The organism is Pseudomonas rhodesiae (assembly GCF_013285305.1).
Lineage (GTDB): Bacteria > Pseudomonadota > Gammaproteobacteria > Pseudomonadales > Pseudomonadaceae > Aquipseudomonas > Aquipseudomonas rhodesiae.
The window spans coordinates 5,274,067-5,327,810 of the sequence record NZ_CP054205.1; the positions used below are offsets into that span (position 1 = coordinate 5,274,067).

Annotated in this window: 67 protein-coding genes (2 of these 67 only partly in view); 17 read left to right on the plus strand and 50 right to left on the minus strand. The window is 59.3% G+C overall.

What is annotated here, in order from left to right:
* The 7 genes from thiL to nrdR form a co-directional block, all read right to left on the minus strand.
* A protein-coding gene (gene thiL, locus HRH33_RS23855) for a thiamine-phosphate kinase (protein WP_034100963.1) crosses the window boundary here: on the minus strand, positions 1-649 show its 5' portion. It extends 317 nt beyond the left edge of the window; only the first 649 of its 966 coding nucleotides appear in the window; its start codon is at positions 647-649; the stop codon falls past the left edge of the window.
* Positions 650-667: 18 nt separating this feature from the next.
* The gene (nusB, locus tag HRH33_RS23860; protein WP_034100964.1) at positions 668-1,168 is read right to left on the minus strand and encodes a transcription antitermination factor NusB; all 501 of its coding nucleotides are present in this window, start codon (positions 1,166-1,168) and stop codon (positions 668-670) included.
* Complete coding sequence (ribH, locus tag HRH33_RS23865) at positions 1,165-1,641, minus strand: 6,7-dimethyl-8-ribityllumazine synthase (RefSeq protein WP_034100965.1); 477 nt, start codon at positions 1,639-1,641, stop codon at positions 1,165-1,167. The genes nusB and ribH overlap by 4 nt, the downstream gene beginning before the upstream one ends.
* A gap of 88 nt (positions 1,642-1,729) precedes the next feature.
* Complete coding sequence (gene ribBA / locus HRH33_RS23870; RefSeq protein ID WP_034100966.1) at positions 1,730-2,821, minus strand: bifunctional 3,4-dihydroxy-2-butanone-4-phosphate synthase/GTP cyclohydrolase II; 1,092 nt, start codon at positions 2,819-2,821, stop codon at positions 1,730-1,732.
* A gap of 15 nt (positions 2,822-2,836) precedes the next feature.
* Entirely contained in the window at positions 2,837-3,499 is a 663-nt protein-coding gene (locus HRH33_RS23875) for a riboflavin synthase (protein ID WP_167418217.1), read from the minus strand.
* A 45-nt stretch (positions 3,500-3,544) separates the two neighbouring features.
* Positions 3,545-4,681 (minus strand): bifunctional diaminohydroxyphosphoribosylaminopyrimidine deaminase/5-amino-6-(5-phosphoribosylamino)uracil reductase RibD, encoded by a 1,137-nt coding sequence (ribD, locus tag HRH33_RS23880; protein WP_167418218.1) that lies wholly within the window; start codon positions 4,679-4,681, stop codon positions 3,545-3,547.
* Positions 4,678-5,148 carry a transcriptional regulator NrdR gene (gene nrdR / locus HRH33_RS23885; RefSeq protein ID WP_034100969.1) on the minus strand — a complete coding sequence of 157 codons (471 nt, stop codon included), beginning with the start codon at positions 5,146-5,148 and terminating at the stop codon, positions 4,678-4,680. Before nrdR ends, ribD begins: the two co-directional genes overlap by 4 nt.
* A 139-nt stretch (positions 5,149-5,287) precedes the next feature.
* Between nrdR and HRH33_RS23890 the strand changes: the two genes are divergently transcribed.
* Both HRH33_RS23890 and HRH33_RS23895 read left to right on the plus strand, forming a co-directional pair.
* Positions 5,288-5,743 carry a YbaY family lipoprotein gene (locus tag HRH33_RS23890; protein ID WP_034139462.1) on the plus strand — a complete coding sequence of 152 codons (456 nt, stop codon included), beginning with the start codon at positions 5,288-5,290 and terminating at the stop codon, positions 5,741-5,743.
* Positions 5,740-6,393, plus strand: coding sequence for a class I SAM-dependent methyltransferase (locus HRH33_RS23895; RefSeq protein ID WP_167418219.1), 654 nt, complete (start codon positions 5,740-5,742; stop codon positions 6,391-6,393). Before HRH33_RS23890 ends, HRH33_RS23895 begins: the two co-directional genes overlap by 4 nt.
* Positions 6,394-6,427: 34 nt before the next feature.
* Here the strand turns inward: HRH33_RS23895 and HRH33_RS26470 are convergent, their stop codons facing one another.
* Positions 6,428-6,829: a hypothetical protein gene (locus HRH33_RS26470; protein WP_243269845.1), complete on the minus strand. Its 402-nt coding sequence runs from the start codon at positions 6,827-6,829 to the stop codon at positions 6,428-6,430.
* On the opposite strand from HRH33_RS26470, the gene HRH33_RS26475 reads away from it, so the two are divergent.
* The 3 genes from HRH33_RS26475 (at position 6,794) to trxA (ending at position 8,592) form a co-directional block, all read left to right on the plus strand.
* Positions 6,794-6,985 (plus strand): Abi family protein, encoded by a 192-nt coding sequence (locus tag HRH33_RS26475; protein WP_243269844.1) that lies wholly within the window; start codon positions 6,794-6,796, stop codon positions 6,983-6,985. The genes HRH33_RS26470 and HRH33_RS26475 overlap by 36 nt on opposite strands.
* 85 nt (positions 6,986-7,070) lie before the next feature.
* Complete coding sequence (locus HRH33_RS26480) at positions 7,071-7,646, plus strand: Abi family protein (protein ID WP_243269843.1); 576 nt, start codon at positions 7,071-7,073, stop codon at positions 7,644-7,646.
* Between the two features lie 73 nt (positions 7,647-7,719).
* Positions 7,720-8,592, plus strand: coding sequence for a thioredoxin (gene trxA / locus HRH33_RS23905; RefSeq protein ID WP_034115246.1), 873 nt, complete (start codon positions 7,720-7,722; stop codon positions 8,590-8,592).
* Here trxA and HRH33_RS23910 read toward each other — a convergent pair.
* The gene (locus HRH33_RS23910; protein ID WP_167418220.1) at positions 8,589-8,936 is read right to left on the minus strand and encodes a hypothetical protein; all 348 of its coding nucleotides are present in this window, start codon (positions 8,934-8,936) and stop codon (positions 8,589-8,591) included. The genes trxA and HRH33_RS23910 overlap by 4 nt on opposite strands.
* Before the next feature lie 132 nt (positions 8,937-9,068).
* On the opposite strand from HRH33_RS23910, the gene HRH33_RS23915 reads away from it, so the two are divergent.
* The 5 genes from HRH33_RS23915 to HRH33_RS23935 all read left to right on the plus strand — a co-directional run bounded on the left by HRH33_RS23915 (position 9,069) and on the right by HRH33_RS23935 (position 12,979).
* Positions 9,069-9,668: a DUF2796 domain-containing protein gene (locus tag HRH33_RS23915; RefSeq protein ID WP_034115247.1), complete on the plus strand. Its 600-nt coding sequence runs from the start codon at positions 9,069-9,071 to the stop codon at positions 9,666-9,668.
* Between the two features lie 6 nt (positions 9,669-9,674).
* Positions 9,675-10,385 (plus strand): ABC transporter ATP-binding protein, encoded by a 711-nt coding sequence (locus HRH33_RS23920; RefSeq protein ID WP_034100975.1) that lies wholly within the window; start codon positions 9,675-9,677, stop codon positions 10,383-10,385.
* 1 nt (position 10,386) lies between these two features.
* Positions 10,387-11,652, plus strand: a complete 1,266-nt coding sequence (locus tag HRH33_RS23925) for an ABC transporter permease (protein WP_167418221.1) — start codon at positions 10,387-10,389, stop codon at positions 11,650-11,652.
* A gap of 11 nt (positions 11,653-11,663) precedes the next feature.
* A complete protein-coding gene (locus HRH33_RS23930; protein ID WP_034139468.1) occupies positions 11,664-12,185 on the plus strand; it encodes a DUF3299 domain-containing protein in 522 nt (173 codons plus the stop codon).
* A gap of 95 nt (positions 12,186-12,280) precedes the next feature.
* Positions 12,281-12,979: an OmpW/AlkL family protein gene (locus tag HRH33_RS23935; protein WP_094066842.1), complete on the plus strand. Its 699-nt coding sequence runs from the start codon at positions 12,281-12,283 to the stop codon at positions 12,977-12,979.
* Between the two features lie 120 nt (positions 12,980-13,099).
* On the opposite strand, the gene HRH33_RS23940 is transcribed toward HRH33_RS23935, so the two are convergent.
* On the minus strand, positions 13,100-13,984 hold the full coding sequence (locus HRH33_RS23940; RefSeq protein WP_040265596.1) for a sugar nucleotide-binding protein: 885 nt from the start codon (positions 13,982-13,984) through the stop codon (positions 13,100-13,102).
* Positions 13,985-14,151: 167 nt separating this feature from the next.
* Here HRH33_RS23940 and HRH33_RS23945 point away from each other — a divergent pair, with 167 nt between their 5' ends.
* Positions 14,152-18,399 carry a DEAD/DEAH box helicase gene (locus tag HRH33_RS23945; RefSeq protein ID WP_167418222.1) on the plus strand — a complete coding sequence of 1,416 codons (4,248 nt, stop codon included), beginning with the start codon at positions 14,152-14,154 and terminating at the stop codon, positions 18,397-18,399.
* A 93-nt stretch (positions 18,400-18,492) separates the two neighbouring features.
* On the opposite strand, the gene HRH33_RS23950 is transcribed toward HRH33_RS23945, so the two are convergent.
* Positions 18,493-20,568: a mechanosensitive ion channel family protein gene (locus HRH33_RS23950; protein ID WP_167418223.1), complete on the minus strand. Its 2,076-nt coding sequence runs from the start codon at positions 20,566-20,568 to the stop codon at positions 18,493-18,495.
* A 159-nt stretch (positions 20,569-20,727) separates the two neighbouring features.
* On the opposite strand from HRH33_RS23950, the gene HRH33_RS23955 reads away from it, so the two are divergent.
* The 4 genes from HRH33_RS23955 to HRH33_RS23970 are packed head-to-tail and all read left to right on the plus strand — an operon-like array spanning position 20,728 to position 24,632.
* A complete protein-coding gene (locus tag HRH33_RS23955) occupies positions 20,728-21,654 on the plus strand; it encodes a DUF72 domain-containing protein (protein WP_167418224.1) in 927 nt (308 codons plus the stop codon).
* On the plus strand, positions 21,651-22,427 hold the full coding sequence (locus tag HRH33_RS23960) for an endonuclease/exonuclease/phosphatase family protein (protein ID WP_167418225.1): 777 nt from the start codon (positions 21,651-21,653) through the stop codon (positions 22,425-22,427). Before HRH33_RS23955 ends, HRH33_RS23960 begins: the two co-directional genes overlap by 4 nt.
* The gene (gene clsB, locus HRH33_RS23965; RefSeq protein WP_167418226.1) at positions 22,424-23,686 is read left to right on the plus strand and encodes a cardiolipin synthase ClsB; all 1,263 of its coding nucleotides are present in this window, start codon (positions 22,424-22,426) and stop codon (positions 23,684-23,686) included. Before HRH33_RS23960 ends, clsB begins: the two co-directional genes overlap by 4 nt.
* Positions 23,676-24,632 (plus strand): lysylphosphatidylglycerol synthase domain-containing protein, encoded by a 957-nt coding sequence (locus HRH33_RS23970; RefSeq protein ID WP_034100985.1) that lies wholly within the window; start codon positions 23,676-23,678, stop codon positions 24,630-24,632. Before clsB ends, HRH33_RS23970 begins: the two co-directional genes overlap by 11 nt.
* A 3-nt stretch (positions 24,633-24,635) precedes the next feature.
* On the opposite strand, the gene HRH33_RS23975 is transcribed toward HRH33_RS23970, so the two are convergent.
* The 3 genes from HRH33_RS23975 to HRH33_RS23985 form a co-directional block, all read right to left on the minus strand.
* A complete protein-coding gene (locus tag HRH33_RS23975; protein WP_034100986.1) occupies positions 24,636-25,391 on the minus strand; it encodes an alpha/beta hydrolase family protein in 756 nt (251 codons plus the stop codon).
* Positions 25,381-26,490 carry a DUF3182 family protein gene (locus HRH33_RS23980; RefSeq protein ID WP_167418227.1) on the minus strand — a complete coding sequence of 370 codons (1,110 nt, stop codon included), beginning with the start codon at positions 26,488-26,490 and terminating at the stop codon, positions 25,381-25,383. The genes HRH33_RS23975 and HRH33_RS23980 overlap by 11 nt, the downstream gene beginning before the upstream one ends.
* A gap of 171 nt (positions 26,491-26,661) precedes the next feature.
* Entirely contained in the window at positions 26,662-27,633 is a 972-nt protein-coding gene (locus tag HRH33_RS23985; protein WP_167418228.1) for a GlxA family transcriptional regulator, read from the minus strand.
* A 96-nt stretch (positions 27,634-27,729) separates the two neighbouring features.
* Between HRH33_RS23985 and HRH33_RS23990 the strand changes: the two genes are divergently transcribed.
* Entirely contained in the window at positions 27,730-28,293 is a 564-nt protein-coding gene (locus HRH33_RS23990) for a cysteine hydrolase family protein (RefSeq protein WP_167418229.1), read from the plus strand.
* A 21-nt stretch (positions 28,294-28,314) separates the two neighbouring features.
* Here the strand turns inward: HRH33_RS23990 and tam are convergent, their stop codons facing one another.
* The 3 genes from tam to HRH33_RS24005 form a co-directional block, all read right to left on the minus strand.
* The gene (tam, locus tag HRH33_RS23995) at positions 28,315-29,076 is read right to left on the minus strand and encodes a trans-aconitate 2-methyltransferase (RefSeq protein WP_167418230.1); all 762 of its coding nucleotides are present in this window, start codon (positions 29,074-29,076) and stop codon (positions 28,315-28,317) included.
* Positions 29,077-29,210: 134 nt separating this feature from the next.
* Entirely contained in the window at positions 29,211-29,726 is a 516-nt protein-coding gene (locus HRH33_RS24000) for a single-stranded DNA-binding protein (RefSeq protein ID WP_017849542.1), read from the minus strand.
* 9 nt (positions 29,727-29,735) lie between these two features.
* Positions 29,736-31,130 (minus strand): MFS transporter, encoded by a 1,395-nt coding sequence (locus tag HRH33_RS24005; protein ID WP_034100992.1) that lies wholly within the window; start codon positions 31,128-31,130, stop codon positions 29,736-29,738.
* Between the two features lie 178 nt (positions 31,131-31,308).
* Here HRH33_RS24005 and uvrA point away from each other — a divergent pair, with 178 nt between their 5' ends.
* The gene (uvrA, locus tag HRH33_RS24010) at positions 31,309-34,143 is read left to right on the plus strand and encodes an excinuclease ABC subunit UvrA (protein WP_173603565.1); all 2,835 of its coding nucleotides are present in this window, start codon (positions 31,309-31,311) and stop codon (positions 34,141-34,143) included.
* A 66-nt stretch (positions 34,144-34,209) separates the two neighbouring features.
* On the opposite strand, the gene bfr is transcribed toward uvrA, so the two are convergent.
* From bfr to rpsG, 33 genes are all read right to left on the minus strand, one after another.
* Positions 34,210-34,674 (minus strand): bacterioferritin, encoded by a 465-nt coding sequence (gene bfr / locus HRH33_RS24015; RefSeq protein WP_003176400.1) that lies wholly within the window; start codon positions 34,672-34,674, stop codon positions 34,210-34,212.
* Between the two features lie 155 nt (positions 34,675-34,829).
* A complete protein-coding gene (locus HRH33_RS24020; RefSeq protein ID WP_094066834.1) occupies positions 34,830-36,278 on the minus strand; it encodes a catalase in 1,449 nt (482 codons plus the stop codon).
* A gap of 238 nt (positions 36,279-36,516) precedes the next feature.
* A complete protein-coding gene (gene rplQ / locus HRH33_RS24025; protein WP_003176402.1) occupies positions 36,517-36,903 on the minus strand; it encodes a 50S ribosomal protein L17 in 387 nt (128 codons plus the stop codon).
* Between the two features lie 41 nt (positions 36,904-36,944).
* Entirely contained in the window at positions 36,945-37,946 is a 1,002-nt protein-coding gene (locus HRH33_RS24030) for a DNA-directed RNA polymerase subunit alpha (RefSeq protein WP_003176403.1), read from the minus strand.
* 22 nt (positions 37,947-37,968) lie between these two features.
* Positions 37,969-38,589 carry a 30S ribosomal protein S4 gene (rpsD, locus tag HRH33_RS24035; RefSeq protein WP_003176404.1) on the minus strand — a complete coding sequence of 207 codons (621 nt, stop codon included), beginning with the start codon at positions 38,587-38,589 and terminating at the stop codon, positions 37,969-37,971.
* Positions 38,590-38,607: 18 nt separating this feature from the next.
* Complete coding sequence (gene rpsK / locus HRH33_RS24040) at positions 38,608-38,997, minus strand: 30S ribosomal protein S11 (protein ID WP_002555466.1); 390 nt, start codon at positions 38,995-38,997, stop codon at positions 38,608-38,610.
* Positions 38,998-39,027: 30 nt separating this feature from the next.
* The gene (rpsM, locus tag HRH33_RS24045) at positions 39,028-39,384 is read right to left on the minus strand and encodes a 30S ribosomal protein S13 (protein WP_003194635.1); all 357 of its coding nucleotides are present in this window, start codon (positions 39,382-39,384) and stop codon (positions 39,028-39,030) included.
* A 129-nt stretch (positions 39,385-39,513) separates the two neighbouring features.
* Positions 39,514-39,630, minus strand: coding sequence for a 50S ribosomal protein L36 (gene rpmJ / locus HRH33_RS24050; RefSeq protein ID WP_002555468.1), 117 nt, complete (start codon positions 39,628-39,630; stop codon positions 39,514-39,516).
* 27 nt (positions 39,631-39,657) lie between these two features.
* Positions 39,658-40,986, minus strand: coding sequence for a preprotein translocase subunit SecY (gene secY, locus HRH33_RS24055; protein ID WP_003176406.1), 1,329 nt, complete (start codon positions 40,984-40,986; stop codon positions 39,658-39,660).
* Positions 40,987-41,424, minus strand: coding sequence for a 50S ribosomal protein L15 (gene rplO / locus HRH33_RS24060; protein WP_034139513.1), 438 nt, complete (start codon positions 41,422-41,424; stop codon positions 40,987-40,989). It lies immediately after the preceding gene.
* A gap of 3 nt (positions 41,425-41,427) precedes the next feature.
* Positions 41,428-41,604 carry a 50S ribosomal protein L30 gene (gene rpmD / locus HRH33_RS24065; RefSeq protein ID WP_003176408.1) on the minus strand — a complete coding sequence of 59 codons (177 nt, stop codon included), beginning with the start codon at positions 41,602-41,604 and terminating at the stop codon, positions 41,428-41,430.
* 2 nt (positions 41,605-41,606) lie between these two features.
* Positions 41,607-42,107 (minus strand): 30S ribosomal protein S5, encoded by a 501-nt coding sequence (rpsE, locus tag HRH33_RS24070; RefSeq protein WP_010566852.1) that lies wholly within the window; start codon positions 42,105-42,107, stop codon positions 41,607-41,609.
* 3 nt (positions 42,108-42,110) lie between these two features.
* A complete protein-coding gene (gene rplR, locus HRH33_RS24075) occupies positions 42,111-42,461 on the minus strand; it encodes a 50S ribosomal protein L18 (protein ID WP_003186037.1) in 351 nt (116 codons plus the stop codon).
* A 10-nt stretch (positions 42,462-42,471) separates the two neighbouring features.
* On the minus strand, positions 42,472-43,005 hold the full coding sequence (gene rplF / locus HRH33_RS24080) for a 50S ribosomal protein L6 (RefSeq protein WP_003176412.1): 534 nt from the start codon (positions 43,003-43,005) through the stop codon (positions 42,472-42,474).
* A gap of 12 nt (positions 43,006-43,017) precedes the next feature.
* Positions 43,018-43,410, minus strand: a complete 393-nt coding sequence (rpsH, locus tag HRH33_RS24085) for a 30S ribosomal protein S8 (RefSeq protein WP_010566853.1) — start codon at positions 43,408-43,410, stop codon at positions 43,018-43,020.
* A 208-nt stretch (positions 43,411-43,618) separates the two neighbouring features.
* A complete protein-coding gene (gene rpsN, locus HRH33_RS24090; RefSeq protein WP_003176414.1) occupies positions 43,619-43,924 on the minus strand; it encodes a 30S ribosomal protein S14 in 306 nt (101 codons plus the stop codon).
* 13 nt (positions 43,925-43,937) lie between these two features.
* A complete protein-coding gene (rplE, locus tag HRH33_RS24095) occupies positions 43,938-44,477 on the minus strand; it encodes a 50S ribosomal protein L5 (RefSeq protein ID WP_003194642.1) in 540 nt (179 codons plus the stop codon).
* A 22-nt stretch (positions 44,478-44,499) separates the two neighbouring features.
* A complete protein-coding gene (rplX, locus tag HRH33_RS24100) occupies positions 44,500-44,814 on the minus strand; it encodes a 50S ribosomal protein L24 (protein ID WP_007896770.1) in 315 nt (104 codons plus the stop codon).
* Between the two features lie 11 nt (positions 44,815-44,825).
* Entirely contained in the window at positions 44,826-45,194 is a 369-nt protein-coding gene (gene rplN / locus HRH33_RS24105) for a 50S ribosomal protein L14 (protein WP_002555479.1), read from the minus strand.
* A gap of 23 nt (positions 45,195-45,217) precedes the next feature.
* A complete protein-coding gene (gene rpsQ, locus HRH33_RS24110) occupies positions 45,218-45,484 on the minus strand; it encodes a 30S ribosomal protein S17 (protein ID WP_003176419.1) in 267 nt (88 codons plus the stop codon).
* A gap of 2 nt (positions 45,485-45,486) precedes the next feature.
* The gene (gene rpmC, locus HRH33_RS24115) at positions 45,487-45,678 is read right to left on the minus strand and encodes a 50S ribosomal protein L29 (protein WP_002555481.1); all 192 of its coding nucleotides are present in this window, start codon (positions 45,676-45,678) and stop codon (positions 45,487-45,489) included.
* Positions 45,678-46,091 carry a 50S ribosomal protein L16 gene (gene rplP, locus HRH33_RS24120; RefSeq protein ID WP_003176421.1) on the minus strand — a complete coding sequence of 138 codons (414 nt, stop codon included), beginning with the start codon at positions 46,089-46,091 and terminating at the stop codon, positions 45,678-45,680. Before rplP ends, rpmC begins: the two co-directional genes overlap by 1 nt.
* Positions 46,092-46,103: 12 nt before the next feature.
* Positions 46,104-46,790 (minus strand): 30S ribosomal protein S3, encoded by a 687-nt coding sequence (rpsC, locus tag HRH33_RS24125; protein ID WP_003176422.1) that lies wholly within the window; start codon positions 46,788-46,790, stop codon positions 46,104-46,106.
* Between the two features lie 13 nt (positions 46,791-46,803).
* A complete protein-coding gene (gene rplV, locus HRH33_RS24130; protein ID WP_003103908.1) occupies positions 46,804-47,136 on the minus strand; it encodes a 50S ribosomal protein L22 in 333 nt (110 codons plus the stop codon).
* A gap of 11 nt (positions 47,137-47,147) precedes the next feature.
* Positions 47,148-47,423: a 30S ribosomal protein S19 gene (rpsS, locus tag HRH33_RS24135; RefSeq protein WP_002555486.1), complete on the minus strand. Its 276-nt coding sequence runs from the start codon at positions 47,421-47,423 to the stop codon at positions 47,148-47,150.
* A 16-nt stretch (positions 47,424-47,439) separates the two neighbouring features.
* Entirely contained in the window at positions 47,440-48,264 is an 825-nt protein-coding gene (gene rplB, locus HRH33_RS24140; RefSeq protein WP_167418232.1) for a 50S ribosomal protein L2, read from the minus strand.
* 14 nt (positions 48,265-48,278) lie between these two features.
* Positions 48,279-48,578, minus strand: a complete 300-nt coding sequence (gene rplW, locus HRH33_RS24145; RefSeq protein ID WP_002555488.1) for a 50S ribosomal protein L23 — start codon at positions 48,576-48,578, stop codon at positions 48,279-48,281.
* The gene (gene rplD, locus HRH33_RS24150; RefSeq protein WP_003176424.1) at positions 48,575-49,177 is read right to left on the minus strand and encodes a 50S ribosomal protein L4; all 603 of its coding nucleotides are present in this window, start codon (positions 49,175-49,177) and stop codon (positions 48,575-48,577) included. The genes rplW and rplD overlap by 4 nt, the downstream gene beginning before the upstream one ends.
* A gap of 12 nt (positions 49,178-49,189) precedes the next feature.
* Positions 49,190-49,825 (minus strand): 50S ribosomal protein L3, encoded by a 636-nt coding sequence (gene rplC / locus HRH33_RS24155; protein ID WP_003194649.1) that lies wholly within the window; start codon positions 49,823-49,825, stop codon positions 49,190-49,192.
* 81 nt (positions 49,826-49,906) lie between these two features.
* On the minus strand, positions 49,907-50,218 hold the full coding sequence (gene rpsJ, locus HRH33_RS24160; RefSeq protein WP_003186070.1) for a 30S ribosomal protein S10: 312 nt from the start codon (positions 50,216-50,218) through the stop codon (positions 49,907-49,909).
* Positions 50,219-50,374: 156 nt separating this feature from the next.
* Positions 50,375-51,568: an elongation factor Tu gene (gene tuf / locus HRH33_RS24165; RefSeq protein ID WP_034139514.1), complete on the minus strand. Its 1,194-nt coding sequence runs from the start codon at positions 51,566-51,568 to the stop codon at positions 50,375-50,377.
* Positions 51,569-51,598: 30 nt separating this feature from the next.
* Positions 51,599-53,704, minus strand: a complete 2,106-nt coding sequence (gene fusA, locus HRH33_RS24170; protein WP_034100998.1) for an elongation factor G — start codon at positions 53,702-53,704, stop codon at positions 51,599-51,601.
* Between the two features lie 30 nt (positions 53,705-53,734).
* Positions 53,735-53,744: the end of a 30S ribosomal protein S7 gene (gene rpsG / locus HRH33_RS24175; protein ID WP_002555493.1), read on the minus strand. Its footprint extends 461 nt past the window's final position; the window shows 10 of its 471 coding nt (coding positions 462-471); its start codon lies off the right edge, out of view — the gene reads right to left on this strand; the stop codon is at positions 53,735-53,737.

Below are 53,744 nucleotides of genomic sequence, written 5' to 3' on the forward strand. Positions count from 1 at the left end.
ATAGCCCATCGGAAATATCCATCGCCGCCGTGGCCTTGCCGCGCAGCGCCAATCCCAGTGCCAGTTGCGGTTGCGGCGACCAGTAATGGGCCAATAACGGCTCGGCGACCGCCGCCTCGGCGCTGCGCTGGCCCAGCACCAGCGGCAAGGCGCCGGCGGCGTTGCCCAGTTCGCCGCCCACGCACAGCCAATCACCTGGCTGCGCGCCGCTACGGGTCAGGGCCTGCCCCGCCGGTACACGGCCGAACACGGTCATGGTCAGGCTCAGCGGCCCGCGCGTGGTATCGCCCCCCACCAGGCCCACGCCGCAGCGTTGCGCCATGGCGTTCAACCCCTGGGCATAGCGTTGCAGCCAATCGGCATCGACGCTCGGCGTGGTGAGTGCAAGGGTAAATGCGAGGGGGTGGGCGCCCATGGCGGCCAGATCGCTCACCGCCACGGCCAACGAGCGCTGGCCGAGCAGGAACGGATCGCAGGGGTCGGCAAAATGCACGCCGGCCACCAGGGTATCGGTGGAGATTGCCAGTTGCTCCCCAGGGGGCAGCGCCAGCAAGGCGCAGTCGTCGCCGATCCCCAGGGCAATACCTTCGCCGCCCTGCGCACAAGGCGCGGCGGCGAAGTATGTGCGGATCAGCTCAAACTCACCCATCGAGAACTCAAGCGCGGATCAGCGCTTGTGTTCCTTGACTTCGGCTTCGCGCAGGCGCGGGGCCAGCTTATCGAGCACGCCGTTGACGAACTTGTGGCCGTCGGTCGAACCGTAGACTTTCGCCAGCTCGATGCCTTCGTTGATCACCACGCGGTACGGTACGTCGACGCGCTTGAGCAGTTCCCAGGTGGACAGGCGCATGACGCACAGTTCTACCGGGTCCAGTTCCTCGATGGTCAGGTCCAGGCAAGGTGCCAGGGCCGTGTCGATCTCGGTCAAGCTGGCGTGAACGCCGTGCAGGATGTCGTGGAAATAGCTTTGATCGGCGAAGGTAAAGTCGTTATCGACGCGAAACTGCGCTTCGATTTCGTTCAGCGAAGCACCTGCCAGATGGCGCTGATACAGCGCCTGGGTCGCAAGTTGACGCGCCTTGCGACGCTTCTCGCTCTTGGACGGCTTGCCGGCATCCGCAGGGCGTGGGTCCTGAGGGTTGAACTGATCGCTCTCGTCGGAAATCACTTGGCCTCCAACTGCGACAGCAGGCTGACCATTTCCAGGGCGGACAGGGCAGCTTCGGCACCTTTGTTACCGGCCTTGGTGCCGGAACGCTCGATGGCTTGTTCGATGGAATCCACGGTCAGCACGCCGAACGCAACCGGCACGCCGAACTCCATGGACACCTGGGCCAGGCCCTTGGTGCATTCGCCGGCCACGTATTCGAAGTGCGGCGTGCCGCCCCGAATGACCGCGCCCAGGGCGATGATTGCAGCGTATTCGGCCTGTTGGGCCACTTTTTGCGCAACCAGCGGAATTTCGAAGGCGCCAGGGGCGCGGATGATCGTGATGTCGCTCTCGCTCACACCGTGGCGAACCAGGGCGTCCACGGCACCGCTTACCAGGCTTTCAACCACGAAGCTGTTGAAGCGGCCAACCACCAGGGCATAGCGGCCTTTGGGGGCGATGAAGGTACCTTCGATGGTCTTCAGGGTCATTCGACAAATCTCTTAAAGAGCCGGGACGCGAAAAGTGCGTCCCTCAGTGATGATTTAACCGCGAACAAGGGGCAGAAATCGCCGGCCTTTATTCGGAGGGCACGTATTCTACAACTTCCAGATCGAAACCGGATATCGCATTAAATTTCATCGGTGCGCTCATCAGGCGCATTTTGCGCACACCGAGGTCACGCAGGATCTGCGAACCGGCACCGACAATGCTGTAGGTGGTGGGGGTTTTCACCTGGGTCTGCTCGGCGGTTTCACGGATATGCGCGAGCAAAACGTCGCCATCCACCGGGTTGCCCAACAACAGCACCACGCCGCTGCCAGCCTCGGAAACCGCGGCCATGGCGGCGCGCAGGCTCCAGCGGCCGGGTTGCTTGACCATCAGCAGGTCGCGCAGCGGGTCCATGTTATGCACGCGGACCAGCGTCGGTTCATCGGCGCAAATATTGCCCAGTGTCAGGGCCATGTGCACGTCGCCTTCCACCGAATCACGGTAGGTCACCAGGTTGAATTGGCCCAGTTCGCTGTCCAGTGGCTGCTCGGCAATCCGCTGAACGGTACGTTCGTGGATCATGCGGTAGTGAATCAGGTCGGCGATGGTGCCGATCTTGATGCCGTGTTCGGCGGCAAACGCTTCGAGTTCGGCGCGACGGGCCATGGTGCCGTCATCGTTCATCACTTCGCAGATCACGCCGCTGGGTTCGAAACCGGCCATGCGCGCCAGGTCGCAGGCGGCTTCGGTGTGGCCGGCACGGGCCAGGGTACCGCCGGGCTGGGCCATCAACGGGAAGATATGGCCGGGGCTGACGATGTCTTCAGCCTTGGCGTCCTTGGCGGCGGCGGCCTGCACGGTGCGCGCGCGGTCGGCGGCGGAGATGCCGGTGGTCACGCCGGTGGTGGCTTCAATCGATACGGTGAACTTGGTACCGAAACCCGAGCCGTTACGCGGCGCCATCAATGGCAGCTTGAGCAGTTCGCAGCGCTCGCGGCTCATGGGCATGCAGATCAGGCCACGGGCGTGCTTGGCCATGAAGTTGATGTGCTCGGCCTTGCAGGCTTCGGCGGCCATGATGATGTCGCCTTCGTTCTCGCGGTCTTCGTCATCCATCAGGATGACCATCTTGCCTTGGCGGATGTCTTCAACCAGTTCTTCGATGCTATTGAGCGCCACGTGGCACCCCCTTGGTCAGGATTTCAGGTAGCCATTAGCGGCCAGAAAACTTTCGGTGATGTTCCCGGCAGTCGGCTCTGCGGCCTTATCGCCCAGCAACAGGCGCTCCAGGTAACGGGCAAGCAAGTCCACTTCCAGATTCACCCGGCGACCCGGCTGGTACGAGGCCATGATGGTTTCGCTCAGGGTGTGCGGGATGATGGTCAATTCGAATTCGGCGCCGTTGACGGCGTTCACGGTCAGGCTGGTGCCGTCGACGGTGATCGAGCCTTTGTGGGCGATGTACTTGGCCAAGTCTTTTGGCGCGCGGATGCGGAATTCCACCGCCCGCGCGTTTTCGCTGCGCGACACCACTTCGCCAACGCCGTCGACGTGGCCGCTGACCAGGTGACCGCCCAGGCGGGTGGTCGGAGTCAGGGCTTTTTCCAGGTTGACCGGGCTGCCGGCCTTGAGATCGTTCATCGCCGTGCAGTCCAGGGTTTCGCGGCTGACGTCGGCGGCAAAGCCATTGCCCGGCAGTTCGATGACGGTCAGGCACACGCCGTTGACGGCGATGCTGTCGCCCAGTTTGACGTCGCCCAGGTCGAGCTTGCCGGTTTCAACCAGCAGGCGTACGTCGCCGCCCTTGGGGGTCATGGTGCGAATGCTGCCGATGGATTCGATAATGCCGGTGAACATGGCCTTCTCCTGGAAAACGGGGCCGCGCGGTGCGCAGGCCGGAAATTATACGCTGGCTGATGGCACAGGGATGGCGGTGACTCGCCAGTCGTCGCCTACAGCGCGCATGTCAGTGATCTTGAGTTGGGGAGCGTCGGCCAGTTTCTCAAGCGGCCAGTCCAGCAAAGGGCGGGCGGCGGAGCCGAGGAACTTGCCGGCGACGAATATCACGTATTCGTCCACCAGGCCCTGCTGCGCAAACGCGCCGGCCAGACTTGGCCCTGCCTCCACCAACACTTCGTTGACGCCTCGCGCGGCCAGCGCCACCAGCGCCGAACGCAGGTCGACCTGGCCGTCGACGCCCGGTACTACCAGGCATTCAGGGCCACGGGGAAACTGGTTTTCCGGGGTCACGCAGGTGATGACCAGTGCCGGGCCGGCCTTGAAGAACGGCGCATTGAGCGGCACCCGCAGGCGGCCGTCGATCAACACGCGCAACGGCGGGCGCGACATGGCCAAGGCGGTCGTGGCTTCATCGAGGCCCAGTTCGGCGGCACGCACGGTCAGCCGCGCGCCGTCGGCCAGCACCGTGTCGGCACCGGTCAAGACCACACTGGCCTCGGCACGCAGGCGCTGCACAGCGGCACGGGCGGCGGGGCCGGTGATCCACTGGCTTTCGCCGCTGGCCATCGCGGTGCGACCGTCCAGGCTCATCGCCAACTTGACCCGCACAAAAGGCAGACCGTGTTCCATACGCTTGAGAAAGCCCGGGTTCAGCGCTCGCGCCTGGCTTTCCAGCACGCCGCTGAGCACCTCGATCCCGGCTTGCGCCAGACGCTGCATGCCGCGCCCGGCGACTTCCGGATTGGGGTCCTGCATCCCGGCCACCACCCGTGCCACGCCAGCACTCACCAGCGCATCGGCGCATGGCGGCGTGCGGCCATGGTGGCTGCAAGGTTCGAGGGTCACGTACACCGTGGCGCCGCGCGCTTTATCGCCGGCGGCGCGCAGGGCATTGGGCTCGGCGTGGGGCTCGCCGGTGCGCTCATGCCAGCCTTCGCCGACAATCTGCCCATCGCGCACGATCACACAGCCGACCCGAGGGTTGGGATGGGTGGTGTACACGCCCTTGCGCGCAAGCTCCAGGGCACGGGCCATGTAGTGGGCGTCGAGCACGGCCTGTTCGGCGCAAGGCGGGTTCATTGTTTGGCCGGCTCGCGGGCCAGGCGATCGATCTCTTCGCGGAACTCGTTGAGGTCCTGAAAGCGTCGGTACACCGAGGCGAAACGGATATAGGCAACTTCGTCGAGCTTTTGCAGCTCGCCCATCACCAGTTCGCCCACGACCAGGCTCTTGACCTCGCGCTCGCCGGTGGCACGCAACTTGTGCTTGATATGCGCCAGGGCCGCTTCCAGCCGCTCGACGCTCACCGGGCGTTTTTCCAGGGCGCGCTGCATACCGGCGCGCAGTTTTTCTTCGTCGAAGGGTTGGCGGCTGCCGTCGGACTTGATCAGCCGTGGCAACACCAGTTCGGCGGTTTCGAAGGTGGTGAAACGTTCACCGCAGCCAGAGGCCAGGCATTCGCGCCGGCGACGTACTTGATCGCCCTCGGCGACCAGTCGCGAGTCGATGACCTTGGTGTCGTTGGCACCGCAGAAGGGACAGTGCATGGTGGCAGGCAACAAAAAATGGGAGGGCCATGGTAGCGCATCCCCGTGGCAAGACAAGCCATAGCCTTTACGGTATATAGGCTGACAATTATGTTTCTTCTCTTTTAAGCCACGGATTTTGTCCCTTCTGGAGCCGTACATGCAGTTACGACCTGTTGTTTTACTCGCGTTGTTCAGTGTTCTGGTCGCCTGCAGCAGCGAAGCCCCCAAGCCGAGCGCGCCCCAACCGACGCCCGCGCAGGAGAAAAAAGTCCCAGGGGTCGAAGACCTCGGCCCCCTGCCGGCCTACCAGCGTGAAATCAACGGCAGCCTGACCAACGTGCCCGCCGGCGCCGAGGTCGAGATGGCATTGCTGGTGATCGACGATCGCGCGCGCCCGCAACAATTACTGGCCAGCAGTGTGCTGACCGGCAACGGCAAACCTCTGGCCTTCCGCCTGCGATTCAACCCTGAAGCGTTCCCGGCCGGTGCGCGGGTCGAGTTGCGCGGTCGCGCCAGCCAATCCGGTCAGTTGATCCTGCACCTGCCCGCCGTGCGCATTACCCAGGCGATCACCCAGACCACCGGCCCCCTGCAACTTGTCAAAGCACCATGACGCCACCGCTGCACCTGCAGCGCGCCCTGAGTGCGCTGATCGGCGACGCGCAGCTGGTGCCCTGCGCGCTGCCGGGCACCGACCTGTGGTTATGGCTGCTGGACGCGGACAATATGGACCGCGCCTTCAGCCAGGAAGAAACCCGGCGCATCCTGCATGAACCGCCCTACTGGAGTTTTTGCTGGGCCAGCGGCCTGGCGTTGGCCCGCTATCTGGCGGCGCACCCTGATTGGGTTGCGGGCAAGCGCGTGCTGGACTTCGGCGCAGGCTCCGGGGTGGCTGGCATCGCCGCCATCAAAGCCGGCGCCCTGGAAGTGGTGGCCTGCGATCTCGACCCGCTGGCGCTGGCATCTTGTCGGGCAAATGCCGAACTCAACGGCGTGGAACTGGCTTATTCCGCCGATTTTTTCGCCGAAGCCGACCGCTTCGACCTGATCCTTGTGGCCGACGTGCTCTACGACCGCGCCAACCTGCCACTGCTGGATCACTTCCTCAGCCGTGGACGCGAAGCACTGGTGGCCGATTCGCGCGTGCGGGACTTCCAACACCCCGCCTATCGACGCCTGGACATACTGGATGCCCTGACCCTGCCGGACCTGGCCGAGCCTTGGGAGTTTCGCAAGGTGAGCCTGTACCATTCGAAGCGTTAAACCCGCACGTTACAGATTTTCAGCAATAGATTGGTTAAGACAGCAAAAGCGGGTGCATGGAAAATGCCCTCCTTCGCAAGCGGCCTGGACCATCGATCTGCATGCTTTTCCAAACAGTTTCAATCATTGCTGAGCGCTCAACGCCCTTGCAAAAAATCGGGCGGCTACCTAACCTTTGCAGCAATACACCCGCCATGCCTCTGGTTGCCTTAGCAACCAAGCACAAATTGTGCGGGTTTTTTTTGCCCGGTATTTTTTGAGCATGAGGACATTCAGCAAACCCGCCATTGACGTTCGCGACCAGCTTGAGCTGCTCAAGCACCGCGGGTTGAATGTTCAGGATGAGGTTCACGCAGAGTCTTTTTTGCAATCGGTCAGCTTCTTTAGGCTCAGCCCCTATATGCGACCGTTTCAGCAACCGGAGGATATCGATCATCGCTTTCGTGATGGCAGCCAGTTTCGTCAGTTAACGCGTCTCTACGACTTTGATCGACGGCTTCGCTTACTGACCATGGATGCCATCGATAGAGTCGAAATCGCATCTCGTGCAGTCATCAGCAACCATATGGGGCCCGCCCATGGCAGTCATTGATATATAGACCCACGAATGTTCCATCAGATGTTCGATCATCAGCGGCTGCTTACGACGCTGTCCTTCAAACAATCCACAGCCATGCGTGATTTTCAGCGCGAATGCGAGCGCATCGATAGATCCCGTGCGGACGACAGGAGAAAAGGCCTACTTAAACGCCAAAGAGCTAAAGAAAGCTACGCCCGCCACCTACGCCCACCCACCTCTTATGCCTGGCTGGGCGATGTTGGAGGAACTGACACTGGGCGATTTATCCCATTTATATAAAGGCTTGGCGAAAGACGCGGACAAAAAGGCGATTGCCAGGCGTTTGGGAATTGCGGCTCCCCTGATGCAGTCTTGGCTGCACACCCTGACCACCATTCGAAACATATGCGCCCATCATTCACGGCTGTGGAACCGAGAATTAGGCATTCGTCCCGAACTGCCAAAGAAAGCCAACTTTTTATGGCCCAAACATCTCTTTCAGCCCGGGCCGCACACCCGCATTTTTGCAGCGCTCTGCATTTTGAATCATCTGACACATCGAGTGAGCCCCGACAGCCACTGGGATCAACGCTTGCATCAACTGATTTGCGAATTTCCCGACGTTAGCCTTAAAGCGATGGGCTTCCCTCTCAATTGGTATCAGGACCCTTTTTGGCATGCGCTTGAAAACTGAGCAGCCTGCTGCTTCCGGTAGCTTTCGCCAGCCCTTATAGTTGCCCCCATTCCCGCTTTCTTCGAGACGCCCCATGAGTGAGCCCACCCCGTATATCTTCGACGCCACCACTGCCACCTTCGACCAGGCGGTAATCGAAAACTCATTCCACAAACCTGTACTCGTGGATTTCTGGGCAGAGTGGTGCGCGCCGTGCAAGGCGTTGATGCCGATGCTGGCGCAGATTGCCGAGAGTTATCAGGGCGAGTTGCTGTTGGCCAAGGTCGATTGCGATGCCGAGCAGGATATCGTCGCGCGCTTTGGTATCCGCAGCCTGCCGACGGTGGTGCTGTTCAAGGACGGTCAACCGGTGGACGGGTTTGCCGGGGCGCAGCCGGAATCGGCGGTGCGTGCGATGCTGGAGCCCCATGTGCAGATGCCACCGCCGGCCGCGGCGGACCCGTTGGAGCAGGCCCAGGCGTTGTTTGCCGAAGGGCGTATCAGCGATGCCGAAGCCGTACTGGTAGCGCTGCTGGGCGAGGACAACACCAACGCCGGTGCGCTGATCCTCTACGCGCGCTGCCTGGCCGAACGGGGTGAGTTGGGCGAAGCCCAGACCGTACTGGATGCGGTAAAAAGCGACGATCACAAAGCCGCCCTCGCCGGCGCCAAAGCGCAGATCACCTTTTTGCGCCAGGCCGCCGACCTGCCGGACGCCGCCGAGCTGAAAAGCCGTCTGGCCCAGAACCCGCAGGATGATGAAGCGGCGTATCAACTGACGATCCAGCAATTGGCCCGCCAGCAATACGAGGCGGCGCTGGAAGGTCTACTCAAATTGTTCATCCGCAACCGCAGCTACAACGAAGGCTTGCCGCACAAGACCTTGCTGCAAGTGTTCGAACTGCTGGGCAACGATCACCCGCTGGTGACGGCGTACCGCCGCAAGCTGTTTGCCGCGCTGTACTAATCGCCGACCCAACGGTACAGCGGCGTATCCCCGCCGCTGGCCACTTTGACCTTGGCGCTGTGGCGCAGGCGCACCAGCAGACGCTTGCCCGCCGCCGCGTCGCCGGCCAGCCCTTCCAACTGATCGAGCAGTTCCAGTCCGCTGAGTTGGCCCGCATTGCGCAATAGGTCCTGGGCGCTCTGCCATAGGTCATCGTTGGGCTTCGCCGCGGCTGCTGGCGCAGCGCCGGCTGGGGCCCCTGGCGCGGTCTGAAATTGCGCCCCCAGGCGGGCCCAATCGCCGTCGTCCATCTCTACCGTCAAGTCCACCGGCAGGTCGCCGACGGTTCCACGAATTCGCAACATCGTCCCTACTCCCGCAGTTTTTCCGACCGGCATGCTCCCATGTGGCTTGCACAACGCCAAGCGGGCGGTCAAACTCTTGCCACTATTGTTATAAGATCACATAACAAAACTTTCATCTCTGGGAGCTTTTCCATGCGCCGTCTGTTGCTTGCCTTGCCGTTTGCCCTGCTGCCACTGGCCGTTGCTCAGGCTCATGAGGACCATGACCACGAACACGGTAGCCTCGGCGCCCATGAACACGGCGTTGCTCGCCTCAACGCGGTGCTCGACGGCCAGGCCCTGGAACTTGAGCTGGACAGCCCGGCGATGAACCTGGTGGGGTTCGAGCACATGGCCAGCAGCGCCGCCGATAAAGCCAAAGTCGCCGCCGCGCGCAAGCAACTGGAAAACCCTGTTGCCCTCTTCAACCTGCCCACGGCCGCCGGTTGCAAGGTCAGCTCCCAGGAACTCAACAGCCCGCTGTTCGGTGACAAGCCCGAAGCCGATCACGACGACGATGATGACGCCACCGACGGCAAAGGCGCAGCCGCCCATGAACATCATCACGACCACAGCGAGATCCACGCTCACTATCAATTCACCTGCGCCACACCGAGCGCCCTGAGCAATCTGGACCTGACCCAAGTGTTCAAGACCTTTCCCGCCACCCAGAAAATTCAGGTACAACTGATCGGCCCGAGCGGCCAGCAAGGCGTTGATGCGACGGCCACCGCAGCCACTTTGAAGTTCTGAGTGCCCATGACCCACCCATTGATCGAACTGTCCGACCTGGGCTTTAGCTGGCCCGGTCATCCTCAGTTGCTGGATATCCCCGCCTTTCGTCTGGAGCGCGGGGAAACCCTGTTTCTCAAAGGCCCCAGCGGCAGCGGTAAAACCACGTTGCTGGGCTTACTGGGCGGCGTGCAGAAGCCCGGCCGAGGCAGCATCCGCCTGCTCGGCCAGGAACTCACCGCGTTGTCGGCGGGTGCCCGGGATCGTTTCCGTGTTGATCACACTGGCTATATCTTCCAGCAGTTCAACCTGTTGCCGTTCCTGTCGGTGCGCGAGAACGTCGAGCTGCCTTGCCACTTTTCCAAGCTGCGCGCGCAACGCGCGGTCCAGCGTCACGGCAGCGTCGACCAGGCAGCCGCTACTCTGCTCGCGCACTTGGGGTTGAAAGACAAGGATCTGCTGGAGCGCCGCGCCGACTCGCTGTCCATCGGCCAGCAACAACGGGTGGCGGCCGCCCGTGCGCTGATCGGCCAACCGGAACTGGTGATCGCCGACGAACCCACCTCGGCCCTGGACTACGACGCCCGCGAAGCCTTTATCCAGCTGCTGTTCGCCGAGTGCCGCGACGCCGGTGCCAGCCTGTTGTTCGTCAGCCATGACCAGAGCCTGGCGCCGCTGTTCGACCGTCATTTGTCGCTGGCCGAACTCAATCGCGCCGCCACGCCCGCAGAGGTTTGAGATGTATCTGTTCCGTCTAGCCATGGCCAGCCTGGCGAACCGCCGCTTCACCGCGATCCTCACCGCGTTCGCCATCGCCTTGTCGGTGTGCCTGCTGTTGGCCGTGGAGCGGGTGCGCGTCGAGGCCCGCAATAGTTTCGCCAGCACCATCAGCGGCACCGACCTGATCGTCGGCGCGCGCTCGGGCTCGGTGAACCTGCTGCTGTACTCGGTGTTCCGCATTGGCAACGCCACCAACAACATCCGCTGGGACAGCTTCGAGCATTTCGCCGCCAGCCCTCAGGTGAAATGGGCGATTCCGATTTCCCTCGGTGACTCCCACCGCGGCTACCGCGTGATGGGCACCAACGCCTCTTACTTCGAGCACTACCAATACGGCCGCAAGCAGAACCTCGAACTGGCCAGCGGCCGCGCCTTTGCCAGCGAGCCGTTTGAAGTGGTGCTCGGCGCCGAAGTGGCCGATGCGCTGCACTATAAACTCGGCGACAAACTGGTGCTGGCCCACGGCGTAGCGGTGGTCAGCCTGGTGAAGCACGATGACAAGCCGTTCACCGTGGTCGGTATTCTCAAACGCACCGGCACGCCGGTGGACCGCACGCTGCATATCAGCCTCGGCGGCATGGAAGCGATCCACATCGACTGGCACAACGGCGTCCCCGCCCAAGGCAAAGGCCGGATCAGCGCGGACCAGGCGCGCAACATGGACCTTACGCCGCAGGCCATCACCGCTTTTATGCTGGGCCTGAACAACAAGATCTCCACCTTCGCCCTGCAACGGGAGATCAACGAGTTTCGCGGCGAGCCGATGCTGGCGATCCTGCCGGGCGTGGCGTTGCAAGAGCTGTGGAGCATGATGGGCACGGCCGAAAAAGCGCTGTTTGTAATCTCGCTGTTCGTGGTGCTGACCGGCCTGATCGGCATGCTCACGGCGATCCTCACCAGCCTCAACGAGCGCCGCCGCGAGATGGCGATTTTGCGCTCGGTGGGTGCGCGACCGTGGCATATCGCGACGCTGCTGATCTTCGAAGCCTTCGCCCTGGCGCTGTCAGGGGTAATCGCGGGCGTTGGTTTGCTCTATGTGTGCATCGCCGCCTCGCGCGGTTACTTGCAGGCCAACTACGGCCTGGACCTGCCGATGTCATGGCCGAGCGAATATGAATGGACCCTGCTCGCCGGTATCCTAGCCGCCGCGCTGTTGATGGGCAGCGTGCCCGCGTGGCGCGCCTATCGACAATCCCTGGCCGACGGCCTGTCCATTCGTTTATGAGGAAGGTTTCGATGCGCCGTGCCCTGTTTGCCCTGTTGCTCGTGCTGGCCGTACCGACCTGGGCCGATGAGCCGCCCAGGGATCTGACCTGGCAGGAAATGATTCCGCCGGACGCACCGCCGGAAGTGCCCAATATGAAGCCGCTGCACGACCTGTCGAAAATGGCCGATGCCTTGTCCGTGGAAGCGGCGCCAGCGGCCAAGCAGGATTTGCCCAACGCGCCGGTGGTCAAGAGCCTCGACGGCCAGCATATTCGTCTGCCGGGTTATATCGTGCCGTTGGAAGTCAGCGAAGAGGGCCGCACCACCGAGTTTCTGCTGGTGCCGTACTTCGGCGCGTGCATCCATGTGCCGCCGCCGCCGTCGAACCAGATCGTGCATGTCAAAAGCGAAATCGGTGTGAAGCTCGATGAGCTGTACCAGCCGTACTGGATCGAGGGCGCGATGCAGGTCAAGCCGTCCACCAGCGAACTGGCCGACGCCGGTTACCAGATGGACGCCGAGAAAATTTATATGTACGAACTGCCCGAATAGCGCTTATCGCCCTTTCATTGAGCTGAGTCAAAAGACCGAACGGAACGATCTTTACCATTGGACCTACAACTTTTTTAACGTCCTTTGGAGCTCCCATGAACAAGTCTCTGCTCGGCGCGTCCCTCTTCGCGCTCGCCCTCGTCGCCCCTGCCGCCCACGCTCACGAAGCCGGTGACATTCTGGTTCGCGCCGGTGCAATCACCGTGAACCCGAAAGCCGACAGCGGCAGCGTCAAAGTTGACCAGGGCCCTGTGGCCGGCGCCAACCTCGGCGGCAAGGCGACCATGAGCAGCGACACTCAACTGGGCTTGAACTTCGCCTACATGGTCACCGACCACGTCGGTATCGAACTGCTGGCCGCCACCCCGTTCGAGCACGATGTGAAGCTCAAGAACACCGCCCTCGGCGCCGCCAACGGTAAGCTCGGTACCCTCAAGCACCTGCCGCCGACCCTGAGCGTCGTGTACTACCCGCTGGATAAAAAATCCGCGTTCCAACCGTACGTCGGTGCCGGTATCAACTACACCTGGATCTACGATGAACACGTCGGCAGCCGTGCCGAGAGCGCTGGCTTCAGCAACTTCAAGGCGGAAAACTCCTGGGGTTGGGCCGCACAGATCGGTGCGGACTACATGATCAACGACAAGTGGATGATCAACGCCCAGGCGCGCTACATCGACATCAGCACCAAAGCCACCGTCGAGAACGACGCCGTGGCCCCCGGCACTCGCGCCAAGGTCAATGTGGACGTGGACCCAATGGTCTACATGGTGGGTATCGGCTACAAGTTCTAAGCCTGCTTTAACCAGCACTGCATAACCCATGTGTGAGGGGGCTTGCCCCCGATAGCAAAGTGTCAGTCAACAGGTTCATTGACTGGCCCAGCGCTATCGGGGGCAAGCCCCCTCTCACATTCAGCTGCGGCGGTAGAAGCGGTCCAGCAAGGCCGGCAACGCCGCCCGCCATGCCCGTGGCTTGATGCCGAAGGTGTGCAGGATTTTCTTGCAGGCGAGCACGCCGTGCTGCGGTTCTTCGTTGGCGTCCGGCCGGGCGGCGTGGGCCTGGGCGGTGGGTGATTCGATGGCCAGCGGATGATAGCCGCGGGCTTCGGTAAGGATCGCCTGGCCCAGCGCCAACGGCGTCGTCGCCTCCTGGCCGGCATAGTGATAGGTGCCCCACAGAGGCGCGGCGCAATCGAGTTGCTTGAGCACCGAAATGATCACCCGTGCGGCATCGTCCACCGGCGTCGGGTTGCCGCGCCGGTCATCGGCCATCAACAATGGCTCCGCTCGTTCGGCCCGTTCCAGAAAACGCCCGAGGGTGCCGTCGACGCTGTCATCCAGTAACCAGCCAAACCGCAGCAACACATGTTGCGGGCACGCCGCACGCACACTCTGTTCGATACGCCACAACGCCTGGCCACGCAGGCCCAGGGGCACCGGCTCATCTTTTTCGCTGTAGGCGGTGGCGCGGGAGCCATCGAATACACGGTAGCTGGACGGCTGCAGCAAGGTGATCGAATGGTGCTGGCACAGTTCGGCCAGGCGTTCGATGGCGAATTCCTGGGCGGCCAGGCGCGTTTCGCTGACCGCTTCGGCCTGGAACCAGTCGAAATAGTAGGCGAGGTTGATCAACGCATCGGGACGGGTGTCGTCGAGCAGTTGGGTGAGGCTCGCGGCATCCCAGCCGTCTTGGGGCGGTTTGGGGGCGAGGAAACCGATATCTTCCTCCGCACCGAGGCGAATCAGCGCCTGCCCGAGGGCATTCCCGCCGCCCAGTAACATAAGGCGCATTCGCATAGATTGAGCAGGCCCGGTCTGTTTGGAACGATGGTGGTTGTCGACAAGGCTGTGGGCCGTGCCGTGGATAGTTGCCAGAATCGTTGCATTTTGCGGGTTTGTAGCGCAACCGTCACGGATAAAGTACGGGTTTGCAACTTGTTGGAACTGGCAGTATCAATCACTCCATGAACGTATCTGAATCAACCGACACGGTCCTGAACGGTTTCCACCCCGCCGTCAGCGCCTGGTTCCGCAGCAGCTTCCCCTCCGTAACCGCTGCCCAGGCCCAGGCGTGGCCGCTGATCCGCCAGCGCCGCTCGACGTTGATCGCCGCGCCCACCGGTTCGGGCAAGACCCTGACGGCGTTTCTGGCGGTGCTCGATGACTTGGTCCACCAGGGGCTGGCCAACGGCGGCGAACTGCCGGATGAGACGCTCGTGGTGTATGTGTCGCCACTCAAGGCGCTGTCCAACGACATCCAGATCAACTTGCAAACCCCGCTGGCGGGCATCACCCACCATTTGCAGCAACAGGGCTTGCCACCGCTGACGATCCGCACCGCCGTGCGCACCGGCGACACGCCGCAAAAAGACCGCGCACAGATGCGCAAACGCCCGCCGCATATCCTGGTGACCACTCCGGAATCACTCTACGTGCTGCTGGGCTCGGACTCCGGCCGGCAGATGCTCGCCACCACGCGCACGGTGATCGTCGATGAAATCCACGCCATCGCCGCCGACAAGCGCGGCAGCCACCTGGCCCTGAGCCTGGAGCGTCTGCAAGGCTTGTGCGGCGAACCGCTGATGCGCATCGGCTTGTCGGCCACGCAAAAGCCCATCGAGGCGGTGTCGCGCTTTTTGGTGGGCACGGGCCGGCCCTGCGCCATTGTCGACATCGGCCACGCGCGCCCCCGCGATCTGGACATCGAAGTGCCGCCGGTGCCGTTGTCAGCGGTGATGGCCAACGATGTCTGGGAGCTGGTCTACAACCGCCTCGCCGATCTAGCGCGCGAGCACCGCACTACGCTGATCTTCGTCAACACCCGGCGTCTGGCCGAGCGCCTGGCCCGGCATCTGAGCGAGCGCCTGGGCAAAACCGCAGTGGCCGCCCACCACGGCAGCCTGGCCAAGGAGATGCGCCTGGATGCCGAGCAACGCCTCAAGGCCGGCGAGCTGCAAGTGCTGATCGCCACCGCCTCCCTGGAGCTGGGGATCGATATCGGCGACGTCGACCTGGTGTGCCAGATCGGCTCGCCCGGGTCCATCAACGGGTTTCTGCAACGGGTCGGGCGCTCCGGCCACCATGTGGGCGGCACACCCAAGGGCCGTTTGTTCGCCCTCACCCGCGATGATTTGATTGAGTGCGCCGCCCTGCTCGACTGCGTGCGCCGAGGTGAGCTGGACACGCTGCACATCCCCGTGGCACCGCTGGATGTGCTGGCGCAACAGATCATCGCCGAGGTCAGCGCCCAGGAGTGGTCGGAACACGCCCTGCTGGCGCTGATCCACCGCGCCGCGCCTTATGCCGAGCTGGATGAGCGCCACTACCAGGCGCTGCTGCACATGCTCGCCGACGGCTATAACGGGCGCCAGGGCATCCGCAGCGCCTACCTGCACCGCGATGCCGTGACCCACACCCTGCGCGGCCGACGTGGCGCACGGCTGACCGCTGTGACCAGCGGCGGCACGATCCCGGACAACGCCGACTACAGCGTCTTGCTCGAACCCCAGGGCTTGAACATTGGCAGCGTCAACGAGGATTTCGCGGTGGAAAGCATCGCCGGGGATATCTTCCAACTGGGCAATACCTCCTACCGCATCCTGCGGGTCGACGCCGGCAAAGTGCGGGTGGAAGACGCCCACGGCCAACCGCCGACCATTCCGTTCTGGCTGGGCGAAGCGCCGGGGCGCAGCCATGAGTTGTCGGCCGCTGTGGCGCGTTTGCAGGGGCATCTGGACAGCCTGCTCGGCGCCACTCCCGGCGACTTGAGCACGGCTTCGGCCTGGCTCACCCAGACCTTGGGCCTGAACCGCGCCAGCGCCGAGCAGATCCTCGATTACCTGGCCCGCGCGCGCCAGGCCTTGAGCGCGCTACCGTCCCAGGACACGCTGATCATGGAGCGGTTCTTCGACGCCTCCGGCGGCACCCAATTGATCATCCACACGCCCTTCGGCAGCCGCATCAACCGCGCCTGGGGCTTGGCCCTGCGCAAACGCTTTTGCCGCACGTTCAACTTCGAATTGCAGGCGGCGGCCAGTGAAAATGCGATCGTGCTGTCGCTGTCCACCAGCCACAGTTTCCCGCTGGACGAAGTATGGCGTTACCTCAACAGCCAGACTGCCGAACACCTGCTGATCCAGGCCGTGCTCGACGCGCCGCTGTTCGGCGTGCGCTGGCGCTGGAACGCCGGCGTGGCCCTGGCGTTGCCGCGCTACACCGGCGGGCGCAAGGTGGCGCCGCAGATCCAGCGCATGAAAAGCGAAGACCTGATCGCCAGCGTGTTCCCCGACCAGATCGCCTGCCTGGAAAACCTCGCCGGCGAGCGTGAAGTGCCGGAACACCCGCTGGTGGAGCAAACCCTCGACGATTGCCTGCACGACGCCATGGACAGCGCCGGTTGGCTTGCCCTGTTGCGGCGTATGGAAAGCGGCCAAGTGCGCTTGATCAGCCGCGATCTGCCGGCGCCTTCGCCCATGGCCGCAGAAATTCTCAGTGCACGCCCCTACACGTTTCTGGATGACGCGCCGCTGGAGGAGCGACGTACCCAAGCCGTGCTGAACCGCCGCTGGAGCGATCCGCAGAGCACCGACAACCTGGGTGCTCTGGATGCAGAAGCCATCGCTGGCGTACGCGAAGAAGCCTGGCCGGCGCCTCAAGGCGTGGATGAGATGCACGAAGCGCTGATGAGCCTGGGCGGCATCGCCCCCAGCGAAATCACACCAGCCTGGGCCACGTGGCTGCAAGCACTGGCCAAAACCGGGCGCGCCCATTGTTTGCCCAACGGCCTGTGGGTGGCGGTGGAGCGCCTGAATATCTGGCAGGCGATCATTCCCCAACACCTGGCGCTGCTGCCCGGTTTTGATGAGCCTTGGATTCATGAAGACGCCCTCGCGGAAATACTGCGCGCACGGCTCAGTGGGTTCGGCCCGCAGACCCTGGCCGAGATCGCCGCGCCCCTGGCCCTGCCGCCCACCGACATCACTCAGGCCCTGGCCCGGCTGGAACAGGAGGGCTACGTGCTGCGCGGCCACTTCAGCCCCGGTGCCGACGGCGAACAATGGTGCGAACGGCACCTGCTGGCGCGCATCCATCGCTACACCGTCAAGCGTCTGCGCCGGGAAATCGAACCGGTGGCGCTGCAAGACTTCATGCGGTTTCTGTTCGATTGGCAGCACTTGTCCGATGAAACCCGTGGCCAAGGCAGCGCCATGCTGGCGCAGATCGTCGGGCAATTCGAAGGCTATGCCGCCGCCGCGTCAGCGTGGGACAGCGATCTACTCAGCGTTCGACTCAAGGATTACTCGCCGACTTGGCTCGATGAGCTATGCCGCAGCGGCAAATGGGTCTGGATGCGCCTGACCGACAAACACAGCGCCAGCGCCCAACGCAGCACGCCGGTGGTGGTACTGCCGCGCAGCCAGGTGGGCATGTGGAGCGGCCTGACCGATGCGGCCGACAGCAGCACGCTGTCGCCCAAGGCGCAGAAAGTCCACGGAGTGTTGCGTGAACACGGCGCGCTGTTTTTCGACGAGCTCGTCCACGAAGCCCATCTATTGCGCAGCGAGCTGGAAACCGCGCTGCTGGAGCTGGTCGGTGCCGGTTTGGTGAATGCCGACAGTTTTGCCGGCCTGCGCGCACTGACCACCCCCGCCAGCAAACGCCAGGCGCGCAGCAGTCGACGCGGACGCGGGGCGTTTATCGGCGGCATGGACGATGCGGGGCGCTGGGCGCTGATCCGTCGCCCACCGAGCGCCGCCGGCCCGCACTCGGCCGAAACCCTGGAGCATGTGGCGATGACCCTGCTGCGTCGCTACGGCGTGGTGTTCTGGCGCTTGCTGGAACGCGAGGCCGATTGGCTGCCGAGCTGGCGCGAACTGCTGCGCACCTTCCACCGCCTGGAGGCCCGAGGGGAGATTCGCGGCGGACGGTTTGTCAGCGGGCTGGCAGGTGAACAATTTGCCTTGCCGGAAGCCATCCCATTACTGCGCGAAGTGCGGCGTCGGCCCCATGATGGGCGCCTGGTGGCCGTGTGCGGTGCGGACCCGTTGAACCTGATGGGGACGTTATTGCCGGGCAATAAAGTGCCGGCGGTGAGTGGCAATCGCATCGTGTATCGCGACGGGCTGCCGGCGGCGGTGAGGGTCGGCAGCAAGCAGCAATTGCTGGTGGAGGAAGATCAGCAGGCGGTGCAGGAGAAGTTGATCAGGCTGTGAGTGTTAGGGCCCTATCGGGGGCAAGCCCCCTCCCACATTTTGGCCGCCATTGTGGGAGGGGCTTGCCCCTGATGAGGGCCCTAACACACACCATCAAACAACCGGCGCCTCAGCATCCGGTTCATCCAACTGTGCCCTGCGCATGGGCAGCAACACCTGCTGTGGATAAGTCTGCGCAAAGTGCACTTCGTCACAGTTATCCACAAGCTTTTTCAAGCGCTGGTTGAACGCGCGGCTCACCGCATACTGCCCGCCCGAGACGGTGCGAAATTGCGCAGTCAGCACCACGCCGTTGAGGTCCATTTTGTCGACGCCGAATACTTCCAGCGGGCCTTGCAGGTTGTATTTGAGGAACACGTCGTCGCGGATCGACTGCCCCGCCTCGCGGATCAGCTCCACGGCCTTGTCCACATCGGTGTCATAGGTGAACTGCACCGAGAAAAACGCATAGGCGAATTGCCGCGATTGGTTGGTCACCGCCTTGATCTGCCCGAACGGCACCGAATGCACAAAGCCCTTGCCGTCGCGCAGGCGCAGGGTGCGGATGGTCAGGCCCTCGACGGTGCCGGCATGGCCGGAGTCGAGCACCACCCAATCGCCGATCGACAGCGTGTCTTCGATGATGATGAACAGGCCGGTGATCACATCCTGCACCAACTGCTGGGAACCAAAACCAATCGCCAGACCGACCACACCGGCACCCGCCAGCAGCGGCGCGACGTTGATGCCAAGGTTGGCCATAGTGGTGATCGCGCAGATCACCACCAGAATGATCTTCACCGCATTGCGCAGCAGCGGCAGGATGGTTTTCACCCGTGTGCTGGGTTGGCGGCTGGAGCGTTTGTTTACCGGCGGCTTGAGCGCTTCCTGGATCGCCGTGTCGAGCACCACCCAAAACAGCCATGTCACCAGCAGGATCAGGCCGATGCTGCTTAGGGAGTCACTGATCGCCCGGCCCACCGAATTGCGTTGGGCGAATTCAAACAGCGACACGCCCCAGATGCGCCCAAGAATCTCGATAAAGGCAATCGCCATAACGATGCGCAGGACCGCATGCAACAGGCTGAGGAAGCGCTCCTTGTAGGCGCTGCTGCGCTGGATTGCCACCTGGCTGCGGGACTTGAACAGGTGTTGCAGCACCGTGCTGAGAAACACCGTGCCGATCAACAAAATGGTAGTGAACAGCGCGCAACGCAGGGCTTTCTGGTTATCGTCGCCGGCACCGATCAGGTTGATCGCCGAGACCAACACCATCAACAGGATTGGCCAGTACCACAACCCGGAAAACACCCGCAGCGACTGCTGCAACGCCGGATGCTTGAGGCGCTGGGCCAGCGGCCGATTCCGGATTAAATGCGCCACTGGCCGACGCAGGCGCACCACCAGCACGCCAAAAATCACCGCCGCGAACAGGCCGGTGAACACCGCGATACTGCTGGTGATATTGCCGCCGAACTGCCGTGCGATCTGTGGGCTGGTCAGTGCATCGCTGAGCGCGGCGAGAAAACCGATCAGGAACAGCGGCTTTGGGCAGTACTCGCGAATAATCCGCACCGCGCGCCGTTTATGCCCGAGGTTGAACATGACGATCACGCACAGCAGTACCGAGGTAGAGAAGATGCCGCTGCTGGTCGCGTAGGCAAAACACAGCGCCAGCGCGCGACCAATGGACGGGGAAAGAAAATGGCTGACGTACAGGGTCAGCGGCAGACAAATCAGTGCCGGAATCGTATAGGGCACGACATAACTGAGCACGCCCAACAGGCGCTCACGCCGCTCGAAGAAAGAACGCTGGCCAAGACGCCGCACGATCAGCCGACCGAGCAGAGTCAACAGGGTAAAGGCGCCGATCCACACACCGGACAGCAACACAAAGTCCCCGGCGACGCTCCACGGCGAACGCTGCGCGGTCTGGTTAACCAGACGCCCGACTTCATCGGCGGCGCGGTCCGCGCGCAAGCGCCAGGCATCGATAAGGTTCTGATTGAGATCGAGCTTGTCCTGCACCTCATCGAGGCTGGAGCTGATCGCGCCGAGAAGGCCGCCCTCCACCAGCAACTCCGGCTTGGCCGGGGCTTCGGGTTCAGGCGCGGTAGCCGCGGCGTGCAATGCGCCGCTGCCACACAACAACAGCGCACCAAGCAGTAATGCAGTCTTTGAATTCAGCAAAACACCGGGCTCCTTCGCGTAGGTCTGTAAGGAACTGACGGGTTTGCTTCCTGATCGTTCCCGAGAATGTGCCGTCTGTAGGAATCGCGAAACTTTCCGCCAAATCCGGCAGTCATCCAACAACGCAGGCAAACCGGCCTGGCCTTGACAGGAGCAACCATGGGGGCGATTCACATCGGCATATCCGGCTGGCGCTATACGCCCTGGCGCGGGGACTTCTACCCCGAAGGGCTGCCCCAGAAACGCGAATTGCAGTTTGCGTCACGCGCCGTCAACAGCATCGAGATCAACGGCTCGTTCTATGCGCTGCAAACGCCCAAGCGCTATGCCGAGTGGTACGCCGATACGCCTGAAGGTTTTATGTTCAGCGTCAAGGCCCCGCGCTATATCACCCACATCCTGCGCTTGCGGGATGTGCATAAGCCAATGGCGAATTTTTTTGCCTCCGGGGTGCTGGAGCTGAAAGAAAAACTCGGCCCGGTGCTCTGGCAGTTTCCACCCAGTTTCAAGTTCGATGCGCCGCTGTTCGAGGCGTTTCTAAAGGAGCTGCCCACCGACACCCAGCAAGCCGCCACCCTCGCCCGCCAGCATGAGGCGCGCCTGAACGGCAAGGCGAGCATGCAGGCCCACGGCAAGCGTGCGCTGCGCCATGCGGTGGAGATCCGGCATAAAAGCTTTGTCACCCCCGAGTTTGTAAAGCTGCTGGCACAGCACAACGTAGCGCTGGTGGTGGCCGACACCGCCGGCAAGTGGCCGTATGCCGAGGACGTGACTGCCGACTTTGTGTACCTGCGCCTGCACGGCGACAAGCAGTTGTACGCCAGCGGTTATACCGATGCAGCACTCAAACGCTGGGGCGAGCGCATCGACTGCTGGCGCCACGGCAAACAGCCTGCCGATGCTCACCTGATCGACCCGCACCACACGCCACCGGCACGTAAGCAACGCGACGTGTTCTGTTTTTTCGACAATGACATCAAGGTGCGCGCGCCTTTCGATGCCCGCCAATTGCTGCAGCGTTTCGCGCTGGACAAGCACTTGGCCACCGCACCCGGACAACTGCCGGAACCGGGAGTGTTGCCATGACCCACCCTGAATTGATCCCCATCACCCCCACGGCGCCGATCACGCGCTTTACCGTGCTGACGGTGAATATCCACAAGGGCTTCACCGCACTCAACCGCCGCTTCATCCTGCCCGAGCTGCGCGAAGCGGTGCGCAGCATCGGCGCCGACATGGTGTTTTTGCAGGAGATCCACGGTACCCACGAGCAACACCCGCAGCGCTACAGCAACTGGCCGAACATGCCGCAGTACGAGTTCCTCGCCGACAGCATCTGGCCGCAGTTCGCCTATGGGCGTAACGCGGTCTACCCCCACGGCGACCACGGCAATGCGCTGCTGTCGAAGTTCCAGATCGTGCGCTACGACAACCTCGACATCTCCCAGAGCGGCCACGAAAACCGTGGCCTGCTGCATTGCGTGCTGCGCTTGCCGGGCACGGGTCAGGAGGTGCACGCGATCTGCATCCACCTGGGCCTGCGTGAGGTGCATCGTCAGCAGCAATTGCGCCTGCTGGAGCAACGCATCGCGGAAATTCCGGCGGATGCACCGTTGCTGGTGGCGGGGGATTTCAACGATTGGCGGCAAAAAGCCGACTTGAGCCGCAGCGGTCTGACCGAAGTGTTCGTCGGCGCCCACGGCAAACCGGCGCGGACCTTCCCGGCGCGCCTGCCGTTGTTGGCGCTGGACCGTATCTACGTGCGCAACCTCATCGCCCATAACCCCCGGGTGCTGACTACACGGCCCTGGTCCCATCTGTCAGATCATGTGCCGCTGTCGGTGGAGATCGAACTATGAACATTGCGGTAGAACACATTTCCACCGATCAGCCGCCGGACGAAGCCAAGGCCCGCGACCTCGATTACGGCTGGCAGAGCGGCAATCAAGTCGAGCTGCTGGAGAATGGCGAAACGTACTTCCCCAGGGTGTTCGAGGCCATGCGCCAAGCCCAGCGCGAGATCCTGCTGGAGACCTTCATTCTGTTCGAAGACAAGGTGGGCAATGAGCTGCAGAGTATTTTGATCGAGGCGGCGCAACGGGGCGTCAAGGTGGTCGCCAGCCTCGACGGTTTTGGCAGCGGCGAGTTGAGCCCGGCGTTCCTCGGTGCGTTGGCGGATGCGGGCGTGGCGGTGCAGATGTTCGACCCGGCGTCCAAGACGTTGGGCATTCGCACCAACTGGTTTCGCCGTCTGCACCGCAAGATCGTGGTGGTGGACGCTACCGTGGGGTTTATCGGCGGGATCAATTTTTCCGCCGACCACCTCGGCGATTTCGGCCCGGAAGCCAAACAGGATTACGCGGTGCAAATCACCGGCCCGGCGGTTGCCGACCTGCATCACTTCGCATTGGCGCAAAGCGGCCGCCAAGTGCGCACCCGACGTGGCTGGCGGCGGCGCCAGCAACGGCCCTCGGTATGGCCGGCCGAGCAAGGTGACGGTCAGGTGCGCCTGATTTACCGCGACAATCTGCAACACCGGGACGACATCGAAGAGGCGTATATCCATGCGTTGAGCAAGGCGCAAAAACGCGCGGTGATCGCCAACGCTTATTTCTTCCCCGGTTACCGGCTGCTGCGTGAGATCCGCAACGCCGCGCGGCGCGGGGTGCATGTGCAATTGATCATGCAGGGCCAACCCGATGTACTGCTGGCCAAGCTGGCGGCGCGCATGCTCTACGACTACTTGCTCAAGGACGGCGTGGTGATCCACGAATACTGCCAGCGCCCGCTGCACGGCAAAGTGGCGCTGGTGGATGACGAATGGAGCACCGTCGGTTCGAGCAACTTGGACCCGCTGAGTCTGGCGCTCAACCTGGAAGCCAACGTGCTGATCCGTGATCGTGCGTTCAACCAGCAGTTGTACGAACGCTTGGAAGCGCTAGCCAACAACCACTGCAAGACCATGCCGGAAAACCGCAAGCCACGCCTGTGGCTGTGGCGCCTGACCGTGGGTTTCCTGGTGTTCCATGTGATGCGCCATTTCCCCGTGCTGACGGGTTGGCTGCCGGCCCATAAACCGCGTTTGAAACCTTTCGAGAGCCAGGCCCATGACCACTGAAACCGGCGGTTCACGCTTCAAGCGCTGGAAAAAACCGCTGACCATCGCGTTCTTCCTGCTGCTGATCGTGCTGTTCACGATGCTTGCGCGCCGCATCGACTGGAGCGAAGTGGTGCAGACCTTGGGCGACTTCAAGCTGCGCACCCTGCTGATCGCCAGCGCGTTGACCCTGTGCAGTTTCATCGTCTACGCCTGCTTCGACCTGATCGGCCGCACCTACATCCGCCAGCCGTTGCGTTGGAAGCAGATTTTGCCGGTGGGCATCATCAGCTACGCGTTCAACCTCAATCTCAGTGCGTGGGTGGGCGGTATCGCCATGCGCTATCGGCTGTATTCGCGACTGGGGGTGAGCACCAGCAATATCGCCAAGATCCTAGGCCTGAGCCTGGCCACCAACTGGTTCGGTTACATGGCCCTGGCCGGCGTGGTGTTCAGCAGCGGCCTGGTGACCCTGCCGCCGGGCTGGAAATTGAGCAGCGGCGCCTTGCAGGGTGTGGGGGTGTTGCTGGTATTGGCGAGCCTGGGCTACCTGGCGGCCTGCCGGTTCTCGAAGAAGCGCGCGTGGTCGATCCGCGGTATCGAAATCAACCTGCCGTCGCTGCGCATGGCGTGTCTGCAATTGGCATTGGGCGCGCTGAACTGGTCGTTGATGGCGGCGGTGATTTTCACCCTGTTGCCGGGCAAGCTGGACTACCCGCTGGTGCTCGGCGTGCTGCTGATCAGCGCGATTGCCGGGGTGGTTACGCATATCCCGGCCGGGCTCGGGGTGCTGGAGGCGGTGTTTATCGCGCTGCTGCAACACGAGGCATCGCGCGGCAGCCTGCTGGCCGGGCTGATTGCGTACCGGGCGATCTATTTTATCTGCCCGTTGCTGATTGCCTTGGTCATGTACTTGGGCGTTGAAGCCAAGGCCAAGGCGCTGCGGGTGAAAAAAACACCCGCATAGGGCTTAGCGCGACTGGATGATGCTCAAGCGCTCGCCCACCACCATCTCGGTGATCCAGTCCACCAGGATCGAGGTATAAGCCTGCTGGGACACCGGATCGCTGAGGGAGTGGTCGGCACCGTCGATGATGCGGTGGGTCAGCGAGTGAGTATGCCGGCATGCCGCGCGGTAACTCATGATGGTGGCATGGGGCACGTGGTCGTCGGTTTCCGATTCGACGATCAATACATCCCCGGTAAACACCGAGCAAGCGTGAAGGGCACGATTGGTCTCGGCCTGCACCAGGGTGCTGCGGTAATCCATCAAGTCGGCTTTATCCAAGTCGCGCTTGGGCTTGAGCCATTCCTGATCGCGGTACAGCGCCGGTACCCGCAATGCCAGCCAACGCACAGGGCGTAACGAGGTGAGGATTGCCGCCAGGTAACCGCCGTAGCTGGTGCCCACCACCGCCACCGCCGAGGTGTCGATGGCCGGGTGCGCGATCAACCGGTCATAGGCGGCCAGCAGGTCGCGCAGGTTGTCTTCGCGCGTCACCCGCGACAGCGGAATACCGGTGCCGGCGTGACCTCGCAGGTCGAAGGTCAGGCATACACAACCCAGGCCCGCAATACCTTTGGCCCGCTCCAGGTCACGCTCCTGGCTACCGCCCCAGCCGTGCACAAACAACACGCCGGGCACCTTGGATTTGGGGCTGAGGAACGTGCCGCTCATTTGTTCGTCGTCGATATCGATCGCAATGCTTTCGCTTCTAGCCGTCATAAGAATTGACCGTTACGTACTTGAGAAGAAATTCGCTGTGTTCCGCCGGGCCTCGGTACACCTCGATGGCATCCGCCGGCAGCGCTTGGTCCTCGTAAGTCTCCACCGAGGACACATAAATGGCCTTCAGACCCGGATGGTTGATAAAGCTCTGTAGCGCAGCGACTTCCGCGCTGCTGGCACCGCCCATGCGCCAGGACTGTTCGAGTACGCCGCTGCGGCGCTGGCCCTGGCTGTCCAGGCCTTGGGCGATATCGTAGTTGCGCCGCGAGGCGTAGAACCCTGGGTAACATTGGTCGGCGGCGGCGTCGAATACCCTGGCCTGCTCGACCGCCAGGCGCACGTCGTCGGGCAGCGCCAGTGCAAGCAGATCGGCATAATCGCCAGGCACCACGAGCAGGTTGGAGCCACCGTAGACCTCTTCGCCCTGCCCGTCCCGCGTCAGGTATTGCTGGCCGCAGTAACTGAGCACGTAATCGCCGATAAAGCTCTGGCCCACGCTGTGGGTGACGACGTCGTGCAGGTCCTGCTCCAGCACTACGCCGTCGTTGAACATTGCCGCTGCTTCCGGGCGCGCCAGCACGGTATCCAGTTCGTCGAGGCTGCGGATCACTTGTTGACCGCGCCCTGCGCAGGCATGCACGGGTTTCAGGCGGATCGGCCCGCTGTACAGCAGGCGCGTGGCAGCCTCCCGCGCATCGCCCAAGGCAAATACGCTGAGGCCGTCGAGCACCACATCGCGCACTTGCTCGCAGAACTGCGGCGACCAGCCCTCCGGCGCCTTGGCATCCGGGCCGAGCAAGCCATGGCTGATGGCTTTGGTGCAGATGAAAGCGTGATCCACATATCCGCCCCACAGGTCGTCCGGACCGTGGATATTCAAAGCGCGAGCCTGTTCTTGGCCGACAATGGTTTGCGTGGGCAATAAGTAGAGATCGCGCCCCGCGTGCTGCTGCGGGCTATAGCTGCCAGCGAACTTGAGCCCGAGGATTTGCGCCAGCCAACGGGCCAGGGCGCGATCGGTGTCGACTTCATGCTGGGGCGCTCCATCGCGCGTGGAATGCGCCGCCACAGATTTTTTGCGTTGAATCGGGGTCATGCGTCCCCCTTGGCCATCCTGCCATGTGTGTAGAAGGACAGTTGCAGGGATCAGGCCAACCCCAAGTAGAGGGACAGCGCTGGCAAATCAGTCAGTTATGCTCAAAGCGATAGCCATTGGCCTGTTTGATTCTGCACGACCTCTTCTAGTGCCTCCGGCGTTCTGCACGATTCAAACGCCAAAACGACTACGGTAGTCGCTCGGCGCCAAGCCGGTGATCTTCTTGAAGGTGGCGCGAAAGGCACTGGGGTCTTGATAACCCACGGTCCAAGCGATGTGGTCGATGGTGCCATTGGTGAATTCCAGCATTTGCCGCGCCTTGCCAACCCTCAGGTGCTGGCAGTATTCGGTGGGTTTGAGCCCGGTGGCATTGCGAAAACGGCGCAGGAACGTGCGCTCTTCCAGTCCCGCCTGCTGCGCCATGGCTGCAACGGACACATCCACCGCGCCGCTGGCCTGCAACCAATGCTGGACCTTGAGAATCGCCCCATCGCCATGGCTGAGGATCGGCGCAAAGTTGCTGCCGCACTGGCTGGTGCTGTCGCTGTGCTCGATCACCAGGAAACGCGCGGTGTCGGCGGCGATACTCGGCCCCATCAGGCGGTCGACCAGGCGCAAGCCCAATTCGGACCAGGCCATCAGCCCGGCGGTGGTGATGAGGTCGCCGTCGTCCACAATGGGCTTATCCGCCTCCAACCGCACCGACGGGTACAGCGCGGCAAACGACTCGGCGGATGACCAATGGGTGGTGGCGCTGCGCCCGTCCAGCAGGCCGCTGCGCGCCAGCATGATCGAACCGATGCACACGCCGCCGAGCACCGTACCGCCGGCATGCCTTTTACGCAGCCATGCCAGCAGAGTCGGCGGCGCCTGGTCGTCAGTGAAGCCACAAATCGAGGGCGGCACCAGCACAGCCATCAGCGGCAGATCCGGGCCGGGCTGGCTGTCGAATATCCGCACCGGTTCACCCTCGGCCTGCATTTGCCAATGGCTGATGCGCAGCAACGGTAGCTGGGTGGACGCATGTTCGGCAGCAATGCGATTGGCCACGCCGAACAGATCGGTCAAACCATGTACCGCGGCCAATTGCGCGCCCTGGTAGATCAGCACACCCAGCTCAACGGTGGAGCGTTCCACGGCCATTGTCAGTTTTCCCCCTGTTATTGTCGGTGCTGCCAATCCTCGGGCGCGGCGCCAGCTAAGATACTGGGCCCATCAACCCATCACGAGGCAACCTCCATGGCCAAGCAGGCGCTCATCCTAATCGATATCCAGAACGACTACTTCCCCCAGGGCAAGTGGCCGCTCGACGGCGTGCAAGCCGCTGCCGACAAGGCGGCGCAGGTGCTGCAAGCCTTTCGCCAGGCCGGCGATGCGGTGGTTCATGTGCGTCATGAGTTTACGTCCGAGGATGCACCGTTCTTCACTCCTGGCTCCGAAGGCGCACACCTGCACAGCCAGGTGCTCAATCAAGGCGATGAGCCAGTGGTGCTCAAGCATTTCGTGAACGCGTTTCGCGAAACCAACCTGCGCGCGTTGCTCGAACAACGCAGCATCACCGAACTGGTGGTAGTGGGCAGCATGAGCCATATGTGCATCGACGGCGTGGTGCGGGCTGCGGCAGACATGGGCTACACCGTCACCGTGATCCATGATGCGTGCGCCACCCGCGATCTGGAGTTCAACGGCCAAGTGATTCCCGCAGCGCAGGTGCATGGCGCCTATATGGCGTCACTGGCATTCGGCTATGCGGGCGTGGTGTCGGCGGATGAGTTTCTGACAGCGCAAACGGCGACGGCCTGACCGCCACCGTTAAGGGACGCTTTAGCGCGTGGCGATGATGAACAGGCGCGGGAACGGCAACAGCACGGTGCCGTCAGCCAGAGCCGGATAACCTTGGGTGATCCGCGCCTGGTATTCCTGTAGGAAAGCGACTCTTTCTTCGTCGGTCAACGGCGCAAGAAAAGGTCGCAGCCCTGTGCCCTTGAACCACTCCACCACGGCCCCATGATCGGCCAACGGATGTTGGTAGGTGGTGCGCCATACGTCGACCGTGCTGCTGTGCTTGCTCAGCAGTTCGTAGTAGTAGCCAGGCGCATGCCGCTCGTTGTGTTTGAAGCCACCAATCTTCGCCGCCCACGGGCCATCGGCAGCGACTTCGCGGGCGAGCCGGTGCGCAGGTTCATCAAGGTTGTCCGGCGTCTGCACGGCCAAGGTGCCGCCGGGCGTCAGTTGCTGGATCAGGTGCGGGTACAACGTAGCGTGGTCGGGCAGCCATTGCAGCGAGGCGTTGGCCAGGATCACATCAAAAGACTGGGACGGCTGCCACGCGCCAATATCCGCCAGTTCGAAATTCAAGGCAGGCAAACGCTTACGGGCGTCGATCAACATATCGTCGGAGCTGTCGATGCCAGTGATGTGCGCCTGCGGGAAACGCGCCGCCAATACTTCGGTGGAGTTGCCTGGACCGCAACCCAGATCAACAGCCGTGCGCACCTCGACGGTGGGGATGGCGGCAACCAGATCACGCACCGGGCGGGTACGTTGCTGTTCGAACATCGTGTATTGCTTGGCTGACCAGGTCATCGCGGCTTTCCGTTTCTATAGGTTGGCCCTAGCCTAAATTCTGTGACCGGTGAGGACAACTGGGCGGTTTAACCGGTAATAAAAAACCCCCGAAGCCTGGACTATCGGGGGTTTTCGTTTCGAAGCTTTAAGCCCTAGAACGGGATATCGTCATCAAAGCTGTCGAAATCCGCCGCCGGCTGAGGTGCCGCCTGCTGTGGCGCTGGACGCGACTCACGCTGTGGCTGCTGGCTTGGCTGTGGGCGCGACTGCTGTGGACGCGGTGCCGAGTTGGACATGCCGCCCTGGCCCTGTTGGTCGCCCTGTGGACGGCCGCCCAGCAGTTGCATGGTGCCTTGCATGTCGACCACGATTTCAGTGGTGTAACGCTTGATGCCGTCTTTTTCCCACTCGCGGGTCTGCAATTTGCCTTCGATGTAGACCTGCGAACCTTTGCGCAGGTATTCGCCGGCGATTTCCGCGACCTTGCCGAACATCGACACGCGGTGCCATTCGGTCTTCTCGACCTTCTGGCCGGTCTGCTTGTCGGTCCACTGTTCGCTGGTCGCCAGACTCAGGTTGGTCACGGCATTACCGTTAGGCAAGTAGCGAACTTCGGGATCCTGGCCGCATGTACCGACCAATATGACTTTGTTAACCCCACGGGCCATAACGTTCTCCTAAGCTGGGCGCGCTGTCGGCACTGGGTTGACCAGTTGCTCGAGCGTCGCGCGATCCAATAATTCGGTGTCCAATTTGATGTAGATCGCGGCTTCTTCCGCAACCACTACTGCGTCCGTTACTCCAACGACGGCCTTGAGGCGCTCGACCAAGCCAGCCTCGCGCATCGCTTCAGGCGATAACGGCAGGCGCAGGCTCGTCACATACGGAGGTTCGCGCATGGTAACAGCAAAGGCCAGCCAGAGGGCAGCCAGACCTGCGCACCCGAGGAACACAACCGACAAACCGCCATGCTGGAACATCCAGCCGCCCATGATGCCGCCCAATGCGGAGCCCAGGAACTGACTGGTGGAATACACCCCCATCGCCGTGCCCTTGCCGCCGGCCGGTGAAACTTTACTGATCAGCGAAGGCAGCGAAGCCTCCAACAGGTTGAACGCGGTGAAGAACACTACCGTGCCGATCACCAGTGCCCGCAGGCTATCGCCGAACTGCCAGAAGAATAGTTCAGTGAGCATCAATGTCGCGACGGCGCCCAGCAAAACACGTTTCATTTTGCGTCGCTTCTCGCCATAGATGATGAACGGGATCATGGCGAAGAATGAAATCAGCAACGCGGTCAGGTACACCCACCAGTGCTGTTCCTTGGGCAGACCGGCTTTTTGCACCAGGGCCAGGGGCAAGGCGACGAAGCTGCACATCAGCATGGCGTGCAATACGAAGATACCTAAATCCAGGCGTAGCAGGTCCGGGTGCTTGAGCGTCGGCAACAGCGCCTTGCGCGCCACGCCGGACTCGCGGTGCTGCAGCGTGCCGGTGGAGCGCGGCACCATGAACGCCACGATCACGATCCCGAACAACGCCATGCCGCCGGTGGCCAGAAACAAACCATGCAGACCAAAAGCGCGCGTCAACAGCGGGCCCACCACCATGGCCACGGCAAACGACAGACCGATGGTCATGCCGATCATGGCCATGGCCTTGGTACGATGCTGCTCGCGGGTCAGGTCCGACAGCAACGCCATCACGGCAGCGGAAATTGCCCCGGCGCCCTGTAGGATGCGGCCGGCGATTACGCCCCATATGGAATCGGATTGCGCTGCGAGCACGCTGCCAAGGGCAAATACGACCAGCCCGAGATAAATCACCGGCCGACGACCAATGCGGTCGGAAATGATCCCAAACGGAATCTGAAAAATCGCCTGGGTCAGGCCGTAGGCACCAATGGCCAGACCGATCAAAGCGGGGGTCGCGCCTGCGAGATCCATCCCGTAAGTCGCCAGTACCGGCAACACCATGAACATGCCAAGCATACGGAAGGCGAACACCAGGGCCAGACCGCTTGCCGCGCGGGTCTCACCGCTACTCATGCGTTCGCTGTGGGGATCGTGCATGGAAAAACCTCGTGTGAACCGGCGGCGATTCTACCAGTCCCATCGATTGAGAGGGTATATGCGGCGGTTTGCCGCGCAGCTTTCATGTAAGGCTGCAAGCGGCCTTTTGACAGTGTATATTCATCCAGTCTTTAGCCGTATACTCCGGCATTATTTACGCCCGCCGTGCGAGGCCATCTTGGACAAGATCCTGATTCGTGGGGCTAGAACCCACAACCTGAAGAACATTGACCTGACCCTGCCACGGGACAAACTGATCGTGATCACCGGCCTGTCGGGGTCCGGCAAATCGTCTCTGGCCTTCGATACGCTGTATGCCGAAGGTCAGCGTCGTTATGTGGAGTCGCTGTCGGCCTACGCCCGCCAGTTCCTGTCGATGATGGAAAAGCCTGACGTCGATACCATCGAAGGCCTGTCGCCAGCCATCTCCATCGAACAGAAGTCGACGTCCCATAACCCCCGTTCCACCGTGGGCACCATTACCGAAATCTATGACTATCTGCGCCTGCTGTATGCGCGGGTAGGTATCCCCCGCTGCCCGGACCACGACATTCCTCTGGAAGCCCAGACCGTCAGCCAGATGGTCGACCTGGTGTTGGCGCAGCCCGAAGGGGCTAAGCTGATGCTGCTGGCGCCGGTGATCCGCGAGCGCAAGGGCGAACATCTGTCCGTATTCGAAGAGCTGCGCGCCCAGGGTTTCGTGCGAGCTCGCATCAACGGCAAGCTCTATGAACTCGATGAAGCACCGAAGCTCGACAAGCAGAAGAAGCATTCTATCGATGTTGTCGTCGATCGCTTCAAAGTGCGGGCGGACTTGCAGCAACGCCTGGCGGAATCGTTTGAAACAGCGCTGAAACTGGCGGACGGTATTGCCCTGGTCGCACCGATGGATGACGAACCGGGCGAAGAAATCATCTTCTCCGCGCGCTTTGCCTGCCCGATCTGTGGCCACGCCATCAGCGAGCTGGAACCCAAGCTGTTCTCCTTCAACAACCCCGCCGGCGCCTGCCCGACCTGCGATGGTCTGGGGGTCAAGCAATTCTTCGACATCAAGCGCCTGGTCAATGGTGAGTTGACCCTTGCCGAAGGCGCGATACGCGGCTGGGATAGGCGTAACGTCTATTACTTCCAGATGCTCGGTTCGCTGGCCTCCCACTATAAGTTCAGTCTGGAAGTGCCATTCAACCAACTGCCGGCAGACCAGCAAAAGGTCATCCTCAATGGCAGCGGCTCGCAGAATGTCGACTTCAAGTACTTGAACGACCGAGGCGATATCGTCAAGCGTTCTCACCCGTTTGAAGGCATCGTGCCGAATCTGGAGCGCCGCTATCGCGAGACCGAATCGGCGAGCGTGCGCGAAGAATTGGCGAAGTTCCTCAGCACCCAGCCGTGCCCGGATTGCCGGGGTACGCGCCTGCGACGCGAGGCGCGTCATGTGTGGGTTGGTGAAAAAACCCTGCCGGCGGTGACCAATCTGCCGATTGGCGATGCCTGTGAGTACTTTGGTGAGCTCAAGCTCACCGGACGGCGCGGGGAAATTGCCGACAAGATTCTCAAGGAAATTCGTGAGCGTTTGCAGTTCCTGGTTAACGTCGGCCTGGACTACCTTTCGCTCGATCGCAGCGCGGACACGCTGTCCGGCGGTGAAGCCCAACGGATTCGCCTGGCCAGTCAAATCGGCGCAGGCCTCGTGGGTGTGCTTTATATCCTCGATGAACCGTCGATTGGTTTGCACCAGCGCGACAACGACCGGTTGCTGGGCACCTTGAAACACCTGCGCGATATCGGTAACACGGTGATTGTGGTCGAGCACGATGAAGATGCGATTCGCCTGGCGGATTATGTGGTCGACATCGGCCCGGGCGCAGGCGTGCATGGCGGGCATATTGTCGCGGAGGGCACGCCGGCCGAGGTCATGGCTCACCCGGATTCGCTGACCGGTAAGTACCTTTCGGGTCGAGTAAAGATCGAAGTCCCGGCCAAACGCACACCGCGTAACAAGAAGATGGCCCTGCACCTCAAGGGCGCGCGTGGCAATAACTTGCGCAATGTAGACCTGGAGATTCCACTGGGCCTGCTTACCTGCGTGACAGGTGTTTCCGGGTCAGGCAAGTCGACGCTGATCAACAACACGCTATTCCCCCTCAGTGCCGCCGCCTTGAACGGCGCGACCACTCTGGAAGCGGCGGCACACGACAGCATAAAGGGCCTGGAACATCTGGATAAAGTGGTCGATATCGACCAGAGCCCTATTGGTCGCACGCCGCGCTCTAACCCTGCAACTTACACCGGGCTGTTTACCCCGATTCGCGAACTGTTCGCTGGGGTTCCGGAGTCGCGCTCCCGCGGCTACGGGCCTGGCCGGTTCTCGTTCAACGTCAAGGGTGGCCGCTGCGAAGCCTGCCAGGGCGATGGCTTGATCAAGGTAGAAATGCACTTCCTGCCGGACATCTACGTGCCCTGCGATGTATGCAAGAGCAAGCGCTATAACCGCGAGACCCTGGAGATCAAATACAAGGGCAAGAGCATCCACGAAACCCTCGAAATGACGATCGAGGAAGCGCGGGAGTTCTTCGATGCAGTTACGGCACTGGCGCGCAAGCTGCAGACTTTGATGGATGTAGGCTTGTCGTATATCAAGCTCGGACAGTCGGCTACTACCCTGTCCGGCGGTGAGGCGCAACGGGTGAAGTTGTCTCGCGAACTATCCAAGCGCGATACCGGCAAGACTTTGTACATTCTGGACGAGCCGACCACCGGCCTGCACTTCGCCGATATCCAGCAACTGCTGGATGTGCTGCACCGACTCCGTGACCATGGCAATACCGTGGTAGTGATCGAGCATAACCTGGATGTGATCAAAACGGCCGACTGGCTGGTGGACCTCGGGCCGGAAGGTGGTTCCAAGGGTGGCCAGATCATCGCAGTGGGCACGCCGGAGCAGGTCTCCGAGATGCCTCAATCCCACACGGGTTACTACTTGAAACCTTTGCTGGCACGCGATCGGGCCTGATTTATCCGGCGCAATAAAAAGCCCCTGTCACCTCATTGGGTGACAGGGGCTTTTTCGTACCGGAAATCAGAACTGCGATTGCAGGTAGTTTTCCAGACCAATCAGCTTGATCAGACCCAGCTGTTTTTCCAACCAGTAGGTGTGATCTTCTTCAGTGTCGTTCAACTGCACACGCAGAATTTCGCGGGTGACGTAGTCGTTATGCTGTTCGCATAACTCAATGCCCTTGCAGAGCGCAGCACGAACTTTGTACTCAAGGCGAAGGTCGGCGGCGAGCATGTCAGGTACCGTCGTGCCCACATCCAGATCATCAGGGCGCATACGTGGCGTTCCCTCGAGCATCAAGATGCGGCGCATCAGCGCATCGGCGTGCTGTGCCTCTTCTTCCATTTCATGGTTGATACGCTCGTAGAGCTCGGTAAAGCCCCAGTCTTCGTACATGCGCGAATGGATGAAATATTGGTCACGAGCTGCCAGTTCGCCCGTCAGCAACGTGTTGAGGTAATCGATTACGTCGGGGTGACCTTGCATCGCCCTACATCTCCCTGCTTGAAAGTCTGTAGTTTGAACCATGATGACCCGGAGGTCACGAGACCAACGGCAGAAAAGTGAAGATTTATCGCGAAAAGTAGCTGAAATAACGCAAAAACCGCCCAAATGAGGGCGGTTCTGCTTCTCGTTTAGAGTCAGTTAAGCGATACACCCAGCGCCTTTGCGATTGCTTCTCCGTAAGCGGGGTCTGCTTTGTAGAAGTGTCGCAACTGACGCTCAACGACATCACCCGAAACCCCGGACATAGCACCAGCAATGTTGTTGGTGAGCAGAGCTTTCTGCTCATCGCTCATCAGCCGGAACAGCGCACCGGCGTGGCTGTAGTAGTCGGTATCTTCGCGATGATCGTAGCGGTCCGCCGCACCACTCAATGCCAACGCGGGTTCAGCATATTGAGGCGCTTGTTTCGGCGCGTCGGAATAGCTGTTCGGTTCGTAGTTGGGAGCCGCCCCGCCATTACTACCGAATGCCATGGAGCCGTCACGCTGGTAGCTATTCACCGGGCTGCGCGGCGCATTCACTGGCAGCTGCTGGTGGTTGGTACCGACACGGTAGCGGTGCGCATCTGCGTAAGCGAATACGCGACCTTGCAGCATACGGTCGGGAGACAACCCCACACCCGGAACCATGTTGCTTGGGCCGAACGCAGCTTGCTCTACTTCAGCGAAGTAGTTTTGCGGGTTACGGTTAAGCTCCAGCTCGCCAACTTCGATCAGCGGGAATTCCTTTTGCGACCATGTTTTGGTCACGTCGAAAGGATTTTCGTAATGAGCATTGGCCTGCGCCTCAGTCATGATCTGGATGCAAACCCGCCATTTAGGGAATTCTCCGCGCTCAATTGCATTGAACAGGTCGCGCTGCGCGTAATCGGGATCTGTTCCCGCGAGGCGCGCGGCTTCTTCCGGCGCGAGGTTCTTGATGCCTTGCTTGGTCTTGTAGTGCCACTTGACCCAATGCCGCTCGCCTTGCGCGTTGATCAGGCTGTAGGTGTGGCTACCGAAGCCGTGCATATGACGGTAGCCATCAGGGATACCGCGGTCAGAGAACAAAATCGTGACCTGATGCAGCGCTTCGGGAGAATGCGACCAAAAATCCCACATCATTTGCGCGCTTTTCAGGTTGCTTTGCGGCAGGCGCTTTTGAGTGTGGATAAAGTCAGGGAATTTCAACGGATCGCGAATGAAGAATACCGGCGTGTTGTTACCCACGATGTCCCAGTTACCCTCTTCGGTATAGAACTTCAAAGCGAAACCGCGGGGGTCGCGCTCAGTGTCAGCGGAACCACGCTCGCCACCGACCGTAGAAAATCGCAAAAAGGTAGGCGTCTGCTTGCCAACCGCTTCGAAAAGCTTAGCACTGGTGTATTGGGTGATGTCGCGGGTCACGGTAAACGTGCCGTATGCGCCCGAGCCTTTCGCGTGTACGCGGCGCTCAGGAATGTTTTCACGGTTGAAGTGAGCAAGCTTCTCGATCAGATGAAAATCATCAAGAAGCAGAGGACCACGCGGGCCGGCAGAACGAGAGTTCTGGTTATCCGCAACGGGAGCACCGCTCGCGGTGGTAAGGATTTTATCCTGGCTCATGTTCAATTTTCCTCAGGTCAGATGTGGCACTGCCGGCTAGTCGGCTTGAAGGAAGTATTGATCATCAACATGACACTGACAAATTCATTAAATCGTAAGCATCAATAGAAAATATCTACCAACAATTCCTATACTCATGGTGCCAACTGCAATTTGAGGAAGCTTGTACCCATCGCGCTTTTCTTGTGCGCACAAAAAACCGGGCACTAGGCCCGGTTTTTCGTTACAGACTGTCGTCTTACTCGGCGCTTACAGCTTCGCCAGCAGTAGCACGATCAACCAACTCGACGTACGCCATTGGCGCGTTGTCGCCAGCGCGGAAACCGCACTTGAGGATGCGCAGGTAGCCACCCTCACGGGTAGCGTAGCGCTTACCCAGGTCGTTGAAGAGCTTACCAACGATAGCTTTCGAACGAGTACGGTCGAAAGCCAGACGGCGGTTAGCCAGGCTGTCTGTCTTAGCCAAAGTAATCAGCGGCTCAGCAACGCGACGCAGTTCTTTAGCTTTCGGCAGTGTAGTTTTGATCAGCTCGTGCTCGAACAGCGACACCGCCATGTTCTGGAACATGGCCTTGCGGTGCGAGCTGGTACGGCTCAGGTGACGACCACTTTTACGATGACGCATGGTTCATTCCTTACCAAACTCACGTTCGGTGATTACGACGATCAGGCAGTCGCCTTGTCGTCCTTCTTAAGACTTGCAGGCGGCCAGTTGTCGAGGCGCATGCCGAGGGACAGACCGCGGGAGGCCAGAACGTCCTTGATTTCGGTCAAGGATTTCTTGCCCAGGTTCGGAGTCTTCAACAGTTCTACTTCGGTACGCTGAATCAGGTCGCCGATGTAGTAAATGTTTTCCGCCTTAAGGCAGTTAGCCGAACGTACAGTCAGTTCCAGATCGTCAACCGGGCGAAGCAGGATCGGATCGATCTCGTCTTCCTGCTCGATTACCACTGGTTCGCTGTCACCTTTGAGATCGACGAACGCAGCCAACTGCTGTTGCAGAATGGTTGCAGCGCGGCGGATAGCCTCTTCAGGATCCAGGGTACCGTTGGTTTCCAGATCAATAACCAGCTTGTCCAGGTTAGTACGCTGTTCGACACGGGCGTTTTCCACCACGTATGCGATACGGCGAACCGGGCTGAACGAAGAGTCAAGCTGCAAGCGACCAATGCTGCGGCTTTCGTCTTCATCGCTCTGACGCGAGTCGGCCGGTTCATAACCACGACCACGAGCTACGGTGAGCTTCATGTTCAGGGCGCCGTTAGACGCCAGGTTAGCGATTACGTGATCGGGGTTAACGATCTCGACATCATGATCCAGCTGAATATCGGCAGCGGTAACCACCCCCGAACCCTTCTTCGACAAGGTCAGCGTAACTTCGTCACGGCCGTGCAGCTTGATAGCCAGACCTTTAAGGTTCAACAGGATTTCAATTACGTCTTCCTGTACACCTTCGATGGCGCTGTACTCGTGGAGCACACCGTCAATCTCGGCCTCGACTACTGCACAGCCGGGCATTGAGGACAACAGGATGCGGCGCAGCGCGTTGCCCAGGGTGTGGCCAAAACCACGCTCGAGAGGCTCGAGAGTGATCTTAGCGCGGGTTGGACTGACAACCTGCACATCAATGTGGCGGGGTGTCAGGAACTCATTTACCGAAATCTGCATGGATGCACCTATTTTCTAGCCCTTACTTGGAGTAGAGCTCGACAATCAGGCTTTCGTTGATGTCGGCGGACAGATCACTGCGAGCTGGAACGTTCTTGAAAACGCCCGACTTCTTCTCAGTGTCTACTTCTACCCATTCTACGCGGCCACGTTGGGCACACAGATCGAGAGCTTGGACAATGCGAAGTTGGTTTTTAGCTTTCTCGCGAACTGCGACCACGTCACCAGCACGAACCTGGTAAGACGGAACGTTTACGGTCTGACCGTTAACGCTGATCGACTTGTGCGATACCAGCTGACGGGATTCGGCACGAGTCGAACCAAAGCCCATACGGTATACAACGTTGTCCAGACGGCATTCGAGCAGTTGCAGCAGGTTTTCACCGGTTGCACCTTTCTTACCAGCAGCTTCTTTGTAGTAGCCGCTGAACTGACGCTCGAGAACGCCGTAGATACGACGGACCTTCTGCTTTTCACGCAGTTGGGTGCCGTAATCGGACTGGCGACCGCGGCGTTGGCCGTGGATACCAGGTGCTGCTTCGATGTTGCACTTCGATTCGATCGCGCGCACGCCGCTCTTCAGGAAGAGATCGGTGCCTTCGCGACGAGCGAGTTTGCATTTTGGACCAATGTAACGAGCCATTCTTTACAATCTCCTGGATTACACGCGGCGCTTCTTCGGCGGACGGCACCCGTTGTGCGGGATTGGCGTCACGTCGGTGATGCTGGCGATCTTATAGCCACAGCCGTTCAAAGCACGGACAGCAGACTCACGACCTGGACCTGGACCCTTGACGTTAACGTCGAGGTTTTTCAGGCCGTATTCCAGCGCAGCTTGACCAGCACGTTCAGCAGCTACTTGAGCAGCAAACGGGGTGGACTTGCGGGAACCGCGGAAACCCGAACCACCGGAGGTAGCCCAAGAAAGCGCGTTACCTTGACGGTCGGTGATGGTCACGATGGTGTTGTTAAAAGAAGCATGGATGTGGGCGATGCCATCAACCACTGTCTTTTTAACTTTTTTACGAGGACGAGCAGCAGGTTTTGCCATGATAATTTTCCTGTCGATTCGCGGGGGCGATTACTTGCGGATCGGCTTACGCGGACCTTTACGGGTACGCGCGTTAGTCTTGGTACGCTGACCGCGTACTGGAAGACCACGACGATGACGCAGACCGCGATAGCAACCGAGGTCCATCAAACGCTTGATTTTCATGTTGATTTCGCGACGCAGATCACCTTCAGTGGTGAACTTCGCCACTTCGCCACGCAGCTGTTCAATCTGCTCGTCGCTCAGATCCTTGATCTTAGCGGCTGGGTTTACCCCAGCAACTGCGCAAATTTTCTGCGCAGTAGTGCGACCAACACCATAGATGTAGGTCAGCGAGATAACAGTGTGCTTGTTATCTGGAATGTTAACGCCTGCAATACGGGCCATTCAGTGGGACTCCAATTGACAGCTACCTACGCCCCGGAAGCCAAGAAATAGGGCGCGAGATAATATCGCTGTAATAACAAATAATCAACCCGGCAGCGCACTAGCTGCCGGGCTTCAAGCGGATCACACTCAGCCTTGGCGCTGTTTGTGACGCGGTTCCGCGCTGCAAATTACTCGAACAACACCTTCGCGGCGAATAATCTTGCAGTTACGGCACAGCTTTTTCACCGATGCACGAACTTTCATCACCAACTCCTCGAACCTTATGGGTACTCAGCGCAACATGCCGCTGCCGTAACCCTTCAGGTTGGCTTTCTTCATCAGGGATTCGTACTGGTGCGAAACGAGGTGCGATTGTACTTGGGACATGAAGTCCATCACAACCACGACCACGATCAGCAACGAGGTCCCGCCAAGGTAGAACGGAACGTTTGCTGCAACCACCAGAAACTGGGGCAACAAGCACACGGCCGTCATATATAGAGCACCGAACAGGGTCAAGCGAGTCAGAACGCCATCAATGTAGCGTGCAGACTGCTCACCTGGACGAATACCCGGAATAAAGGCACCGGACTTCTTCAGGTTTTCCGCTACGTCTTTCGGATTGAACATCAACGCCGTATAGAAGAAGCAGAAGAAAATAATCCCTGCACTAAACAGCAGAATATTCAACGGCTGACCAGGAGCGATCGACTGAGAGAGGTCCTGCAGCCAGCCCATATTTTCAGACTGACCAAACCAGGTACCCAACGAAGCCGGAAACAGCAAAATGCTGCTCGCGAAAATTGCCGGAATAACACCGGCCATATTCACTTTCAGCGGCAAGTGGCTGGTCTGCGCGGCAAAAACCTTACGGCCCTGCTGACGCTTGGCGTAATGAACAGCGATACGACGCTGACCACGCTCAATGAACACCACAAAACCGATAATCGCTACTGCCAGCAAACCGATGGCAACCAAGGCGAAGATATTGATATCACCCTGACGTGCAGACTCGAAAGACTGCCCAATCGCTCTCGGAAGACCGGCGACGATACCTGCGAAAATCAACATCGAGATACCGTTACCAACACCACGCTCAGTAATCTGCTCACCCAGCCACATCATGAACATTGCACCAGCCACAAAAGTGGACACCGCAACGAAATGGAAGCCAAAGTCACCAGTGAACGCGACACCCTGCCCGGCCAGGCCAACGGACATGCCGATAGCTTGAACCAGAGCGAGGATGACAGTGCCGTAGCGGGTGTACTGGCTAATCTTGCGACGGCCAGCTTCACCTTCCTTCTTCAACTGCTCCAGCTGCGGGCTGACGGCTGTCATCAACTGCATGATGATCGATGCCGAAATGTACGGCATGATCCCCAGTGCAAAGATGCTCATCCGCTCCAGCGCGCCGCCGGAAAACATGTTGAACAAGCTAAGAATGGTCCCCTCATTCTGTCGAAACAGGTCTGCGAGTCGGTCCGGGTTGATACCTGGAACCGGGATGTGTGCGCCTATTCGGTAGACGATAATCGCCAGGAACAGAAAACGCAGACGAGCCCAAAGTTCAGACATACCGCCTTTGCCGAGCGCAGAGAGAGCACCTTGCTTAGCCATTTATTCCTCGAACTTGCCGCCAGCTGCTTCGATAGCCGAACGCGCACCTTTGGTGGCGCCGATTCCCTTGCCGATAGTGACAGCGCGAGCCACTTCACCGGACAGCATGATTTTCACACGCTGTACGTTGACGTTGATCACGTTGGCATCTTTCAGGGTCTGCAGAGTTACGATGTCGCCTTCCACTTTAGCCAGTTCGGACAGACGCACTTCTGCGCGGTCCATGGCTTTCAGGGATACGAAACCGAACTTAGGCAGGCGACGATGCAACGGCTGTTGACCGCCTTCAAAGCCTGGAGCGATGGTACCACCGGAGCGGGAGGTCTGACCTTTGTGGCCACGGCCGCCAGTCTTACCCAAACCGCTACCGATACCACGGCCCGGACGATGCTTTTCGCGACGGGAACCCGGCGCTGGACTCAGATCATTGAGTTTCATCGATTAACCCTCGACACGCAGCATGTAGTAAGCCTTGTTGATCATCCCGCGATTCTCGGGAGTATCCTGAACTTCTACAGTGTGACCGATGCGACGCAGACCCAGACCCTTAACGCACAGTTTGTGGTTAGGGATGCGGCCGGTCATGCTTTTGATCAGCGTTACTTTAACGGTAGCCATGATCAGAAAATCTCCTGGACGCTTTTGCCACGCTTGGCGGCAATGGATTCAGGGGACTGCATAGCTTTCAAACCTTTAAAAGTGGCGTGAACCACGTTTACCGGGTTAGTCGAGCCGTAGCACTTGGCCAGAACGTTCTGAACGCCAGCAACTTCGAGGACAGCACGCATAGCGCCGCCAGCGATGATACCGGTACCTTCAGAAGCAGGCTGCATGTACACCTTCGAAGCGCCATGGGCGGACTTCATTGCGTACTGCAGGGTGGTGCCGTTCAGATCAACTTGGATCATGTTGCGACGAGCAGCTTCCATTGCCTTCTGGATCGCAGCAGGCACTTCACGCGACTTGCCACGGCCGAAGCCAACACGCCCTTTACCATCACCAACCACGGTCAACGCGGTGAAAGTGAAGATACGGCCGCCTTTAACGGTTTTGGCTACGCGGTTAACTTGAACCAGCTTCTCAATGTAGCCTTCGTCGCGCTTTTGGTCGTTATTTGACATAACTTAGAACTCCAGCCCAGCTTCACGAGCAGCATCAGCCAGCGCTTTAACGCGGCCGTGGTACTTGAAGCCAGAGCGGTCGAAAGCCACTTGCGAGACGCCAGCGGCCTTAGCACGCGTAGCGACCAGCTGGCCAACCTTTGTGGCCGCGTCGATGTTGCCAGTGGCACCATCACGCAGTTCTTTATCCAAAGTCGAGGCGCTTGCCAGGACTTTGTTGCCGTCGGCCGAGATGACCTGGGCGTAGATGTGCTGCGACGAGCGGAACACGCAGAGACGCACGACTTCGAGTTCGTGCATTTTCAGGCGTGCTTTGCGAGCGCGACGCAGTCGAGTAACTTTTTTGTCGGTCATTTGCTATGCCCTACTTCTTCTTGGCTTCTTTACGACGGACGACTTCGTCCGCGTAGCGCACACCTTTGCCTTTGTACGGCTCTGGTGGACGGAAGTCGCGGATCTCAGCAGCCACTTGACCTACCAGCTGCTTATCGATGCCCTTGATCAGGATATCGGTCTGGCTAGGAGTCTCAGCGGTGATGCCTTCCGGCAGTTCGTAATCCACTGGGTGCGAGAAGCCAAGGGCCAGGTTCAAAACCGTGCCTTTTGCTTGCGCTTTGTAACCAACACCGACCAGCTGGAGCTTACGCTCGAAGCCTTGGCTTACGCCTTGGACCATGTTGTTCACCAACGCACGCGTGGTACCGGCCATTGCGCGAGTCTGTTGATCGCCATTGCGAGCAGCGAAACGCAGCTCACCAGCTTCTTCAACGATCTCAACGGACGAATGGATGTTCAGTTCAAGAGTACCCTTGGCACCCTTCACCGAAAGCTGTTGGCCTGCGAATTTGACTTCGACACCGGCTGGCAGCTTAACGGGGTTCTTAGCGACGCGAGACATGCTTATCCCCCCTTAGAACACAGTGCAAAGAACTTCGCCGCCGACACCGGCAGCGCGCGCAGCACGATCCGTCATCACACCTTTGTTGGTGGAGACGATAGACACGCCCAGACCGCCACGAACTTTCGGCAGATCTTCAGCGGACTTGTACTGACGCAGGCCTGGACGGCTAACGCGCTTCACTTCCTCGATGACCGAACGGCCTTCGAAGTACTTCAGCTCGATGGACAGCAGTGGTTTGGTTTCGCTGCTGATCTGATAACCCGCAATGTAGCCTTCGTCTTTCAGGACTTTGGCAACAGCTACCTTCAACTTGGAAGATGGCATGCTTACGACGGACTTTTCAGCCATCTGGGCATTACGGATACGAGTTAGCATGTCCGCTAACGGGTCCTGCATACTCATGGGCTAGACGCTCCTAATACAAAAAAATTAGCCTTGCGGCTACATATGTCGCCGAGAATCTCCGAGCATAGAAAACACGGGCTCAGGCGAGCCGGGTATTCTAGACACACTCCGGAAATGAAACAAGCCCCAAAAGGGGCTTGTTCCAGATTCAAGGTCACCGGTGGTCAGTATCTTGCGATACCAATCGCCTGGACTCTGAAAGTACTTACCAGCTGGCTTTAACCAGACCTGGGACGTCACCACGCATTGCCGCTTCACGCAGTTTGTTACGGCCGAGGCCGAACTTGCGGTAAACGCCGTGTGGACGACCGGTCAGGCGGCAGCGGTTACGCATGCGCGAAGCGCTTGCGTCACGTGGCTGCTTCTGCAGAGCTACTGTAGCTTCCCAACGTGCTTCTGGACTTGCGTTCAGATCGACGATGATTGCTTTCAGTGCTGCACGCTTCTTGGCGTACTTGGCAACCGTGAGCTGACGCTTCAGCTCGCGGTTTTTCATGCTCATCTTGGCCATGGTCCTACTCCAATCAGTTGCGGAACGGGAATTTGAAAGCACGCAACAGGGCGCGACCTTCATCATCGTTCTTGGCAGTGGTGGTCAGGGTGATGTCCAGACCGCGGAGAGCATCGATCTTGTCGTAGTCGATTTCCGGGAAAATGATCTGCTCTTTCACGCCCATGCTGTAGTTGCCACGACCATCGAAGGACTTGGCATTCAGGCCGCGGAAGTCGCGAACCCGAGGCAGGGAGATCGACAGCAGACGATCCAGGAATTCGTACATACGCTCACGGCGCAGAGTTACCTTTACGCCGATCGGCCAACCTTCACGGACTTTAAAGCCAGCGATGGATTTCCGAGCGTAGGTCACAACGACTTTTTGGCCGGTGATCTTTTCCAGGTCAGCAACAGCGTGCTCGATGACTTTTTTGTCGCCGATCGCTTCGCCCAGACCCATGTTCAGGGTGATTTTGGTAACGCGCGGAACTTCCATCACGTTCCCGAGCTTAAGTTCTTCCTTAAGCTTGGGGGCGATTTCCTTCCGGTAAATCTCTTGTAGTCGTGCCATGGTCTTATCTACCTAGCAGTGTTCAAGCATCAACCGCTTTTTGGGTCGACTTGAAGACACGAATTTTCTTACCGTCTTCTACTTTGAAACCAACACGATCAGCCTTGTTGGTTTCGCCGTTGAAGATGGCGACGTTAGAAGCGTGCAGTGGCGCTTCTTTCTCGACGATACCGCCCTGTACGCCCGACATAGGGTTAGGCTTGGTATGACGCTTGACCAGGTTCAGACCACCTACAACCAGACGGTCGTCAGCGAGAACCTTCAGCACCTTACCGCGCTTACCTTTGTCTTTGCCGGCGATCACGATGATCTCGTCGTCACGACGAATCTTTTGCATGTCGGATCTCCTTACAGCACTTCTGGGGCGAGCGAGACGATCTTCATGAACTTCTCAGTACGAAGTTCACGGGTCACTGGCCCAAAGATACGGGTGCCGATCGGCTCTTGCTTGTTGTTCAGAAGAACAGCAGCGTTGCCATCAAAGCGGATAATGGAGCCATCTGCACGGCGTACGCCGTGACGAGTGCGAACTACAACAGCAGTCATCACTTGGCCTTTTTTCACCTTACCGCGAGGAATTGCTTCCTTCACGGTAACTTTGATGATGTCACCGATACCAGCGTAACGACGATGGGAGCCACCCAGCACCTTGATGCACATAACACGGCGAGCGCCGCTGTTATCGGCCACATCGAGCATGGATTGAGTCTGAATCATATAATTTCTCCGACCCCTAGTCCTTAGACTTCCACAGCGCGTTCGAGAACATCAACCAGTGCCCAAGACTTGGTCTTGGCCAACGGACGAGTTTCACGAATAGTGACTTTGTCGCCGATGTGGCACTGATTGGTTTCGTCGTGCGCGTGCAGCTTAGTCGAACGCTTAACATATTTACCGTAGATCGGGTGCTTAACGCGACGCTCGATCAGAACGGTGATGGTTTTGTCCATCTTGTCGCTGACAACACGGCCAGTCAGCGTACGGACAGTCTTTTCGGCTTCAGCCATGATCACTTACCTGCCTGCTGGTTGAGCACAGTCTTCACGCGAGCGATGTCACGCTTAACTTGCGAGAGCAGATGAGACTGCCCCAACTGGCCAGTTGCTTTCTGCATGCGCAGATTGAACTGGTCGCGCAGCAAGCCGAGCAGTTGCTCGTTCAGCTGCTGTGCGGATTTTTCACGAAGTTCATTCGCTTTCATCACATCACCGTCCGTTTAACAAAGGAGGTGGCGAGCGGCAGCTTTGCAGCAGCCAGGGCGAAAGCCTCACGCGCCAGCTCTTCAGAAACACCCTCGATTTCATACAGGACTTTGCCTGGCTGAATCTGGGCTACCCAGTATTCCACGTTACCCTTACCTTTACCCATCCGCACTTCGAGAGGCTTCTTGGAGATCGGCTTGTCCGGGAATACACGGATCCAGATCTTGCCGCCACGTTTTACGTGACGGGTCAGAGCACGACGCGCTGACTCGATCTGACGAGCGGTGAGACGACCACGAGCTACAGACTTCAGCGCGAACTCGCCGAAGCTGACTTTGCTACCGCGCTGAGCCAGACCACGGTTGTGGCCTGTCATCTGCTTGCGGAACTTCGTACGCTTAGGTTGCAACATTTGGCGTACCCCTTACTTAGCAGCTTTTTTACGAGGCGCTGGTGCTTGTGGTTTCAGTTCTTCTTGGCGACCACCAATTACTTCGCCTTTGAAGATCCAAACCTTTACACCGATCACACCGTAAGTGGTGTGAGCTTCGTAGTTGGCATAGTCGATGTCGGCACGCAGGGTGTGCAATGGCACACGACCTTCGCGATACCATTCAGTACGTGCGATTTCAGCACCGCCGAGACGACCGCTCACTTGGATTTTGATGCCTTTGGCACCAATGCGCATGGCGTTCTGTACGGCGCGCTTCATAGCGCGACGGAACATTACGCGGCGCTCCAGCTGCTGAGCTACGCTCTGCGCAACCAGCATACCGTCGAGTTCCGGCTTGCGGATCTCTTCGATATTGATGTGCACAGGCACACCCATTTGCTTGGTCAGGTCCTGACGCAGTTTCTCAACATCTTCACCTTTCTTCCCGATTACGATACCTGGGCGAGCGGTGTGGATGGTGATACGTGCAGTTTGGGCCGGACGATGGATATCGATACGGCTTACGGACGCGCTTTTTAGTTTGTCTTGGAGATACTCACGCACCTTCAGATCAGCGAACAAATAGTCCGCATAAGTCCGACCGTCTGCGTACCAGACGGAGGTGTGCTCCTTGACGATTCCCAGGCGAATGCCAATGGGATGTACTTTCTGACCCATCTCTTCGACTCCGTTACTTGTCAGCAACCTTGACAGTGATATGGCAAGACCGCTTGACGATGCGATCAGCACGGCCTTTGGCACGTGGCATGATGCGCTTCAGCGAACGCCCTTCGTTGACGAAAACGGTGCTGACCTTCAGGTCATCAACGTCTGCGCCTTCGTTATGCTCGGCGTTGGCTACGGCCGACTCCAGCACTTTCTTCATGATCTCGGCGGCTTTCTTACTGCTGAAAGCCAACAGGTTGAGCGCTTCGCCCACCTTCTTCCCGCGGATCTGGTCGGCGACCAAGCGGGCTTTCTGGGCGGAGATTCGAGCGCCCGACAACTTAGCGGCTACTTCCATTTCCTTACCCCTTAACGCTTGGCTTTCTTGTCTGCCACGTGCCCACGATAAGTGCGGGTACCGGCAAACTCGCCCAGTTTGTGGCCGACCATGTCTTCGTTAACAAGAACGGGGACGTGTTGACGACCGTTGTGTACTGCGATGGTCAAACCGACCATTTGTGGCAGGATCATCGAGCGACGCGACCAGGTCTTAACTGGTTTGCGATCGTTCTTTTCCGCCGCCACTTCGATCTTCTTCAGTAGGTGAAGATCAATAAAAGGACCTTTTTTCAGAGAACGTGGCACTGTCGTATCCCTCTATTTACTTGCGACGACGGACGATCATTTTGTCGGTACGCTTATTACCACGAGTCTTCGCGCCCTTAGTCGGGAAGCCCCATGGCGATACCGGATGACGACCACCAGAGGTACGACCTTCACCACCACCATGTGGGTGGTCAACCGGGTTCATGGCAACACCACGAACGGTTGGGCGAACGCCACGCCAGCGTTTGGCACCAGCTTTACCCAGCGAACGCAGGCTGTGCTCGGAGTTCGAGACTTCACCCAAGGTCGCACGGCATTCAGCCAGTACTTTACGCATCTCACCAGAACGCAGACGCAGGGTCACGTAGACACCTTCACGAGCGATCAGCTGAGCCGAAGCGCCAGCGGAACGAGCGATTTGCGCGCCTTTACCTGGCTTCAATTCGATGCCGTGTACGGTGCTACCAACTGGAATATTACGCAGTTGCAGAGCGTTGCCCGGCTTGATCGGTGCCAGAGCACCTGCGATCAGCTGGTCGCCAGCGCTCACGCCTTTAGGGGCGATGATGTAGCGACGCTCGCCATCTGCGTACAGCAGCAGAGCGATATGAGCAGTACGGTTTGGATCGTATTCGATACGTTCGACAATGGCAGCGATGCCATCTTTGTCGTTGCGACGGAAGTCGACCAGACGATAATGCTGCTTATGGCCACCACCAATGTGACGAGTGGTAATACGACCATTGTTGTTACGACCACCAGACTTCGATTTCTTCTCGAGCAGCGGTGCGTGAGGAGCGCCTTTATGCAGCTCCTGGTTGACCACCTTGACCACAAAACGGCGGCCAGGGGAAGTCGGTTTGCATTTAACGATTGCCATGATGCACCCCTTCCTTACTCAGCACTGCTGCTGAAATCGAGATCTTGGCCTGGCTGAAGGGAGATAACTGCCTTCTTCCAGTCATTGCGCTTGCCCAGACCGCGAGCAGTGCGCTTGCTCTTACCCAGAACATTCAGGGTAGTAACACGCTCTACTTTCACGCTGAACAGGCTTTCGACGGCCTTCTTGATTTCCAGCTTGGTTGCGTCAGTTGCAACCTTGAAAACGAACTGGCCTTTCTTGTCAGCCAGAACCGTAGCCTTTTCGGAAACGTGCGGGCCAAGCAGAACTTTAAATACGCGTTCCTGGTTCATCCCAGCAGCTCCTCGAATTTCTTCACGGCCGACACGGTGATCAACACCTTGTCGTATGCGATCAGACTAACTGGATCGGAACCTTGCACGTCACGTACATCAACGTGTGGCAGGTTGCGAGCAGCCAGGTACAGGTTCTGATCAACAGCTTCAGACACGATCAAAACGTCGGTCAGGCTCATGTTGTTCAGTTTGCCCAGCAGATCTTTGGTTTTTGGACTTTCAACAGCGAAGTCCTGAACCACGACCAGGCGATCAGTACGCACGAGTTCAGCAAGGATGGAGCGCAGAGCTGCGCGATACATCTTCTTGTTGAGCTTCTGAGAGTGATCCTGCGGACGAGCTGCAAAAGTGGTACCGCCGCCACGCCAGATTGGGCTACGGATGGTACCAGCACGAGCACGGCCAGTACCTTTCTGACGCCAAGGGCGCTTACCGCCACCACGAACGTCGGAACGGGTCTTTTGCTGCTTGCTACCTTGACGGCCGCCGGCCATGTAGGCCACGACTGCTTGGTGAACCAGCGTCTCGTTGAATTCGCCGCCAAATGTCAGTTCGGAAACTTCGATCGCTTGAGCGTCATTTACATTTAATTGCATGTCAGCTTCCCCTTAACCGCGAGCCTTGGCCGCTGGACGTACAACCAGGTTGCCGCCAGTAGCGCCAGGAACAGCACCCTTGACCAACAACAGATTGCGTTCAGCGTCGACGCGCACTACTTCGAGGGACTGCACGGTCACGCGCTCAGCGCCCATATGACCGGACATTTTCTTGCCCTTGAATACACGACCAGGAGTCTGGCACTGGCCAATAGAGCCCGGGACGCGGTGGGAGACGGAGTTACCGTGAGTGTTGTCTTGGCCACGGAAATTCCAACGCTTGATCGTACCCTGGAAGCCTTTACCTTTGGACTGACCGGTCACATCAACCAGTTGACCAGCAGCAAAGATTTCAGCGTTGATCAGATCGCCAGCTTGGTAGTCACCATCTTCAAGACGGAACTCCATAACAGTACGACCAGCTGCAACGTTTGCTTTAGCGAAGTGACCTGCTTGAGCAGCAGTCACGCGCGAAGCACGACGCTCGCCGACAGTGACTTGCACTGCACGATAGCCATCGGTTTCTTCAGTTTTGAACTGGGTGACGCGATTCGGCTCGATCTCAATGACCGTGACCGGAATGGAGACACCTTCTTCGGTGAAAATACGGGTCATACCGCATTTACGACCGACTACACCAATAGTCATGTTGTAAACCTCATGAGTGTACGGGGCTTTCACCCGCTATGGCCGCCCATTTCAGAGCGTTACACGACTAAGACCCAAGTCTTAGCCGAGGCTGATCTGTACTTCCACACCGGCCGCCAGATCGAGCTTCATAAGAGCATCAACGGTTTTATCCGTTGGCTGGACGATGTCCAGTACGCGCTTATGAGTACGGATCTCGTACTGGTCACGCGCGTCTTTGTTGACGTGCGGGGAGACCAGAACGGTGAACCGCTCTTTACGGGTAGGCAGTGGAATTGGACCACGCACTTGAGCACCAGTACGTTTCGCGGTTTCCACGATTTCCTGGGTGGATTGGTCGATCAGGCGATGGTCAAAGGCCTTCAACCTGATACGGATTTGCTGATTTTGCATTGGATTTCAGACTCCGGCTGCTATTCCCACCGAGCGCAATACGCCCGTTAAAAGGAGGCGCAATTCTATAGACGGCCCCGATAGGTGTCAACCCAATAAAAAAGCCCCCGCTGAGCGGGGGCTTTTTCAAAACATCAAAGCAAACTCTAAAAGAGCTTACTCGATGATTTTAGCTACAACGCCAGCACCAACGGTACGGCCGCCTTCACGGATAGCGAAGCGCAGACCGTCTTCCATCGCGATGGTTTTGATCAGGGTAACAGTCATCTGAATGTTATCGCCTGGCATTACCATTTCAACGCCTTCTGGCAATTCGCAGTTACCGGTCACGTCAGTAGTACGGAAGTAGAACTGTGGACGGTAGCCTTTGAAGAACGGAGTGTGACGACCGCCTTCTTCCTTGCTCAGAACGTAAACTTCTGCAGTGAACTTGGTGTGCGGCTTAACCGAACCCGGCTTAACCAGAACCTGACCACGCTCAACGTCGTCACGCTTGGTACCACGCAGCAGAACGCCGCAGTTCTCGCCAGCACGACCTTCGTCGAGCAGCTTACGGAACATTTCAACACCGGTGCAGGTGGTGACGGTAGTGTCACGCAGACCAACGATTTCCAGTGGATCTTGTACGCGAACGATACCGCGCTCAATACGACCAGTCACAACAGTACCACGACCGGAGATCGAGAATACGTCTTCGATTGGCATCAGGAACGGCTTGTCGATAGCACGCTCTGGCTCTGGAATGTAGGTGTCCAGAGTTTCTACCAGCTTCTTGACGGCAGTGGTGCCCATCTCGTTGTCATCTTTGCCTTCCAGCGCCATACGGGCCGAACCAATGATGATTGGAGTGTCGTCGCCTGGGAAGTCGTAAGTGCTCAACAGATCGCGCACCTCCATCTCTACCAGTTCCAGCAGCTCAGCGTCGTCTACCAGGTCAGCCTTGTTCAGGAAAACCACGATGTACGGAACGCCTACCTGACGGGACAGCAGGATGTGCTCACGGGTTTGTGGCATCGGACCATCAGCGGCCGAGCAAACCAGGATCGCGCCGTCCATCTGGGCAGCACCAGTGATCATGTTCTTCACGTAGTCAGCGTGACCTGGGCAGTCAACGTGAGCGTAGTGACGAATGTTCGAGTTGTACTCGACGTGCGCGGTGTTGATGGTGATACCACGAGCTTTTTCTTCTGGCGCGCTGTCGATCTTGTCGAATTCAACTACGGCCGAACCGAAAACTTCGGAGCAGACGCGAGTCAGAGCAGCAGTCAGAGTGGTTTTACCGTGGTCAACGTGACCGATAGTGCCAACGTTGACGTGCGGTAGGGAACGATCAAATTTTTCTTTAGCCACGACAATTAACTCCTTGCCTAAAGGACTGAATCAGCCTTGTTTTTTGGATACAGTTTCAGCGATGTGCGCCGGAGCTGTGTTGTATTTTTTGAATTCCATAGAGTAGCTTGCGCGACCCTGAGACATGGAGCGAACGTCGGTCGCATAACCGAACATCTCACCCAACGGAACCTCGGCGCGAATCACTTTGCCGGAAACCGTATCTTCCATACCCAAGATCATGCCGCGACGACGGTTAAGGTCGCCCATGACATCACCCATATAGTCTTCAGGTGTAACAACTTCTACCGCCATGATTGGCTCAAGCAACTCACCACCACCCTTCTGGGCCAGTTGCTTGGTTGCCATGGAAGCAGCCACCTTAAACGCCATCTCGTTGGAGTCGACGTCGTGGTAAGAACCGTCAAAAACGGTTGCTTTCAGGCCGATCAGCGGATAGCCGGCAACAACACCGTTCTTCATCTGCTCTTCGATACCCTTCTGGATAGCAGGGATGTATTCCTTAGGAACGACACCACCCACTACTTCGTTCACGAATTGCAGACCTTCCTGACCTTCGTCAGCAGGAGCAAAACGGATCCAGCAGTGACCGAACTGACCACGACCGCCGGACTGACGAACGAACTTGCCTTCGATTTCACAGTTCTTCGTGATGCGCTCACGATACGAAACCTGAGGCTTACCGATGTTGGCTTCGACGTTGAACTCACGGCGCATCCGGTCTACCAGGATGTCCAGGTGCAGCTCGCCCATGCCGGAGATGATCGTTTGACCAGTCTCTTCATCAGTCTTGACGCGGAAAGATGGATCTTCCTGAGCAAGCTTGCCCAGAGCGATACCCATTTTTTCCTGGTCATCCTTGGTCTTAGGCTCTACCGCAACCGAAATAACCGGCTCCGGGAAGTCCATGCGAACCAGGATGATTGGCTTAGCGGCGTCGCACAAAGTCTCACCAGTGGTGACATCCTTCATGCCGATCAAGGCCGCGATGTCGCCAGCGCGAACTTCCTTGATCTCTTCACGGGCGTTTGCGTGCATCTGCACCATACGACCCACACGCTCTTTCTTGCCTTTAACCGAGTTGATCACGCCGTCGCCGGATGCCAACACGCCCGAGTAAACGCGGACAAAGGTCAAAGTACCCACGAATGGGTCGGTAGCGATCTTGAACGCCAGAGCCGAGAACGGCTCGCTGTCGTCAGCGTGACGCTCCATCTCTTCTTCCTCGTTATCAGGGTTAGTACCCTTGATAGCAGGAATGTCAGTCGGGGCAGGCAAGAAGTCGATAACGGCGTCGAGAACCAGGGGAACACCCTTGTTCTTGAAGGAAGAACCACAAACAGCCAAGACGATCTCACCAGCGATAGTACGCTGACGCAGAGCGGCCTTGATTTCCACGTTGGTGAGCTCTTCACCTTCGAGGTACTTGTTCATCAGTTCTTCGCTGGCTTCGGCAGCAGCCTCGACCATGTTGTTGCGCCACTCATCAGCCAGTTCCTGCAATTCAGCAGGGATAGGCTTACGAACAGGAACCATACCCTTGTCGGCATCGTTCCAGTAGACAGCTTCCATGTTGATCAGATCAATTTGACCCTGGAAGTTGTCTTCGGAACCGATAGCCAACTGGATCGGCACCGGAGTGTGACCCAGACGCTGCTTGATCTGACCGATCACGCGCAGGAAGTTGGCACCAGCACGGTCCATCTTGTTTACGTAAACAAGACGCGGCACGCCGTATTTGTTGGCTTGACGCCATACGGTTTCCGACTGAGGCTCAACACCCGAAGTACCGCAGAACACAACGACAGCGCCGTCGAGCACACGCAGGGAACGCTCAACTTCAATGGTGAAGTCCACGTGGCCCGGGGTATCGATTACGTTGAAGCGATGCTCGTCTTTGTACTGCTTCTCAGAACCTTTCCAGAAGGCGGTAATAGCAGCAGAAGTAATGGTAATACCACGCTCCTGCTCCTGAACCATCCAGTCTGTGGTCGCGGCGCCGTCATGCACCTCGCCCATTTTGTGACTTTTGCCGGTGTAAAACAGTACGCGCTCAGTGGTGGTGGTTTTACCAGCATCCACGTGTGCGACGATACCGATGTTACGGTAGCGGCTAATCGGAGTAGTACGAGCCATAAAGCCCTCGCAAAATTAGTGAAGCTAAAATTAGAAGCGG

Bases quoted from the DNA above. Each gene is read 5' to 3' on its own strand.
- tam (WP_167418230.1), bottom strand. From the start codon at position 29,076: ATGACCTGGTCAGCCAAGCAATACACGATGTTCGAACAGCAACGTACC.
- rpsM (WP_003194635.1), bottom strand. From the start codon at position 39,384: ATGGCCCGTATTGCAGGCGTTAACATTCCAGATAACAAGCACACTGTT.
- rpmD (WP_003176408.1), bottom strand. From the start codon at position 41,604: ATGGCTACCGTTAAAGTAACGCTGATCAAAAGCATGACCGGCCGCATC.
- rpsJ (WP_003186070.1), bottom strand. From the start codon at position 50,218: ATGCAAAATCAGCAAATCCGTATCAGGTTGAAGGCCTTTGACCATCGC.
- HRH33_RS26470 (WP_243269845.1), bottom strand. From the start codon at position 6,829: ATGATCGATATCCTCCGGTTGCTGAAACGGTCGCATATAGGGGCTGAG.
- trxA (WP_034115246.1), top strand. From the start codon at position 7,720: ATGAGTGAGCCCACCCCGTATATCTTCGACGCCACCACTGCCACCTTC.
- nrdR (WP_034100969.1), bottom strand. From the start codon at position 5,148: ATGCACTGTCCCTTCTGCGGTGCCAACGACACCAAGGTCATCGACTCG.
- HRH33_RS23955 (WP_167418224.1), top strand. From the start codon at position 20,728: ATGGGGGCGATTCACATCGGCATATCCGGCTGGCGCTATACGCCCTGG.
- clsB (WP_167418226.1), top strand. From the start codon at position 22,424: ATGAACATTGCGGTAGAACACATTTCCACCGATCAGCCGCCGGACGAA.
- rplO (WP_034139513.1), bottom strand. From the start codon at position 41,424: ATGAAACTCAATGATCTGAGTCCAGCGCCGGGTTCCCGTCGCGAAAAG.
- rplB (WP_167418232.1), bottom strand. From the start codon at position 48,264: ATGGCAATCGTTAAATGCAAACCGACTTCCCCTGGCCGCCGTTTTGTG.
- HRH33_RS23945 (WP_167418222.1), top strand. From the start codon at position 14,152: ATGAACGTATCTGAATCAACCGACACGGTCCTGAACGGTTTCCACCCC.
- HRH33_RS23915 (WP_034115247.1), top strand. From the start codon at position 9,069: ATGCGCCGTCTGTTGCTTGCCTTGCCGTTTGCCCTGCTGCCACTGGCC.
- rplV (WP_003103908.1), bottom strand. From the start codon at position 47,136: ATGGAAGTAGCCGCTAAGTTGTCGGGCGCTCGAATCTCCGCCCAGAAA.
- rpsQ (WP_003176419.1), bottom strand. From the start codon at position 45,484: ATGGCTGAAGCCGAAAAGACTGTCCGTACGCTGACTGGCCGTGTTGTC.
- HRH33_RS23975 (WP_034100986.1), bottom strand. From the start codon at position 25,391: ATGACGGCTAGAAGCGAAAGCATTGCGATCGATATCGACGACGAACAA.
- HRH33_RS23935 (WP_094066842.1), top strand. From the start codon at position 12,281: ATGAACAAGTCTCTGCTCGGCGCGTCCCTCTTCGCGCTCGCCCTCGTC.
- fusA (WP_034100998.1), bottom strand. From the start codon at position 53,704: ATGGCTCGTACTACTCCGATTAGCCGCTACCGTAACATCGGTATCGTC.
- rpsC (WP_003176422.1), bottom strand. From the start codon at position 46,790: ATGGGTCAGAAAGTACATCCCATTGGCATTCGCCTGGGAATCGTCAAG.
- rplW (WP_002555488.1), bottom strand. From the start codon at position 48,578: ATGAACCAGGAACGCGTATTTAAAGTTCTGCTTGGCCCGCACGTTTCC.
- rpmC (WP_002555481.1), bottom strand. From the start codon at position 45,678: ATGAAAGCGAATGAACTTCGTGAAAAATCCGCACAGCAGCTGAACGAG.
- rplE (WP_003194642.1), bottom strand. From the start codon at position 44,477: ATGGCACGACTACAAGAGATTTACCGGAAGGAAATCGCCCCCAAGCTT.
- secY (WP_003176406.1), bottom strand. From the start codon at position 40,986: ATGGCTAAGCAAGGTGCTCTCTCTGCGCTCGGCAAAGGCGGTATGTCT.
- rplP (WP_003176421.1), bottom strand. From the start codon at position 46,091: ATGTTGCAACCTAAGCGTACGAAGTTCCGCAAGCAGATGACAGGCCAC.
- HRH33_RS23970 (WP_034100985.1), top strand. From the start codon at position 23,676: ATGACCACTGAAACCGGCGGTTCACGCTTCAAGCGCTGGAAAAAACCG.
- rpsD (WP_003176404.1), bottom strand. From the start codon at position 38,589: ATGGCTCGTTACATTGGTCCAAAATGCAAACTCGCTCGTCGCGAAGGC.
- rplQ (WP_003176402.1), bottom strand. From the start codon at position 36,903: ATGCGTCATCGTAAAAGTGGTCGTCACCTGAGCCGTACCAGCTCGCAC.
- rpsH (WP_010566853.1), bottom strand. From the start codon at position 43,410: ATGAGTATGCAGGACCCGTTAGCGGACATGCTAACTCGTATCCGTAAT.
- HRH33_RS24030 (WP_003176403.1), bottom strand. From the start codon at position 37,946: ATGCAGATTTCGGTAAATGAGTTCCTGACACCCCGCCACATTGATGTG.
- bfr (WP_003176400.1), bottom strand. From the start codon at position 34,674: ATGCAAGGTCACCCCGACGTAATCGATTACCTCAACACGTTGCTGACG.
- HRH33_RS23980 (WP_167418227.1), bottom strand. From the start codon at position 26,490: ATGACCCCGATTCAACGCAAAAAATCTGTGGCGGCGCATTCCACGCGC.
- HRH33_RS23990 (WP_167418229.1), top strand. From the start codon at position 27,730: ATGGCCAAGCAGGCGCTCATCCTAATCGATATCCAGAACGACTACTTC.
- HRH33_RS24000 (WP_017849542.1), bottom strand. From the start codon at position 29,726: ATGGCCCGTGGGGTTAACAAAGTCATATTGGTCGGTACATGCGGCCAG.
- HRH33_RS23925 (WP_167418221.1), top strand. From the start codon at position 10,387: ATGTATCTGTTCCGTCTAGCCATGGCCAGCCTGGCGAACCGCCGCTTC.
- HRH33_RS23960 (WP_167418225.1), top strand. From the start codon at position 21,651: ATGACCCACCCTGAATTGATCCCCATCACCCCCACGGCGCCGATCACG.
- ribH (WP_034100965.1), bottom strand. From the start codon at position 1,641: ATGACCCTGAAGACCATCGAAGGTACCTTCATCGCCCCCAAAGGCCGC.
- HRH33_RS24020 (WP_094066834.1), bottom strand. From the start codon at position 36,278: ATGAGCCAGGATAAAATCCTTACCACCGCGAGCGGTGCTCCCGTTGCG.
- rpmJ (WP_002555468.1), bottom strand. From the start codon at position 39,630: ATGAAAGTTCGTGCATCGGTGAAAAAGCTGTGCCGTAACTGCAAGATT.
- rpsE (WP_010566852.1), bottom strand. From the start codon at position 42,107: ATGTCAAATAACGACCAAAAGCGCGACGAAGGCTACATTGAGAAGCTG.
- rplN (WP_002555479.1), bottom strand. From the start codon at position 45,194: ATGATTCAGACTCAATCCATGCTCGATGTGGCCGATAACAGCGGCGCT.
- HRH33_RS23930 (WP_034139468.1), top strand. From the start codon at position 11,664: ATGCGCCGTGCCCTGTTTGCCCTGTTGCTCGTGCTGGCCGTACCGACC.
- rplC (WP_003194649.1), bottom strand. From the start codon at position 49,825: ATGACTATTGGTGTAGTCGGTCGTAAATGCGGTATGACCCGTATTTTC.
- rpsK (WP_002555466.1), bottom strand. From the start codon at position 38,997: ATGGCAAAACCTGCTGCTCGTCCTCGTAAAAAAGTTAAAAAGACAGTG.
- HRH33_RS23940 (WP_040265596.1), bottom strand. From the start codon at position 13,984: ATGCGAATGCGCCTTATGTTACTGGGCGGCGGGAATGCCCTCGGGCAG.
- HRH33_RS24005 (WP_034100992.1), bottom strand. From the start codon at position 31,130: ATGCACGATCCCCACAGCGAACGCATGAGTAGCGGTGAGACCCGCGCG.
- rplF (WP_003176412.1), bottom strand. From the start codon at position 43,005: ATGTCTCGCGTCGCTAAGAACCCCGTTAAGCTGCCAGCCGGTGTCGAA.
- HRH33_RS23895 (WP_167418219.1), top strand. From the start codon at position 5,740: ATGACGCCACCGCTGCACCTGCAGCGCGCCCTGAGTGCGCTGATCGGC.
- rplR (WP_003186037.1), bottom strand. From the start codon at position 42,461: ATGACCGACAAAAAAGTTACTCGACTGCGTCGCGCTCGCAAAGCACGC.
- rplX (WP_007896770.1), bottom strand. From the start codon at position 44,814: ATGCAAAAGATTCGTCGTGACGACGAGATCATCGTGATCGCCGGCAAA.
- ribD (WP_167418218.1), bottom strand. From the start codon at position 4,681: ATGAACCCGCCTTGCGCCGAACAGGCCGTGCTCGACGCCCACTACATG.
- HRH33_RS23875 (WP_167418217.1), bottom strand. From the start codon at position 3,499: ATGTTCACCGGCATTATCGAATCCATCGGCAGCATTCGCACCATGACC.
- rpsN (WP_003176414.1), bottom strand. From the start codon at position 43,924: ATGGCCAAGATGAGCATGAAAAACCGCGAGCTGAAGCGTCAGCTCACG.
- HRH33_RS23890 (WP_034139462.1), top strand. From the start codon at position 5,288: ATGCAGTTACGACCTGTTGTTTTACTCGCGTTGTTCAGTGTTCTGGTC.
- HRH33_RS23920 (WP_034100975.1), top strand. From the start codon at position 9,675: ATGACCCACCCATTGATCGAACTGTCCGACCTGGGCTTTAGCTGGCCC.
- HRH33_RS23985 (WP_167418228.1), bottom strand. From the start codon at position 27,633: ATGGCCGTGGAACGCTCCACCGTTGAGCTGGGTGTGCTGATCTACCAG.
- HRH33_RS26475 (WP_243269844.1), top strand. From the start codon at position 6,794: ATGCGACCGTTTCAGCAACCGGAGGATATCGATCATCGCTTTCGTGAT.
- rplD (WP_003176424.1), bottom strand. From the start codon at position 49,177: ATGCAATTAAATGTAAATGACGCTCAAGCGATCGAAGTTTCCGAACTG.
- HRH33_RS23910 (WP_167418220.1), bottom strand. From the start codon at position 8,936: ATGTTGCGAATTCGTGGAACCGTCGGCGACCTGCCGGTGGACTTGACG.